We start from the raw sequence: 57671 nt of genomic DNA on the forward strand, positions 1-57671 counted from the left end.
GACGTTGCAGAGCGACAGTTCCCACTCGCCCAAGGCCAGCGGCTGGTTCGAGGGTATGAAGCGCTTTTTCGGCGACCTTTAACTCGGTGGCGGGCTGCGGGCGAAAGGCCTGGAAAGGCGCCTCCTGCAGCTTGAGCCTTGCAGCTTGGAGCTGTTTTTATGCGACGTATAGCAGTGATGGGCGCCGCGGGGCGCATGGGGAAAACTCTGGTCGAGGCTGTCCAACAGACAGGCGGCACCGCCGGGCTTACCGCGGCGATCGATCGGCCCGACAGCACCTTGGTCGGGGCTGATGCCGGAGAGTTGGCAGGCATTGGCCGCCTGGGCGTTCCGCTGATCGGTGATGCGGCGAAGGTGGTGGAAGAGTTCGATGTGCTGATCGATTTCACCCATCCCTCGGTAACGCTGAAGAATCTCGAGGTTTGCCGCCGCGTGGGGAAGGCGATGGTGATCGGGACCACCGGCTTTTCGGCTGAGGAGAAGGAGAGGTTGGCGGCGGCGGCGAAAGACATCCCGATCGTCTTCGCCGCCAATTTCAGTGTCGGCGTGAATTTGTGTCTGAAGCTGCTCGATACGGCGGCTCGGGTGCTGGGCGACGAGGTGGATATCGAGATCATCGAGGCGCATCACCGGCACAAGGTCGATGCGCCCTCGGGTACGGCGTTGCGCATGGGTGAAGTCGTCGCCGAGGCGCTGGGCCGCGATCTGCAGAAGGTGGCAGTGTACGGCCGCGAAGGACAAACCGGCGCACGGGCGCGCGATACCATCGGTTTCGCGACTGTCCGCGCCGGCGATGTGGTCGGCGATCATACGGTGCTGTTCGCCGCTGACGGTGAGCGAGTCGAGATCACCCACAAGGCTTCCAGTCGGATGACTTTCGCCAAAGGAGCAGTGCGCGCTGCGTTGTGGCTTGAGCAGCAGCCGGCGGGTTTATACGACATGCAAGACGTACTCGGGTTGCGTTGAGAAGGCTGTCGCCTGGCGCTCGGATGGATTTCGGCTAGACCTGAAAGGGCCTTTTCTGTAAGCTTCCCGTTTTAGTGTGTCCACTAAAAGTTGCGCAGAAATGACTCAAATAAAAAGCGGGATGACCTTCACACGTCATCCCGCTTTTTTACAATCTGCGCCTGCTTCAGCCTTGATCTTTGGGAGGTCTCTTGACTAAGCCAGCCCTTACGCCAGCCATTTTGGCCCTTGCCGATGGCAGTATCTTTCGCGGCGAATCCATCGGCGCCGATGGGCAAACCGTTGGTGAGGTGGTGTTCAACACCGCCATGACCGGCTATCAGGAAATCCTCACCGATCCTTCCTATGCCAAACAGATCGTCACCCTGACGTATCCGCATGTTGGCAATACCGGCACCACACCGGAAGATGCCGAGTCCTGGAAAGTCTGGGCCGCCGGCCTGGTGATCCGCGACCTGCCGCTGACTTCGAGCAGCTGGCGTGAAAAGCAGTCGCTGCCTGAATACCTCAAAGCCAACGGTACCGTGGCGATCGCGGGTATCGATACCCGTCGATTGACCCGCATTCTTCGCGAGAAGGGCGCCCAGGATGGTTGCATCCTTGCTGGGGATGATGCGACCGAAGAAAAAGCGCTGGAGCTGGCGCGCAGCTTTCCTGGGCTCAAGGGCATGGACCTGGCCAAGGAAGTCAGCGTCAAAGAGGCTTACGAGTGGCGGTCGAGCGTTTGGTGCCTGAAAGAGGACGGCCACGCCGAGATCCCGGCCAGCGAGCTGCCCTACCATGTCGTGGCTTTCGATTACGGTGTCAAGTACAACATCCTGCGCATGTTGGTCGCCCGCGGCTGCCGCCTTACCGTGCTGCCGGCCCAGGCTACCGCTAGCGATGCCCTGGCGTTGAAGCCGGACGGTGTGTTTCTGGCCAACGGCCCGGGTGACCCTGAACCATGCGACTACGCGATCAAGGCGATCCAGGAGATCCTGGAAACCGATATCCCGGTGTTCGGCATCTGCCTCGGCCACCAACTTCTGGCACTCGCCTCCGGCGCCACGACGGTGAAGATGCCTAATGGGCACCACGGCGCCAACCACCCGGTACAGGATCTGGACACTGGCGTGGTGATGATCACCAGCCAGAACCATGGCTTCGCTGTAGACGAGGCCAGCCTGCCGAGTAACCTGCGTGCGACGCACAAGTCGCTGTTCGACGGCACCTTGCAAGGCATCGAGCGCACCGACAAAGTCGCCTTCAGCTTCCAGGGGCATCCCGAAGCGAGTCCCGGGCCGCATGATGTGGCGCCGCTGTTCGACCGCTTCATCGATGCCATGGCCAAGCGCCGCTAAGCCCGCCGAGCACAGAATTCGAGAGAGACCATGCCAAAACGTACAGACATCAAAAGTATCTTGATCCTCGGCGCCGGCCCCATCGTCATCGGGCAAGCCTGCGAGTTCGACTATTCCGGCGCCCAGGCCTGCAAGGCGCTGCGTGAGGAAGGCTTCCGGGTCATCCTGGTGAATTCCAATCCAGCCACCATCATGACCGACCCGGCCATGGCCGACGCGACCTATATCGAGCCGATCAAATGGGCCACGGTGGCCAAGATCATCGAGAAGGAGCGCCCCGACGCGCTGCTGCCGACCATGGGTGGCCAGACTGCGCTGAACTGCGCGCTGGACCTGGAAAAGCACGGCGTCCTAGAGAAATTCGGCGTCGAGATGATCGGCGCCAATGCCGATACCATCGACAAGGCTGAAGACCGTTCCCGCTTCGACACTGCGATGAAGAACATCGGTCTGGCCTGCCCGGTTTCCGGCATCGCGCACAACATGGATGAAGCCTATGGCGTCCTGGAGAAGGTCGGCTTCCCTTGCATCATTCGGCCCTCGTTCACCATGGGCGGCACTGGCGGCGGCATTGCCTACAACCGTGAAGAATTCGAAGAAATCTGCACGCGTGGTCTCGATCTGTCGCCGACCAGCGAATTGTTGATCGACGAGTCGTTGATCGGCTGGAAGGAATACGAGATGGAGGTGGTCCGCGACAAGAAGGACAACTGCATCATCGTCTGTGCCATCGAGAACTTCGATCCGATGGGCGTGCATACCGGTGACTCCATCACGGTTGCCCCGGCCCAGACCTTGACTGACAAGGAATACCAGATCCTGCGTAATGCCTCGCTGGCCGTATTGCGCGAGATCGGCGTGGAAACCGGCGGTTCCAACGTGCAGTTCGGTATCTGCCCGAACACCGGCCGCATGGTCGTCATCGAGATGAACCCGCGCGTGTCGCGCTCGTCGGCGTTGGCCTCCAAGGCCACCGGCTTCCCGATCGCCAAGATCGCCGCCAAGCTGGCCGTTGGTTACACCCTCGACGAGCTGTCCAATGACATTACCGGCGGTCGCACGCCAGCGTCCTTCGAGCCGGCGATCGATTACGTCGTTACCAAGATCCCACGTTTCGCCTTCGAGAAATTCCCCAAGGCCGACGCTCGTCTGACCACCCAGATGAAGTCTGTCGGTGAGGTGATGGCTATCGGCCGTACCTTCCAGGAGTCCATGCAGAAAGCGCTGCGTGGATTGGAAGTCGGCGTTTCGGGCTTCGATCCGAAGCTGGATCTGGCTGATCCCGAGAGCGAGAGCACGCTCAAGCGTGAACTCACCGTGCCCGGAGCCGATCGCATCTGGTACTTGGCCGACGCTTTCCGCGCCGGCAAGTCGGTCGAGGAGGTCTTCGACCTGACACGGATCGATGAGTGGTTCCTGGTGCAGATCGAAGATCTGATCAAGGACGAAGAGCAGATCAAGACCATGGGGTTGTCCAGCATCGATCGCGATGTGATGTACAAGCTCAAGCGCAAAGGCTTCTCCGATGCGCGCCTGGCAAAATTGCTGGGCGTCACCGAGAAGAACCTGCGCAATCATCGTCACAAGCTCAAGGTGTTGCCGGTCTACAAGCGGGTCGATACCTGCGCTGCGGAGTTTGCCACCGACACCGCTTACATGTATTCGACCTATGAGGAAGAGTGCGAGGCCAATCCGTCGAGTCGCGACAAGATCATGATTCTCGGCGGTGGCCCCAACCGTATCGGTCAGGGCATCGAATTCGACTACTGCTGTGTGCACGCGGCGCTTGCGATGCGCGACGACGGTTACGAGACCATCATGGTCAACTGCAACCCGGAAACCGTATCCACCGATTACGACACCTCGGATCGTCTGTACTTCGAGCCGGTGACGCTGGAAGACGTGCTGGAAATCGTTCGGGTCGAGCAACCGAAGGGCGTGATCGTCCAGTACGGCGGGCAGACCCCACTGAAACTGGCGCGCGCGCTGGAGGAAGCGGGCGTGCCGATCATCGGAACCAGTCCCGACGCGATTGATCGTGCAGAGGACCGTGAGCGTTTCCAGCAGATGGTCGAGCGTCTTAATCTGCGCCAGCCGCCAAACGCGACGGCGCGCAGCGAAGAGGAAGCGCTGGCTGCGTCAAAGGTCATCGGTTATCCGCTGGTGGTGCGCCCGTCCTACGTACTGGGCGGTCGTGCTATGGAAATCGTCTATCAGGAAGAAGAGCTGCGTCGCTACATGCGCGAAGCGGTCAAGGTTTCCAACGACAGTCCGGTCCTGCTCGATCACTTCCTTAACTGCGCCATCGAGGTCGATATCGACGCGGTGTGCGACGGTGAGCAGGTGGTAATCGGCGCGATCATGCAGCACATTGAGCAGGCCGGGGTGCATTCCGGTGACTCCGCGTGTTCGCTGCCGCCGTATTCGCTACCGGCGCATATCCAGGACGAGATCCGCGACCAGGTCAAGAAGATGGCCCTGGAGCTTGGAGTCGTTGGCCTTATGAACGTGCAGATGGCCGTTCAGGGCGAGGATATCTTCGTCATCGAAGTGAACCCTCGCGCGTCCCGTACCGTGCCCTTCGTGTCGAAATGCATTGGCGTATCGCTAGCAATGATCGCGGCGCGCGTAATGGCGGGCAAGACGCTTGCAGAAGTTGGACTGACCGAAGAAATCATTCCTAACTTTTACAGCGTCAAGGAAGCGGTCTTCCCCTTCTCTAAGTTCCCTGGCGTCGACCCGATTCTCGGCCCCGAGATGAAGTCTACTGGTGAGGTGATGGGTGTCGGTGACAGCTTCGCCGAGGCGTTCGCCAAAGCGCAGCTGGGTGCTAGCGAGATTCTGCCCAATAGCGGCTGCGCCTTCATCAGTGTCCGTGATGATGACAAGCCACACGTTGCCCAGGTCGCGCGAGATCTGATTGGGCTCGGTTTCGAGGTGGTCGGTACTGCGGGTACGGCCAAAATCATCGAAGCGGCCGGGTTGCCCGTGCGTCGGGTGAATAAGGTGACCGAGGGTCGCCCGCATGTCGTCGACATGATCAAGAATGACGAAGTCACCCTGATCATCAATACCACCGAGGGGCGTCAGTCTATCGCTGACTCTTACTCGATCCGTCGTAACGCTCTGCAGCACAAGATCTGCTGTACCACTACGCTCGCGGGTGGACAGGCGATCTGTGAGGCGCTGAAATTCGGTCCCGAGAAGACCGTGCGTCGCTTGCAGGATCTCCATGCAGGAATCAAGGCATGACTAAATACCCAATGACTGTCCAGGGCGCGCGCGCCCTGGAGGAAGAACTGAAGCATCTGAAAACCGAACTGCGTCCGCAGATCACGCAGGCCATTGCCGAGGCGCGTGAGCTAGGGGATCTGAAGGAAAACGCTGAATACCATGCAGCCCGAGAGCAGCAAGGAATGGTTGAAGCGCGCATTCGTGACATCGAAGGCCGGCTGCAGAACGCGCAGGTCATTGATGTGGCCAGCATTCCGCATACTGGCAAGGTGATCTTCGGTACGACGGTGGATATCGCTAACGTCGATACGGATGAAACCGTGACGTACCAGATCGTCGGGGATGATGAATCGGACATCAAGCGTGGCAAATTGTCGGTCAGCTCTCCAATCGCCCGTGCTTTGGTGGGTAAGGAAGTCGGAGATGTGGTGGCGGTGAAGACGCCCAGTGGCTTGATCGAGTACGAGATCGTCGAGGTTCGTCATATCTGACCATCGGCCAATGCGAGCAGGTGTGATCAGTTGGCAGCTGGCCCAGACATTCTGGGTCGGCGGCCTCTGGCTATTGCAGTTCGTGATGCTGCCGGCGTTGGCGAAAATCGGCCTGGCGCCGCTGCTGATCGAAGAGATCGCTGGCAGCCTGAGGCCCTTGTTGGTGGGCTTTGCTGCGTTTTGTGTGGTACTTCAGGCGGTCGTGCTGATTCAGCTCAACGGCTTTCGCAGCCTGTGGAAGGATTTGCGCGGGCAGTTGCTCTTGTCGGTGCTGCTGCTTGCCGCAAGTTATTTCGCGGTGCAGACCGGAGTCGTCGAGTCACCCTATTGGCTGGCCTTCAGTTACTTGGTGATGGGGTTGTGCGGGCTGATTCTGGTGCTGCAGGTCGCTCCCGGGCGGGAGCGATAGCGGAAATACGATGGGCTGCGGATAGCTCAGCCCTGAAAGCGATGCACGTTCGACAATTGCTTGTTTACTTTTGGGTTTTTGCGGTAAATCAGCGCCATCTTGCCGATGGACTGGACCAATTCGCAGCCACCAATTTTGCAGAGTTCTTCCATCACAGCCCGTCGATCGTCGCGTTCGGTAATCCGAAGTTGTACCTTGATCAGTTCGTGATCGCTCAATGCGCGCTCCAGTTCGGCTTGGACACCTTCGGTCAGACCGTTCTCCGACACGATCAAGACCGGCTTCAGATGATGGCCGATGGATTTGTACTGTTTCTTCTGCTCGTTAGTGAGCGGCATAATTCGACCCTTGCGTCAGAACTTGAAAACGGCGGCTAGTGTAACTGACACGCCCTGAGCCGCACAGATGAGGTATCAGCTTGGCACGCTCCAAGACCAGCCCGCGTTGGCTGAAAGAACATTTCGACGACCCCTATGTGAAGATGGCGCAGCGCGACGGCTATCGGTCCCGAGCAAGCTACAAGCTGCTCGAGATTCAGGAAAAGGATCGCATCCTGCGGCCGGGCATGACCGTAGTCGATCTCGGGGCCGCGCCAGGGGGATGGTCCCAGGTCACCAGCAGGGTCATCGGCGATCGAGGGCGGCTGATCGCATCCGATATCCTGCCGATGGACAGTATCGCGGACGTGACCTTCGTGCTCGGGGACTTCACGGAGGATGCAGTGTTCGCCGAGATTCTCCATGCGATCGGTGAAACGCAGGTCGACCTTGTGATTTCCGATATGGCCCCCAATATGAGTGGAGTGAAGGTTGCTGACCAGGCGCGGGCGATGTTTCTCTGCGAGTTGGCCCTGGATCTGGCGATGCGGGTGCTGCGCCCGGGTGGCGACTTCCTGATCAAGATCTTTCAAGGAGAAGGCTTCGATGCCTACCTGAAAGAAGTACGGCAGAATTTCGACAAGGTACAGATGCGCAAACCGTTGTCCTCACGGGACCGTTCGCGGGAGCAGTATCTTTTGGCGCGCGGCTACCGTGGTGATGGCAACGAGGCGCTCGGGGCGCGGTCCTAACTGGAATGGCGATAGCCTGGTAGGGCAGATTGAAGAAACGGACGAGCATGTTTCATATAGGGTTACAGACCAAGCTGCCCGTTCAGCAACGTTGTGTAGTAAGTTAGGCCGAACGCGAACCATCGGCCGTCATGCAGGCTCCGGACAACGTGCCTGCTCTAGAGGGTAGTGAATTGAACGACATGGCAAAAAACCTGATTCTGTGGTTGATCATTGCCGCTGTCCTGGTGACGGTGATGAACAACTTTTCCAGCCCGACCGAGCCGCAGACGCTCAACTACTCGGATTTCATCGAGCAGGTGAAAGAAGGCCAAGTGGAGCGCGTGACTGTTGATGGATTCGTCATCACCGGCAAGCGCAGCAATGGTGAAACCTTCAAGACGATCCGTCCGGCGATTCAGGACAACGGCCTGATCGGCGATCTGATCAATAACAATGTCGTAATCGAGGGTAAGCAGCCGGAGCAGCAGAGCATCTGGACGCAGTTGCTGGTAGCCAGTTTCCCTATTCTGGTGATCATCGCGGTGTTCATGTTCTTCATGCGCCAGATGCAAGGCGGCGCGGGCGGCAAGGGCGGACCGATGAGCTTCGGCAAGAGCAAGGCTCGTCTCCTTTCCGAAGATCAGGTCAAGACTACCTTCGCTGACGTCGCTGGCTGTGACGAGGCCAAGGAAGAAGTCACCGAACTGGTCGAATTCCTTCGCGACCCAGGCAAGTTTCAGCGCCTCGGTGGGCGCATTCCCCGTGGTGTACTAATGGTGGGTTCGCCGGGTACCGGTAAGACTTTGCTGGCCAAGGCTGTTGCCGGCGAAGCCAAGGTTCCCTTCTTTACCATTTCTGGTTCCGACTTCGTCGAAATGTTCGTGGGTGTGGGTGCAAGCCGCGTGCGTGACATGTTCGAACAGGCCAAGAAGCATGCGCCGTGCATCATCTTCATTGACGAGATCGACGCTGTAGGGCGTCATCGTGGGGCCGGTCTCGGTGGTGGTCATGATGAGCGGGAGCAGACCCTCAACCAGTTGCTGGTTGAAATGGATGGCTTCGAGATGAATGACGGCATCATCGTCATCGCTGCGACCAACCGGCCAGACGTGCTCGATCCGGCGTTGTTGCGTCCCGGTCGGTTCGATCGCCAGGTGGTGGTCGGGCTGCCGGATATCCGTGGCCGCGAGCAGATTCTGAAAGTTCACATGCGCAAGGTTCCGCTCGGTGAAACTGTCGAGCCGGCACTGATCGCTCGCGGTACCCCGGGCTTTTCGGGGGCTGACCTGGCGAACCTGGTCAACGAGGCTTCACTGTTCGCTGCGCGCGCCGGCAAGCGAGTGGTGGAAATGAAGGAGTTCGAATTGGCCAAGGACAAAATCATGATGGGCGCCGAGCGCAAATCCATGGTCATGTCCGAAAAAGAGCGCCTCAATACGGCTTACCACGAGGCGGGTCATGCGATCGTCGGGCGCGTCGTACCGGAACATGATCCGGTCTACAAGGTATCGATCATTCCGCGTGGGCGTGCTCTGGGCGTCACTATGTTCCTGCCCGAAGAGGATCGTTACAGCCTTTCCAAGCGTGCGTTGATCAGCCAGATCTGCTCGCTGTTCGGTGGCCGCATCGCCGAAGAAATGACCCTTGGTTTCGAAGGGGTCACCACCGGGGCGTCGAACGACATCATGCGTGCCACTCAGCTGGCTCGTAACATGGTCACTAAATGGGGGCTGTCCGAGAAACTCGGTCCGTTGATGTACGCCGAAGAAGAGGGAGAGGTGTTCCTTGGGCGCAGCGCGGGTAGCCAGCATACCAATGTCTCCGGTGACACGGCCAAATTGATCGACCTGGAAGTTCGCAGCATCATTGATCAGTGCTACGGCACGGCCAAGCAGATCCTGGCGGATAACCGCGACAAGCTCGATGTAATGGCCGAGACGTTGATGAAGTACGAAACCATCGACTCCGATCAGATCGACGACATCATGGCCGGGCGGACTCCGCGTGAGCCTCGTGACTGGCAAGACGGCTCGGGGCCGACCGGAACACCTCTGCAGCCGGAGAGTGGTCGTCCGCCGCAGACACCAATCGGTGGCCCTGCCGGCGAGCATTAATCTAAGGCTGTTTTGATGACTGAAATGTTCCATCCAACCCGGTTGCCCTGCGGCAACCGGGTTCTTGATTTGTCACGCCCACATGTCATGGGCATTCTCAACGTCACACCCGATTCCTTTTCCGACGGTGGTCAGCATATAGGTGTTGACGCAGCGCTGCGCCACGCCGAGGCGATGGTGGCGGCCGGCGCAACCTTGATCGATGTGGGTGGAGAGTCGACTCGACCTGGTGCGCGCGTCGTTTCGCCGATCGAAGAGTTGGAGCGTGTGGCGCCGGTTGTTGAGGCAATCGCTCGTGAGCTCGATGTGGTTATCTCGGTAGATACGTCGACACCGTCGGTAATTCGTGAGAGCGCGCGTCTTGGGGCGGGCCTGATCAACGACGTTCGATCTCTTTCCCGTGACGGTGCCCTGGACGCAGCGGCCGACAGTGGTCTCCCGGTATGCCTTATGCACATGCGGGGTGAGCCGGGCAACATGCAGAACGACCCGCGATATGACGATGTTGCTGCGGAAGTGTTGAGCTTCCTGCGTGAGCGTATGCAGGTTTGCGCCGCGGCCGGCATTCCTGCCGAGCGTGTTGTGCTCGATCCGGGGTTTGGCTTCGCGAAGTCCCTTGCGCACAACCTCAGCCTGTTCAAGCATATGGAGCAGCTTCATGTCTTGGGGCGGCCGTTGCTGGTCGGCGTCTCACGAAAAAGCATGATCGGGCAGGTGCTCGAGCGCGACGTGGCCCATCGCTTGTATGGCAGTCTTGGGCTTGCTGCGCTAGCCATCGCCAAGGGAGCCTGCATTCTTCGCGTGCATGACGTGGCTGAAACAGTTGATGTGGTTCGAATGATTGCCGCAGTACAGACGGCAGAATAGGGATTTTCCATGGGTAGAAAATATTTTGGTACCGACGGCATCCGTGGGCATGTCGGGCAATTTCCGGTTACTCCGGACTTCATGCTCAAGCTTGGGTGGGCGGCCGGGATGGCTTTCCGCAAACATGGAAAATGCCGCATCTTGGTTGGCAAGGACACTCGCATATCCGGCTATATGTTCGAATCAGCATTGCAGGCCGGGCTTTCCGCCGCGGGTGCCGATGTGCTGTTGCTCGGTCCGATGCCGACGCCGGCTGTTGCCTATCTGACTCGTACTTTCCATGCGGACGCCGGTATCGTCATCAGCGCTTCGCATAACCCCCATCACGACAACGGCATCAAATTCTTCTCGGGACGGGGGACGAAGCTACCTGACGAAGTTGAGCTGATGATTGAGGAGTTGTTGGATACTCCGATGACCGTGGTGGAGTCAGCACAGCTTGGCAAGGCATCGCGAATCAACGATGCTGCCGGTCGTTATATCGAGTTCTGCAAAAGCAGCGTGCCGACCAGTACCGATTTTTCCGGCATGAAGATTGTGCTTGATTGCGCCCACGGCGCCACCTACAAGGTTGCACCTAGTGTGTTTCGCGAGCTTGGCGCGGAAGTGGTAGTTACCGCCGCTCAGCCTGACGGGCTGAACATTAACGCCGAGGTGGGATCGACCCATTTGGCGCAGCTGCAGAAAGCAGTGCTGGACCAGGGGGCTGATCTTGGCATCGCGTTCGATGGGGACGGCGACCGCGTCATGATGGTCGATCATACCGGCGCGCAGGTGGATGGCGACGAGCTTTTATACATCATTGCGACCGATTTGCAGGATCGTGATCGTCTGTCTGGTGGCGTGGTCGGGACGCTGATGAGCAATCTGGGGCTCGAGTTGGCACTAAAGGCGCGCGATATCCCCTTCATTCGAGCGAAAGTGGGCGACCGTTACGTAATGGCTGAAATGCTTGAGCGTGACTGGGTGCTTGGTGGGGAAAGTTCGGGACATATTGTCTGTGCTCAGCACGTTTCCACCGGGGATGCCATCATCGCGGCGCTACAAGTCGTGCTCGCGCTCAGGCGTCGTGGGCAGAGCCTGGCGCAAGAGCGGCTGGCCTGGAGTAAATGCCCGCAAGTTTTGATCAATGTTCGCTTTGCCGGCGATCGAGATCCTATTTCTCACCCTCAGGTTCAAGCAGTCTGCGACAGCGTTACCGAGCGAATGGCCGGTCGTGGCCGAGTGCTGTTGCGCAAGTCGGGAACCGAGCCTTTAGTGCGAGTAATGGTGGAAGGGGATGATGAAAAACAGGTTCAACGTTATGCCGAAGAGCTGGCGAACGCGGTTACCGAAGTTTGTGCGTGATTGCTGCTTGCCAGGTTTGTTTTCGTTGAGTACCATCTGCGCCCACTTTGACCGACGAGGTAAAGCATGCGTCGCCCACTGGTAGCTGGTAACTGGAAGATGAACGGTACCCGCGCCAGCGTCGCAGAGCTGATCGAGGCGCTCCGCATGCAGGACGTTCCTGCTGCGGTAGAGGTGGTGGTGTTTCCGTCCTGTTTGCATCTGACTCAGGTTGTGTCTGGTCTTGAAGGTGAGTCCATTTCTGTGGGCGCTCAGGACTGTGCAGCCGAGTCCGGCTTCGGTGCCTTTACTGGCGAGGAATCGGCCGCTCAGCTGGCTGATGCCGGTTGTAGGTGGGTGCTGGTCGGTCACTCTGAGCGTCGTCTGATTCTAGGCGAAAGCGACGAGGTGGTAAGCAGGAAGTTCGCAGCGGCATTGGAGTGCGGTATGACGCCGGTGCTGTGCTTGGGTGAGACGCTTGAGCAGCGTCAGTCTGGGCAGACTCTGGAAGTGGTGGAGCGTCAGTTGGCTGGCATAATAGCTGACGCTGGAATAGCCGCTTTCGAACGGGCGGTTGTGGCGTATGAGCCGGTCTGGGCAATAGGGTCCGGGCTGACGGCGACGCCGCAGCAAGCTCAGGAAGTGCATGCGGCTATTCGAGAGCGGCTTGCACGGGAAGATCAGCGTATCGCTGAAGGCGTGCGTGTACTTTATGGCGGTAGTGTAAAGGCGGAAAACGCCGCCGAGCTTTTCGGGATGGCGGATATCGATGGGGGGCTTATCGGTGGTGCCTCTCTGAAAGCGAATGATTTCGGCGCGATCTGTCGCGCTGCAGGGAACTGATCAGATGTTGCAGACTGTTGTGATTGTGGTGCATCTGCTGGTTGCCATTGGTGTGGTTGTGCTGGTGTTGCTGCAGCAGGGTAAGGGGGCAGATGCGGGTGCGTCTTTTGGATCGGGTGCTTCGGCAACTGTATTCGGAAGCCAAGGTTCCTCTACCTTTCTTAGTCGGTTTACTGCTATACTTGCCGGCGTTTTTTTTGTGACCAGTCTCGGTTTGGCGTTCTTCGCAACCCGGCAGGCTGATCAGATGTCGCAGGCGGGTCTGCCGGATCCGGCGGTACTGGAAGTTCCAGTTAGCAAGCCTGTTGTAGAAGATGTACCCGTTCTGGAATCTACGCCGTCCGCACCTGCTGCAGACGAAGTGCCTCAGATTCAGGAACAGCAGTAAAGGTTTTTGCCGAGGTGGTGGAATTGGTAGACACGCTACCTTGAGGTGGTAGTGGCCATAGGCTGTAGGGGTTCGAGTCCCCTCCTCGGTACCAAACAAGCAAGCCCGCAGATGCGGGCTTTCTTGTTTTCAGGGTTTTGGTTGACCTGTTTCTGGTGCGGTCGTATAATTCGTGCCCAGTTTGACGCGGGGTGGAGCAGTCTGGTAGCTCGTCGGGCTCATAACCCGAAGGTCGTTGGTTCAAATCCAGCCCCCGCAACCAGTTGATGAAAAGCCCCTGTCGAGGGGCTTTTTATTAGCTTCAAGCCAGGTCGCCGGCATCTACAGGCGATCATCAGGGATGGGCGTTTCGCCCATTTTTCATTTTTACGGCATGCACGAGGGACTTCGATGTCGAGCAAGCTAGAACAGTTGCAGGCCTTGTTGGCCCCGGTGGTCGAGGCGCTCGGCTATCACTGCTGGGGTATCGAATTCATTTCACAGGGTCGGCATTCCTTGTTGAGGGTATATATCGATCATCCCAACGGTATTCTTGTCGATGACTGTGAAAAGGTCAGCCGCCAACTCAGCGGTGTTCTCGACGTCGAAGATCCGATCAGCTCCGATTACACGCTTGAAGTGTCCTCGCCTGGTATGGATCGGCCGCTGTTCACGCTTGAACAGTACGCCGCGCACGTGGGCGAACAAGTCAAAATAAAGCTGCGCTCGCCCTTCGAGGGCCGGCGCAATTTCCAGGGTCTTCTCCGGGGAATCGAGGAGCAGGATGTGGTGGTGCTGGTTGATGATCACGAATATCTGTTGCCGATCGATATGATCGACAAGACCAACATAATTCCCCGTTTTGAGTGAATCGCGGATCCCGCGGACCCCAATGGATTGCGAAAGGCGAGGCGTACGATGAGCAAAGAAGTACTGCTGGTTGTGGAGTCGGTATCCAACGAAAAAGGCGTACCGGCCGGTGTGATCTTCGAAGCATTGGAGCTGGCTCTGGCCACCGCTACCAAGAAACGCTTCGAGGACGAAGTGGACCTGCGGGTTGAGATCAACCGGCAGAACGGTAGCTACGAGACCTTCCGTCGCTGGACGGTGGTCGAGGAAGAGGACTTCGATGATCCGGCACACCAGCTGACTGTCGACATGAAACAGGCCAGCGAAGCTGACGCCAAGGTCGGTGACGTCCTGGAAGAAAAGATCGAGTCGATCGAATTCGGCCGTATCGCTGCGCAGACGGCCAAACAGGTCATCGTGCAGAAGGTTCGCGAAGCCGAGCGTGCGCAGGTGGTCGAGGCCTATCGCGATCGTCTGGGTGAGATCATCTCTGGCACGGTGAAAAAAGTTACCCGGGACAGCGTCATCGTCGATTTGGGCAACAACGCCGAGGCATTGCTGGCTCGCGAAGACATCATCGCTCGCGAAACTTTCCGTGTCGGCGCGCGAGTACGTGCGCTGCTCAAGGAAATCCGTACCGAAAATCGCGGTCCACAGCTGATTCTGTCGCGCACAGCGCCGCAGATGCTGATCGAGCTGTTCCGCATTGAGGTCCCGGAAATCGCCGAAGGGCTGATCGAAGTGATGGGGGCCTCTCGTGATCCGGGTTCGCGCGCCAAGATTGCTGTTCGTTCGAAGGACAAGCGTATCGATCCACAGGGTGCATGTATCGGGATGCGGGGTTCTCGTGTCCAGGCGGTATCCGGTGAGATCGGTGGCGAACGTGTCGATATCGTGCTTTGGGATGAAAACCCGGCGCAGTTCGTCATTAATGCAATGGCGCCGGCTGAAGTGGCCGCCATCATTGTTGATGAGGATGCCCATGCGATGGATATCGCGGTCGGCGAAGACAACCTGGCTCAGGCCATCGGTCGTGGTGGCCAGAACGTGCGCCTTGCCAGCCAGTTGACAGGCTGGACGCTGAACGTGATGACCGAAGCGGACATCCAGAACAAGCAGCAGGAAGAAACCGGCGACATCCTGCGCAGTTTCATCGAAGAGCTGGACGTCGATGAAGAGTTGGCACAAGTACTGGTCGAGGAAGGTTTCACTTCGCTCGAAGAGATCGCCTACGTCCCAATGGAGGAAATGCTCGGCATCGAAGGCTTCGACGAAGACATCGTCAACGAGCTGCGAACCCGCGCCAAGGATCGCTTGCTGACGAAGGCGATCGCAACGGAAGAAAAACTGGCAGACGCCCAGCCGGCCGAGGATTTGCTCGAGCTGGAAGGCATGAACAAGGAACTGGCGGTCGAGTTGGCAATGCGGGGTGTCATTACCCGCGAAGACCTGGCCGAGCAGTCGATTGATGACCTGCTCGACATAGACGGCATAGATCAAGAACGTGCCGGCAAGCTGATCATGGCCGCCCGAGCCCATTGGTTCGAGTAAGTAATTAGCGGCCTGAGGAGAGAGATGCATGACGCAAGTCACGGTGAAAGAACTGGCCCAGGTGGTCGACACACCGGTCGAGCGACTGCTGCAGCAGATGCGTGAGGCAGGACTGTCGCACACCAGCGCCGAGCAAGTAGTGACCGATAACGAGAAACAGGCCCTGTTGGCGCACCTCAAGAGCAGTCACGGTGCCAAGGCGGACGAGCCGCGCAAGATTACCTTGCAGCGCAAGACCACAACGAAGCTGAAGGTCGGCGGTAGCAAGACCATCAGCGTCGAAGTGCGTAAGAAGAAAACGTTCGTCAAGCGTAGCCCTGACGAAATCGAAGCTGAGAAGCAGCGCGAGCTCGAAGAGCAGCGTGCGGCGGAAGAAGCGGCTCGGCAGAAAGCTGCCGAGGAAGCGCGCCTGCGTGCCGAAGAAGAGGCACGCCTACAGGCTGAAGCGGCCGCCAGCAAGGCAGAGGCACCCGAGCCCAAGGCGCCGGTTGCAGCCGTGGCGAATGAGCCCGCTCCAGTTGCGCCTGCCGCCCCGGTCGAAGAGCGCAAGAAGGATGAGCCGCGTCGCCCTGATAAGGCTCGCAGCGATGATGACGAGCGCCGTGATCGCAAGCAGGCGCAGCATCGCCCTTCGCTGAAGGCGAAAGCCCCGCTGTCGCGCACGGTACGCAGCGGCGAAGACGACGCCGACGGATTCCGTCGCGGTGGTCGTGGCAAGTCGAAACTGAAGAAGCGCAATGCGCATGGTTTCCAGAGCCCGAGCGGGCCGATCGTTCGCGAAGTTGCCATCGGTGAAACCATCACCGTCGGCGATCTGGCGCAACAAATGTCGGTCAAGGCGGCTGAAGTCATCAAGTTCATGTTCAAGATGGGTAGTCCGGTGACCATCAACCAGGTGCTGGACCAGGAGACTGCCCAGCTGATCGCCGAAGAGCTGGGCCACAAGGTCAAGCTGGTCAGCGACAACGCCCTGGAAGAGCAGCTGGCCGAACTGCTGAAATTCGAAGGCGAAGCCATAACACGTGCGCCGGTCGTGACCGTGATGGGTCACGTCGACCATGGTAAAACTTCGCTGCTCGACTATATCCGTCGCGCCAAGGTAGCGGCCGGTGAGGCGGGGGGGATCACCCAGCACATTGGTGCCTATCACGTGGAAACCGACCGCGGCATGGTTACTTTCCTCGATACTCCAGGTCACGCGGCGTTTACCGCCATGCGAGCCCGCGGAGCCCAGGCGACGGATATCGTCATTCTGGTGGTCGCTGCGGATGACGGTGTCATGCCGCAAACCATCGAGGCGATTCAGCATGCCAAGGCCGCGGGTGTCCCGTTGGTCGTGGCGGTGAACAAGATCGACAAGCCGGGCGCGATCTCGATCGGATCCGTAGCGAGCTGTCTGTCCACGAAGTGACCTCTGAAGAGTGGGGCGGTGACACGCCATTTGTCTCGGTATCCGCGAAGATGGGTACTGGCGTCGACGATCTGCTCGAAGCCGTACTGCTGCAGGCCGAGATTCTCGAGCTGACGGCAACGCCCTCGGCTCCGGGTCGCGGTGTGGTGGTCGAATCGCGTCTGGATAAAGGGCGCGGTCCAGTTGCCACCGTGCTGGTACAGGACGGCACGCTGCGCCAGGGCGACATGGCACTGGTCGGCTCCAACTATGGCCGTATTCGCGCCATGCTTGACGAGAACGGCAAGCCGATCAAGGAAGCCGGGCCGTCGATCCCGGTCGAGATTCTCGGTCTCGACGGCACGCCGGATGCGGGCGATGAGCTCAGTGTACTGGCCGATGAGAAGAAGGCGCGCGAAGTGGCCTTGTTCCGTCAGGGCAAGTTCCGTGAGGTGAAGCTGGCCCGTGCGCACGCCGGCAAGCTGGAGAACATCTTCGAGAACATGGGCCAGGAAGAGAAGAAGACGCTCAACATCGTCCTCAAATCCGACGTTCGTGGCTCGCTCGAGGCGCTACAAGGGTCGCTTAGCGGTCTGGGCAACGACGAAGTGCAGGTCCGCGTAATCGGCGGTGGGGTCGGTGGCATTACAGAAAGCGACGCTAACCTCGCACTGGCATCCAACGCGGTGTTGTTCGGCTTCAACGTTCGTGCCGATGCCGGTGCGCGCAAGATTGTCGAGCAGGAAGGTCTGGATCTGCGTTACTACAACGTGATCTACGACATCATCGAAGACGTCAAGAAAGCGCTGACCGGCATGCTGGGCAGCGACGTGCGAGAGAACATCCTCGGCATTGCCGAAGTACGCGACGTGTTCCGTTCGCCTAAGTTCGGTGCGGTTGCGGGCTGTATGGTCACCGAAGGCATGGTGCACCGGAATCGTCCGATTCGCGTTCTGCGCGACGACGTGGTCATCTTCGAAGGCGAGCTGGAGTCCTTGCGTCGCTTCAAGGATGACGTTGCAGAAGTACGTGCCGGCATGGAATGCGGTATTGCGGTGAAGAGTTACAACGACGTCAAAGCTGGCGACAAGATCGAAGTGTTCGAGAAAGTCGAAGTGGCGCGTTCGCTCTAACAGCAGCTGTGGGGCAATAAGGCGGCAAGCTTACAGGCGAAATCCTGGAAGCTTGCCGTTTGCCTTTGCAGCACGACGTTTTTTAGATTAGCAGCTTGCTGCTCAAGGCAGATTTCATGGCCAAAGAATTCAGCCGTACCCAGCGTATCGGCGATCAGATGCAGCGCGAACTGGCGCAGCTCATTCAACGTGAAGTGAAAGATCCTCGTCTGGGTCTGATAACCATCACCGCCGTCGAGGTCAGTCGCGATCTGTCCCATGCCAAGGTGTTCATCACCGTTATGGGCAAGGATGATGACGAAGATGCGGTCAAGACGAATCTCAGGATTCTCAACGATGCAGGTGGCTTCCTGCGGATGCAGCTGGGCAAGGCGATGAAGCTACGCACTGTGCCACAACTGCATTTCAACTATGACGCGAGCGTGCGTCGTGGTGTCGAGCTGACGTCGCTCATCGAGCGGGCGGTGGCTGAAGATCGCAAGCATAGCGACGACGTCGGAGAATAAGGGTGGCCCAGGTAAAACGCATTCGCCGCGCGGTCAGCGGCATCATCCTTCTCGACAAGCCCCGGGGATTTACGTCCAACGCAGCCCTGCAGAAGGTTCGGTGGTTGCTCAATGCCGAAAAGGCCGGGCACACCGGCAGCCTGGATCCATTGGCAACCGGTGTGCTGCCCTTGTGTTTCGGTGAGGCGACCAAGTTTTCGCAGTATCTGCTCGATGCCGACAAGGGTTATGAGACTGTTGCCCAGCTTGGCATTACCACCACCACGGCCGATGCCGAGGGTGAGGTGATCGAGCGTAAGCCTGTCGATGTCAGCCTTGCGCAGCTCGAGGCGCTGCTGCCGCAGTTCCGAGGCGATCTGCAGCAGGTTCCGCCGATGTATTCGGCGCTCAAGCGTGACGGCCAGCCGCTGTACAAGCTCGCTCGCGCCGGAGAGGTAGTGGAGCGCGAGCCGCGTTCTGTTACTATTACCCGCTTAGATTTACTGTCGCTCGAAGCTGACCGGGCTCGCCTGGCTGTTGCTTGCAGTAAGGGCACCTACATTCGCACCTTGGTCGAGGATATCGGGCAGGCGCTGGGCTGTGGTGCTCATGTGGCCGAACTGCGGCGAACTCAGGCCGGTCCATTCGACCTGACCCAGACGGTCAGCCTCGAGGAACTTGAACGGGTTCATGCCGAAGGTGGAGCGGAGGCGGTAGATGCCTTCCTCAAACCGGTCGATAGCGGACTCGAGCACTGGCCGCTGTTGCAGCTTTCGGAGCACAGCGCCTTTTACTGGCTGCACGGTCAGCCGGTACGTGCACCGGAGGCGCCGAAATTCGGCATGCTGCGCGTGCAGGATCACAACGGTCGCTTCATCGGTATCGGTGAAGTGAGCGAAGACGGGCGTATTGCGCCGCGTCGACTGATTCGGTCGGAATGACCGATACGCAGCGCGCCTCGAAGGCGTGCCGCGTTACGAGGATGGCTGTTGGCAGGCACGGTCACGCCTCTTTTAAAACACGGGACATGTCCCGGCCTGTTCATAGAAGGAGCCCATCATGGCACTTAGCGTTGAAGAAAAAGCCCAGATCGTTGACGAGTACAAGCAAGCTGAAGGCGATACCGGTTCCCCGGAAGTGCAGGTTGCCCTGTTGACCGCCAACATCAACAAGCTGCAAGGTCACTTCAAGGCCAACGGCAAGGACCACCACTCGCGTCGTGGTCTGATTCGTATGGTTAACCAGCGCCGCAAGCTGCTGGATTACCTGAAGGGTAAGGACACCACTCGTTACAGCACCCTGATCGGTCGTCTGGGTCTGCGTCGCTAAGCGATGCTTGTGCGAAGCTGAATGCCGAAGCTGGAAGTGGGGTTTACCCCTGCTTCCAGCTTTTGCCTTTTAGCGGAACACGTTTGGACAGCGCTCGGGTTCGACGCCCGCCACTGCCCAGAAATTCGCATGAAACGCTTCGCGCGAGGCATGGCCCGCGGGGCGTGAAAAAGTTTCCCCCAAGGCAACATAGAGAAGGAACCACCGTGAACCCGGTAATCAAGAAATTTCAGTTCGGTCAATCGACCGTAACCCTCGAGACTGGCCGTATTGCCCGTCAAGCCACTGGTGCGGTGCTGGTCACCGTTGATGACGACGTGACCGTACTGGTTGCCGTCACAGGTGCCAAGACAGCCGACCCGAGCAAGGGCTTTTTCCCGCTCTCGGTCCACTATCAGGAAAAAACCTACGCTGCCGGCAAGATTCCAGGCGGCTTCTTCAAGCGAGAAGCGCGTCCTTCCGAAAAGGAAACCCTGACCTCGCGCCTGATCGATCGTCCAATCCGTCCGCTGTTTCCGGAAGGCTTCCAGAACGAAGTCCAGGTGATCTGCACCGTCGTATCGACGAGCAAGAAGACCGATCCGGACATCGCTGCGATGATTGGTACTTCCGCAGCGCTGGCGATTTCGGGCATTCCGTTCAACGGCCCGATCGGCGCTGCTCGCGTCGCTTTCCACCCGGAAACCGGCTATCTGTTGAACCCGACCTATGAGCAGCTCAAGGCCTCCAGCCTGGACATGGTCGTTGCCGGTACCAAAGATGCCGTACTTATGGTCGAGTCGGAAGCCAAAGAGCTGACTGAAGATCAGATGCTGGGCGCGGTGCTCTTCGCTCACGACGAATTCCAGGCCGTGGTGCAGGCCGTTACCGAGTTGGCAGCCGAAGCGGGCAAGCCGACCTGGGATTGGCAGCCAAAGGCTGAAAACACTCAGCTGCTCAGCGCAATTCGTAGTGAATTCGGCGAGGCCATCTCGCAGGCCTACACCATCATCATTAAGCAGGACCGCTACGCGCGACTGGGTGAGCTGAAAGATCAGGTCGTTGCCAAGTTCTCGGGTGAAGAAGGTCAACCCTCTGCCGGCGAAGTCAAAGAGGCCTTCGGCAAAATCGAGTACCGCACCGTTCGCGAGAACATCGTCAATGGTAAGCCGCGTATCGACGGTCGCGACACCCGCACTGTTCGTGGTCTGAACATCGAAGTCGGTGTACTCGACAAGACCCACGGCTCGGCGCTGTTCACCCGTGGCGAAACCCAGGCTCTGGTCGTTGCAACTCTCGGCACTGCCCGTGACGCGCAGCTGCTCGACACCCTGGAAGGCGAGAAGAAAGATCCCTTCATGCTGCACTACAACTTCCCGCCTTACTCGGTGGGCGAGTGTGGCCGCATGGGCGCTACCGGTCGCCGCGAAATCGGTCACGGCCGTCTGGCTCGTCGTTCGGTTGCTGCAATGCTGCCGAGCGCTGACGAATTTCCCTACACCATTCGCGTGGTGTCGGAAATCACCGAGTCGAACGGCTCCAGCTCCATGGCCTCGGTCTGCGGTGCTTCGCTCGCGCTGATGGACGCCGGTGTGCCGATGAAGGCACCGGTAGCCGGTATTGCCATGGGTCTGGTCAAGGAAGGTGACAAGTTCGCTGTACTGACTGACATCCTTGGTGACGAAGATCATCTGGGCGACATGGACTTCAAAGTGGCCGGTACTGCCAAGGGTGTGACTGCCCTGCAGATGGATATCAAGATCCAGGGCATCACCGAAGAGATCATGGAGATAGCCCTGGGCCAAGCTCTGGAAGCTCGCCAGAACATCCTCGGCCAGATGAACCAGGTGATCGCTCAGTCGCGTACCGAGCTGTCGGCCAACGCACCGACCATGATCGCGATGAAGATCGATCAGGACAAGATCCGCGACGTGATCGGCAAGGGTGGCGCCACCATCCGCAGCATCTGCGAAGAAACCAAGGCCTCGATCGATATCGAAGACGACGGCTCGATCAAGATCTTCGGCGAAACCAAAGAAGCTGCTGAAGCCGCCAAGCAACGGGTATTGGGCATTACTGCCGAAGCCGAGATCGGCAAGATCTACGTCGGCAAGGTCGAGCGCATCGTTGACTTCGGTGCCTTCGTCAACATCCTGCCGGGCAAGGACGGTCTGGTGCACATCTCCATGCTGAGCGATCAGCGTGTGGAGAAGGTGACCGATATCCTCAAGGAAGGTCAGGAAGTGAAGGTATTGGTACTGGACGTCGATAATCGCGGCCGTATCAAACTATCTATCAAGGACGTGGCGGCAGCCGAAGCTTCTGGCGCTTAAGCGCACCCGCAGCAAACGGAAAAGGACCCTTCGGGGTCCTTTTTTCGTTTATGTACCGTTGCGAGTGTTTGGCGATAGCTATCGGCTAGCAACGAGGCCGATGTAATTGCAAGTTGCACGCTTTGTTGATGCAAAACATGCAGTGTGCTAGTGGCCGTCAGCTACTATTAATTTTCAAGTCACTGATCTTGCAGTGATTTTAAGTAGCTGAAAAGTGGCATGCCGCTTGCGACGTTATCTGTGAATCTGCGGTCGGAGTCATGCCGCAGGCATCTGAAGAAAAACAGGAGTGCCACTATGAACATGATCCAGAACTCTTTTACCGCTGCCGCCGTTGCTGCTGCGTTGAGCTTGCCCATGGCTGGTGCCGCTTTCGCCGAGACGACTCAGGGGTTGGATAACGCCGATACCGTCATGCTGGCCACCAACGAAACCATGAAAGACGCAGGTGATGCTACGTCTGATACCTGGATTACCACTAAAGTGAAATCCTCGCTGCTGGCTGAAGACGCCACACCGGGCATGGATATCGAGGTTGAAACCAAGGATGGCGTCGTTTCGCTCTCCGGTACCGTGGCCACCGAGGCCGAGCGTGAGGCCGCAATCAACAAGGCTAAGACTATCGAAGGCGTGCGTGAAGTGTCGGCAGACGGGCTGAAAGCCGCCGAATAACCGAACGCTCTCGTCGCAACAGCGGCGTACGCGAAAAACCCCGCCACTGAGCGGGGTTTTTTATTTTTCAGCGACCTCGCTGGCTATCGATCTGTCGTAGGCGGTTCCCCTCGAACCGCAGGAAATGGTACATCCCATTAGTAGGTCCATAGGTCCATTCCTCGACCTGAACCTCATGACGAAAGCCATGCTCGTCGAGGATTTCCTTGTAGCCCACCAGGGAAGCGCTCGCAGGTTCGCCGCATTTTTGCCGAACCTCGCCGGTAGCCGCTTCGAGGCTGACCAGCGCGCTGCCGCAGCGATGGGTAGAAGACGCCTGGACACTACAGGTGAACGCGACAAGACTCAGCAGGAACAGGGGGAGGGCGAGCGGCATAAGGAATCCTTTTCCATTCAACGGTCGCGGCGAGACTCAATGCGTACGAGTCGATTGCCTTCGAAGATGAGGATCCTGAACATACCGTTATTGGGCCCGTAGAGCCATTCCTCCAGAATCAGTTCCTGCCTGGCATGAGGGCCTAAGGTGTAACCAATCGGATCCCTTTGAACAGGCGCACCGCACTTGCGCTCAACTTCGAAAGCCCTGTCGCCGGTACTGATCAGCTGACTGCCGCAACGTAACGTCTCCGCGTGCAGCAGAGGGGCCGCAAGTACGAGTGCGAGCAGTGCGGCGCTGCCACCGACGGTGGGCATGTCACTCGACTCCCAGTTGCAGTGCCGTGGGAATCCGGCCTTGTTGTTCTGTTTGCGTAATACCGGTGTCCAGCAGGTAAATCCGCGAATCGTCGAGGCCTGCCTGATCGACGAGATAATCTTTGATCGAGGCGGCACGGGCACGGCTCAGCCGGCGCAATAACGCTGTGCTGTCCGCTCGGCTAGTTACCACCGCGTCGCGCATTCTCTCGCTGCGCTCTTGCTCGTCGAGCTCGCGCCACTCAGGCGGCGGCTGTTGGCCGAGTCGGCTGCGGTAAATGCCTTCCAGCATGGCAGCTTTTTCCTCATCGCCAATTTCCAGCTGCGCTGCTTCGGCAGGCACCTTGTCGCCGCGACGTTGCAGGACTTTGTACCAGGTCTCCTGATATTCGCGTTGCAGCCATTGCTCTGCCAGCAGCGGCCCGTCCGCTTGAGGTGAGCTTTGACCTTCGATTTCCAGACGCAACACGGGACGCTCCTGTAGCGCGCGGGCCAGAGTGTCAAGATTGCCGCGCGCTTGCTGACCAAGCTCGCTACTGCCTGGGGCGAAGAGTATCTGGCTGAGGTCGTCCTGATCGGCACCGGCCAGGCCGGCGAGGAATTTGAAGGGCGCCTTGACCGCCCGTGTTATCAGATTCCGCAGCGTCTGCCAGACGATTGGCATGACATCGAACTGAGGGTTGTTGAGGTCACCTTGCACCGGCAGTTCGAGTGAGATCGTTCCGCGGCTGTCTTTTAGCAGCGCGACGGCGAGCCGAACCGGTAGATCGACGGCCTCGGGGCTTTCCACCTGCTCGCCGAGTTGCAGCTGCTGCAGCACCACCTTGTTTTCAGCGTTCAGCTGACCCTGCTGGATGCGGTAGTGCAGATCGAGGTCGAGGCGGCCCTTACGGATACGGTAACCGGCGAACTTGGCGGAGTAGGGCGAAAGAGTGGTCAGTTCAACCTGTCTGAAACGTGTGGCGATATCGAGGCTTTGCAGCGGATCAAAAGGCGTGAGATTTCCCTTGATGCTCACCGGTGCGTAGCGATCAACCTTGCCTTCGACGTCGACCGTGGCCGGTTGCTGCGCGCGATTGTCGATTGTGCCGATCTGCCCGTTGAGCTCCTGTACTGCCGTGATGAAGGGAGGACGCAGACTGAGGTCCGAGAAATTGGCCGATCCATTATCGATGTCGATTCCGCCGATGCGGATGGCCATCGGTTCCGCCTGCTCGCTTGCGTCATCTGCAGCAGCAGTGTCGTCAGGTGCCGACTTGTCCACCAGCAGATCATTGATATTGGTGGTGAGGTCGGGGTTGATGATGAAACGTGCGTAGGGCTGGGTCAGCCCGATGCGCTCTATCTGCAGTTGTTCGGGGTGTTGATATGCCAGTCCGCCGAGCTCCAGCCGTTGCCACTTGACGAAGTCCCGGTTCTTGATGGTATCCAGCGTGTGCAGCTGAGTAATCTCGGCCGCGCCGTCGAGCTTGAACACCAGGGGCTCGATGCCGGTCAGCTCCAATTCCAGCTGGCTTGCCAGCATCCCGCTGCGTAATTCGAGATGAATGAAAGGGGTCAGGTAGGCTTGGGCGATGCGCAGATCGATGTCCTGCGTGCTGATATCCAGCTGGCCCGTAGTCGGTTGCAGTTGCAATTGCCCGGCAGCTTGTAACACACCCTGATTACCGACCCCCGTCTTCAGTTCAAGATTGAAAGGCGAGGTGCCCAGGCTGTCGAAGTCGGATACATCCAGACTCAGCGGGCCGATCTCTAAGGTGACATCCTTTTCTGGCACTTGATCGCTCAGGTGCGCCTGATATTCACGTAACTGTGCGTCACGCAGCAGAATCTGCCAGGCGTCGTTGCTCGCGTCGGAGTCGCCATCTTCTGCCGGCGGTTGGGTTGGCTCTGCCTTGGGAGCGGCTGTTTGCGCCGTGGAAGAGTTCCGGCTGGTCTCGGTGCTTGCGGAGGGCGCCAGTAGCTTCAGCCAGTTCAGTTCTCCATCCGGCTCCCGGCTCACCCAGGTTTCCAGTGAGCGGCTGCGTAACTTGCCGATCACGACCCGCTGCTTGGCGAGATCCAGAGACGTTTCGCTGATCTCCAGGTTTTCCAGACGAACCAGCGGCTGTCCCTCGGCAGTGTCGAGTTTGAGCGGTGCCAATTGTGCGTTCAGGTTGCTTAGCTGCAGCTCGGCGCGTTCGGCAAAATCGAGCCGATAATCGCTGGCGAAACTCAGTCGGCCTTCTTGCAAGCGAAGCGGTACGGCGTCCTGTGCATAGGCCCAGAATCCCTCAGCAAGAGATTGCTGATTTTCAACTGACCGGACGAACTGACGGGCGTCAGGTTGAATCGTCCAGCCCAGTCCACGCGCGCGCCGCTGGGACCGGTTGCGACCAGCACTGCGTCGGCTGCGTCATCCGAGCGGGTGGCGAAGTTCAGCAACTCGAAGTTGAGCGAATCAAGGAGAAAATCGATAGGCTCGTCGGGGCGTTGATCAGCAAAGCGGACCGAGCCTTCCACCAGCCGAAGCCGACCAATGCTCAGCGCGAAAGGCTCTTCCTCCTTCTCGTCCGATTGCTCGTCAGCCGCTGGCAGGTCGAACAACTGCGTCAGGTTGAGCACGCCATTCTTGTCGAAGACCACTTCGGTATGCAGCTGAATCAGTTCGATATCTTCGATTTGCAGGGCTCGGTGCCAGAGGCTGCTCCATTGCAGATCGAGATAGAGGCGCTCGAAACCGAGCTGTGGTTGATCCGCCTCGCCGAGACGCAGGTTGAACAGTGTCAGTTCAAGGCTGAAGGGGTTGAATTCGATTCGCTCCAGACGCGCCGGCACGGTGGCGTACTGGATCAGCTGTTGGTTGACGACCCGCTGGGCAATGCCTGGCAGTATCAGGAAGCCGAGGAGGCAATAGCAGACCAATGCGGTCATCAGGCCGATGACCGCGCGCTTCATTCCGTTGGGCATGCGAACCTACATTCCGGGCGGTGAACTGCCTTGGAGTATGGCACGGCATACGGGTTCCTCTAAGGGGACAGTGTTCTGTCCCGGTTCACAATTGCAGCATCAATACCTTCAATGGCGTCCGCCCATCAGTGGACGGAAAGTCTGCGGCTGGCGCTAGCACCTGGCAGTCGCGGACCGGCCGCCCCGCCTTCGTTGCGCAGCGCAAGACCTGCTCGCGCCAGACCTCCAGGCTAACCTTCGCCAAGTTGTTGCAGCAGACCAGCACACCGTTTTCCGCCGTGGCGAGCAGGGCGGGCTTGAGCAGGCTCTGGTAGTCGCGCATCAAGTCGACAGTGCCGAATGCACTTTTCGACCAGGCCGGCGGATCAAGCAGTATCAGGTCGAACTGCTTCGGTGCCAGGTGCGGGTAATCGGGAAGTGCGCGTCCGCGCCGCTGCGGAATCGGCAAGCCCGCCAGCTGACGGATCGCTGGGAAATAATCCGACTGGATGAATTGCATCGGCGCCAACTCGGGGTTGAGCGCGCCGTTTTCTCGTCCGACGGCGAGATTGCTTTCGGCGAAGTCCAGGTTGCACACTTCACGCGCACCACCCGCGGCAGCGCACAAGCCTACGCCGCAGGTGTAAGCAAACAGATTGAGGACAGACCTGCCGGCGCTGTTGGCCTTGACCCAGCCGCGAGCGTTGCGCAGATCCAGAAACAGCAGCGGATCCTGCCCGCTGTGGCGAGCGCGGACGCGGTAGCTCACGCCCCATTCGCGGCCGACCTGATCGTCCAGCGCCGCACTATCGGCCCGATATACCGGATCATCCCGATCAATACGCGAGTTGCCCTGGGAGCGGTCGTTGTAGACCAGCATCAATGATTCGCCGAGACTGCTGCACAGTTGCTCATGCAGTGCCAGCAGCACGCCGCGCTCGAGAGGCTGGTGGAAACTTTGCACCAATAGCAGCGGGCCATAACGGTCGGCCGTCAAGCCCGGCATGCCTTCCTGGCTACCGTGAAAGAGTCGATAGCAGTCGGTGCCCTGGGCGTGCAGCTCGGCCAGGAGTGCTTCGCGGTTATGAAAGGCGGCGCGCAGCGCCTGTTGGAGAGAATGCATGCGCGGCGACTCGGAAAGGTGGCCGCGCAGTTTATCGGAAATTGCCAACGCAGGGATGGTGGAGCGATCAGCGCTCGATTGCCAACGCGACGCCCTGACCACCGCCTATGCACAACGTGGCCAGCCCTTTGTGGGCATCTCGGCGGATCATTTCGTGCAGCAGGGTGACAAGGATGCGGCAGCCCGATGCGCCGATCGGATGGCCGATGGCAATGGCGCCACCATTGACGTTGACCTTCTCCGCGTCCCAGCCGAGCTCCTGGCCGACCGAAAGTGCCTGCGCGGCGAAGGCTTCGTTGGCTTCGATCAGATCCAGTTCGTCGAGTGACCAGCCCGCTTTCTCCAAGCAGCGGCGAGTTGCGGATACCGGGCCGATGCCCATGATCGCCGGATCGACGCCAGCATTGGCATAGCCGGCGATGCGCGCCAGCACAGGCAGACCCAGCGCCTTGGCCTTGTCGGTACTCATCAGTAACACCGCGGCGGCGCCGTCGTTGAGGCTGGAAGCGTTGCCTGCGGTGACGCTGCCATCCTTCTTGAAGGCCGGCTTGAGCTTCGCCAGGCTTTCAGCCGTGGTGCCGGCGCGTGGCTGTTCATCGGTATCGAACATCAGCGGCTCGCCCTTGCGCTGCGGAATCTCGATTGGCGTGATCTCACCGCGGAAACGCCCAGCCTCGATAGCGGCAGTCGCCTTCTGTTGGGAAGATGCGGCGAAGGCATCCTGCGCCTCACGGGAGATGCCGTACTTAGCCACCAGGTTTTCTGCTGTGATACCCATGTGGTACTCGTTGAAGGCGTCCCAGAGGCCGTCCTGGATCATGCTGTCGACCAGCTTGCCGTGACCCATGCGCAGGCCGGTACGTGCGGCAGGCATGACGTACGGCGCCAGGCTCATGTTCTCCATGCCGCCTGCGATCACCACCTCGGCATCGCCACAGCGGATCGCCTGGGCGCCAAGGTGGAGAGCCTTGAGACCGGAGCCGCACACCTTGTTTAGCGTCATCGCCGGTACCGCGTTGGGCAACCCAGCGTTGATCGCAGCCTGGCGCGCGGGGTTCTGGCCAGCGCCAGCGGTCAGGACCTGGCCAAGAATGACTTCATCCACCTCGGCGCCGTCGATCCCGGATTGCTGTAGCAGACGGCGAATCACTGTGGCGCCTAGGTCAGCGGCAGGAATATTGGCCAGCGCGCCCTGAAAGCTGCCGACGGCAGTACGGGTGGCGGCGACGATGACGACTGCTTGCATGATGAAGAACCTCGAGAAGGGTGCGGGCTCCCGCCGGGCGCCCATGTTGGCATACCGCTCGGAACGGCTCCACTTGCGAAACCTGCCGGTCACGCTAGCGGCTGGGCAGTCCCATACGCCGACGCGCGCGGTGAACCGAGCCGTTACGCACCGCCCAGCGCAACACTGGCGCGGTGCGCCTGACACCGAGTTGTATCAGCTGGCGTTGGCGGGGGCTCTGCTGCAGCCCGAGCATGGTGCTCGCCCAGTCGGGCAGCAATTCCACACCGGCCTGGATCATCATTGCACCGAACGGGCGGGCAAGGGTGCTAGGCGCCGGCGCGCTGAACAGAACGCGCATGACCTCCCGCGAGCGCTCGTCGCACTGCAGCTGGGGTCGCATTCCTTGCAGGTAATCGGCGATCTGCTGCCTTGAGCGCGGCACCTCGCGTGCGCCGAGTGACTCGGCGATCAGCGCAACTTCCGCGTAATAGCGATCCTGGTCATCGCCGGACAGCGACGGATTCAGATAGCGAAGATGCGCCTTGAGAAAACTGCTGACCTCGGCGACGTGCACCCACGTCAGCAAGTCCGGATCGTATGCGGCGTAGGGGCGGCCATCGGCCGCGTGGCCGGTGACCTTCTGGTGAATAGAGCGGACCCGCTCGATCAATCGCTCGGCGTCGGCCCGGCTGCCGAATGTCGTTGCGGATATGAACTGCCCGGTGCGTCGCAGACGGCCAAGCAGGTCTTCACGGAAATTCGAGTGATCCCAGACGCCGGCGAGCGCCAGTGGGTGAAGCGCCTGGAGCAGCAGCGCGGAAATGCCACCGATCAGCATCGAGGTGAAATCGCCGTGGACTCGCCAGCAGACCGAGTTGGGTCCGAACAGCCCCGGGTCACCCGGTGGGTTTTCATAGTCGACACCGCCTATGGCAAGCCCGGTTAGGCTGACCACCTGCGATTCGATATGACGGCGAATGAATTCCATGGTGACGCCTTGGCTCGGACGGGATGGATGATGTTACCCGAGCGTCGGGGTTGTCGGCCTAGCCGATCAGCTGTTGCGACGTTGCATGGAAACAAGGCAGCGGAAAAGGGGAAACCGGACAGCAGCTGAAGCGCTGCCCGGTATGCATGACAGGATCAGCCGCGATGTCGCCCGCGGAAGAAGTCAATCAGACCCTGGGTCGAGGCGTCTTCGGCAGGTGGCGCATCGAAGCTGGTCATCTGACCATAGACGGCCTTGCCCAGGTCCTTGCCCAGCTCCACGCCCCACTGATCAAAAGAGTTGATCCCCCAGATCACGCCCTGTACGAACACCTTGTGCTCGTACAGGGCAATCAGCGCACCGAGACGGCCGGGGCTGATGGTTTCCATCACCACCGTGTTGCTTGGACGGTTACCTGGGATCACCTTGTGCGGCGCCAGACGCTCGATCTCGGCTTCGCTCATGCCCTTGGAGCGAAGTTCGGCTTCGGCTTCTTCGCGGGTCTTGCCGAGCATCAGCGCCTGGCTTTGCGACAGGCAATTGGCGTAGAGCCACTCATGGTGATCTGCAACCGGATTGTGACTGACCACAGGCACGATGAAATCGGCTGGGATCAACGGAGTGCCTTGGTGCAACAACTGATGGTAGGCATGCTGGCCGTTGGCGCCGACGCCGCCCCAGATCACCGGGCCGGTGGTGCAGGACACGGGTGTGCCGTCCTGACGCACGCTTTTGCCGTTGGACTCCATGTCCAGCTGCTGCAGGTGTTTGACGAAGTTGCGCAGATAATGATCGTAGGGGAGGAAGGCATAGCTCTGCGCGTCCCAGAAGTTGTGATACCAGACGCCCAGCATCGCCAGTAATACCGGCATGTTGCTTTCGAACGGCTCATTGAGGAAATGCTGGTCCATGCTGTAGGCACCAGACAGCAGATCCTTGAAGTTGGACATGCCGATGGCCAGCGCAATGGGCAGACCGATAGCCGACCACAATGAGTAGCGTCCGCCAACCCAGTCCCACATCGGGAAAATGTTCTTCTCACGGATGCCGAAGTCGACTGCGGCCTGCTTGTTGCTGGTCACGGCGATGAAGTGGCGATAGAGCTTCTCTTCCGTGCCACCCTTGCCCAGATACCAGGTGCGTGCCGCCTGGGCGTTTTTCAGGGTTTCCAGGGTGCCGAAGGTCTTGCTCGAGATGATGAACAGGGTAGTTTCGACGTTCAGCTTGGCGGTCACTTCGCGGAACTCGCTGCCGTCGATATTCGCCAGGTAGTGCGTACGAACGCCGTGCTGAGTGAACGGCAATAGCGCCTCGGATACCAGCTGCGGGCCGAGAAACGAACCGCCAATGCCGATGTTCACAACATCGGTGATGGTCTTGTCGCTGAAGCCGCGCCAGAGGTTGTTGTGAATGCGAGTGACGATATCGGTCATCTGCGCCAAGGCGGCGTGCACGTCGCGCATGATGTTCCGGCCGTCGACCGTCACCGAATCGCCCATCGGCCGGCGCAGTGCCGTGTGCAGTACCGGGCGGTTTTCCGATGCGTTGATCCGCTGGCCTTCGAACATGGCGTGTGCGGCCTGCTCGACACCGGCTTCACGGGCCAGATTGACCAGCAGTGTGCGGGTTTCCGGGGTAATCAGATTCTTCGAATAGTCGAGAAACAGGCCGCAACAGGAAACCGACAGGTCATCGAAGCGTGTCGGGTCGGCCTTGAATGCTTCGCGCATGCTGAAGTTCTGCATGGCCAGGCGGTGTTCTTCCAAGGCCTTCCAGGACGACAGGCCGGTGGCATCGAGAGGGTGCTGGTAATAGCTCATGGTAGTGCGGCTTCCTTTGCTTGGCGGACTGTCTGCAAATCTGAACGGCTCCATGCCATGGGTAAACATGGCGTGGGCGGCAGCGGCTGAACAGTCATTCGATCATGCTGACGCGCTGGCATTCATCCTGAATGCACGGGGCGCGTGCCGCTTCGGTTCAGTGAAGCGGCGGTGGCGCATCCTGCACCGCCGAGACAGTCAGACTTGGAAAAACGCCCGGCGTTCCGAATACTTACTGCGTGCGGTACCGACGGTGGCCAGGCCAGCTTGGGACCATTGCAGATTCACCTGTCCACGAAAAGCCCCAGGGCGCAAAAAAGCCCGCAGCGCAGGGGGCGTTGCGGGCTCTGGAACGGCTCATTCGAAATCAGGCAACCTGAACCGGAATGGCGTTGCTGGTATGGCTGAGATCGCCGTCTGCGCCCATGTAGAGCACGTGTGGCTTGAAGTTGGCCAGTTCGGCTTCGCTGTAGTGCGCATAGGCACAGATGATTACCCGGTGGCCGACGCCGGCCTTGTGGGCGGCTGCGCCGTTGACGGAGATGATCTTCGAGCCTTCTTCGCCACGGATGGCGTAGGTGGTGAAGCGCTCGCCATTGTCGACGTTGTAAATCTGGATCTGCTCGTATTCACGAATGCCGGCCAGGTCCAGCCAGTCGCCGTCAATGGCGCAGGAGCCTTCATAATCCAGCACCGAGTGGGTCACCTGGGCGCGGTGCAGTTTTGCCTTGAGCATGATTGCGTGCATGGCGGGGTCCTCCGGGGGCGCAAGCGGCGCAGAGTGTGCCCGAACCCTCATGTGTGATCAAGACCGAGGGACAGGCAAGGTATGTCGATGGTCGACGGTTACAACGACGCGGGGTTGCTGGTCACCAGCAGGTTGTCGATCAGACGGGTCTTGCCGACGAAGGCGGCGGCAAGAATCACCAGCTCGCGGGTCTCCGCGTCGGCGGGCTGCAAGTCAACGGCATTACGGATCTCCAGATAGTCAGGGCGCAGACCGGCGGCCTGCAGCGTCTGTTGGCCCTGGGTCACCAGTGCCGGGTAGTCGCGATTCCCGTTGCTTATAGTCTCTGCCAGCTGACCGAGGGTGCGGTACAGGGCCGGAGCAATCGTGCGTTCGTTCGCGCTGAGGTAGCCGTTGCGCGACGACAATGCCAGGCCGTCCTCGGCGCGAACGATAGGCTCGCCGACAATCTGGACCGGCATGTTCAGGTCGCGAACCATGGTGCGGATCACCGCCAGCTGCTGGAAGTCCTTCTGGCCGAACACTGCGAGATCTGGCAGCACCATGTTGAACAGCTTGTTGACGACCGTCGAGACACCATCGAAATGACCTGGCCGGCTACCACCACAGAGCCCTTCGGACACACCGGGCACGCGGACAATGGTCTGCATGGCCTGACCATGGGGATACATCTCCTCGACACTGGGCGCGAACAGCAGATGGCAGCCCGCCTCGAAGAGCTTGTCCTGGTCCGCGGTCAGCGTTCGCGGATAGCTGGCGAGATCTTCGTTAGGGCCGAACTGCAGCGGGTTGACGAAGATGCTGGCAACCACGAAGTCGGCTCGCTGGCTAGCCTTCTTCACCAATGCGATGTGGCCGGCGTGCAGGTTACCCATGGTCGGCACGAAGCCGATGCGTTTGCCTTCGCCACGCGCACGGCTCACCGCGGCGCGCAGGTCGGCGATGGTTCTGACCATATTCATGCGGAGAACCCATGTTCGGCTGCGGGAAATTCAGCGGTCTTCACGGCCCGGACGTAGGCGGCGATGGCTGTGGGGATATCGCCATGCTCGCGCATGAAGTTCCGGACAAACTTAGGTGCCCGTCCGCTGAGCGACAGCCCGAGCATGTCATGCAACACCAGAACCTGGCCATCAGTGGCGCTGCCGGCGCCGATGCCGATCACCGGCACCGCGACCGCCTGGGTAATGCGAGCGGCCAGTTCGCTGGGCACGCATTCAAGCAACAGCATCGCTGCCCCCGCGGCTTCGAGGGCCTTGGCATCCTCGATCATCTGCTGTGCTTGCGCTTCCTGCCGCCCCTGAACCTTATAGCCACCGAAGATGTTCACCGCCTGCGGGGTCAGGCCCATGTGGGCGCAGACCGGAATGCCGCGCTCGGCGAGCAGGCGAATGGACTCGGCCAACCATGCCGCACCCTCGACTTTGATCATATGCGCGCCGGCTTTCATCAGCGTCGCGGAGTTGTCCAGCGTCTGCTCAATGGTCGCGTTGGCCATGAAGGGCAGGTCGGCGAGGATCATCGCGCCTCGGTTGCCGCGTTTGACGCACGCGGTGTGATAGGCCATCTCTTCGACAGTCACCGGCAGCGTGCTGTCGTGTCCTTGCAGGACCATGCCCAGGGAGTCGCCGATCAGTAGCATCTCGACCCCGGCTTCGCAGGCTGTCTTGGCGAAGGTCGCGTCATAGCAGGTGAGCATGACGATCTTTTCGCCTTTCTGCTTGAGGCCTTGCAGGGTAGTCAGGGTTACGTCTGGCATGAATGCCGTCCTCCTAGAGCCTCTGAGGGATCACGGTTGCGGTCGGAGCGTCAGCGTTGGGGGCGCGAGTGCCCCGGTTCGATGCGTGCCGGCAGAGGGCGCTTATAGTCACGATGGCGGCGTGCTAAGTCAATCGGGAGTGTTACCAGCGCCGTTACAACTGTTACCGAGTGGTTACAGCATCTCGCCCACCCGCTCCAGACCCTCGAAGGGGCAGGCTGCGAGCAGATCATCCAGATGGCGTCCATCGGCCAGCTGTAAGGTCTCGGGCGCTACCTCGGCTAGCGGATAGAGCACGAAGGGCCTGGCGTGCAGGTGATAATGCGGCACCGTCAAACGTGGCCCATCGATCAGCTGATCGCCGTAGAGCAGAATGTCCAGGTCCAGCGTGCGCGGCCCCCAGCGATCGGTTTTGCGTTCGCGACCCTGGGCCTGCTCGATGGCTTGCAACGCGTCGAGCAGCTCCAATGGGGCCTGGGTGGTTTCGAGCACGGCGACGGCATTGTTGTAGCGGGGCTGGTCGGGCGGGCCGAGCGGGTCGCTGATATACAGTGAAGACAGGGCGACGAGTCGGGACGCGGGGAGGTCCGCCAGTGCCGTGACGGCGGCGCGTAGTTGCTCGCGCGGCTCGGCCAGGTTACTGCCCAAGCCAATGTAAACCCGTTCCATTACCGGCTTACTCGGCGGACGCGGGTGCGCTTTCGTTCGGGCCGCGCTTGCGGCGTCCGCTGCGGCGCCGTTTGCGCGGTGCGCCGCTGCCGTCGTCCTTGCTGCTCAGGCCGCGAATCATGTTGCGGCGCTCGCTGTCGCTGGCGTCCTGATAATCGGTCCACCATTCGCCCAGGCCGTTGGTTTCCTCGCCAGCGCTCTCGCGTAGCAGGAGGAAATCGTAACCGGCACGGAAGCGCGGGTTATCCAGCAACTGGTCGGCGCGGCGGCCCTGGCGGCGCGGGAGGCGTTCCTGCATGTCCCAGATTTCCCGCATCGGCATGGTGAATCGCTTGGGAATGGCGGTGCGCTGGCATTGCTCCCAGATCAGATCGTGGGCGGCCTCCTGCATCGCCGGAATCGGCGGCAATCCTCGGGCTTGCACCTCAGCGACGCGCGCCGGCAGGGCCGGCCAGAGCAGAGCGGCGAACAGGAATGCGGGGGTAACAGGCTTGCCTTGAGCGATGCGCAGATCAGTATTGGCCAGGGCGTTGCGAATCAAGGTGCCGGTGTATTCGGGATTGTCTTCCAAGGCTTCAGCGCTGGCCGGGAACAGCGGTGCGAAGAGGTCGTGTTCCAGCAATAATTCGAAGGTGCGTTCGGCCTTGCCGCTGAGAAACAGCTTGATGATCTCGTCGAATAGGCGGGCCGAGGGGACTTCATTCAACAGCTCGGCCAGATCGGCAATGGGCTCGGCGCTGTGCTGTTCGATCTCGAAATCCAGCTTCGCGGCGAAACGAACCGCTCGAAGCATGCGCACCGGGTCTTCCTGGTAGCGCTGCTCGGGATCGCCGATCAGGCGAATCAGCCGGTTGCGAATGTCACGGACGCCGTGAGTATGGTCGAGAATGCGCTCGCTCGACGGGTCGAAATACAGGGCGTTGATGGTGAAGTCACGGCGCTGGGCATCGTCTTCCAGTGTGCCGTAGATGTTGTCGCGCAGAATTCGCCCGCTTTCGTTGCGCGATGCGAGGTGACTGGCTTCTTCGTCATCCGCTTCCGGATGGTTGGCTCGGAAGGTCGCGACTTCGATGATCTCACGGCCGAAGTGCACGTGAACCAGCTTGAAGCGTCGGCCGATGACCCGCGCGTTGCGAAACTCGGCACGTACCTGCTCGGGTGTGGCGCTGGTGGCGACGTCATAATCCTTCGGGTCCAGCTCCAGCAGTAGATCGCGGACGCAACCGCCAACGACGTAAGCTTCATAGCCGGCTTGCTGAAGTCGCTCAACAACACTGACGGCATGCCGGCTCAGGTCGTTGCGGTGCAGCGAATGCTGCCGGCTGGACAGTATTTCGGGTGTGCGACGGGGATGCGGGAAGCGGCGCAGGGGAGAACGAAAAGACTGGAACAGCTTTTTCAGCATGAGAGGCACTGTGTGGCGAAATGACAAGGTGGCGTAGGGAATGGCCACGAAACGAGCGTGGATTCTAGCACCGGGAGCAGGGATGGTGAACGAACCGCGGGGAGGTGTCAAAACATCGGCCGGAGCCGGAAAGCACTAGGGGAGCCGAAGCTCCCCTTTAAAATGATGTCGCGTGCTTTGTTGTTATTAGTATTTCGGGCGTGTTGTTTTTGTTTGATCACCCGTTCCCTGCAGCTATCGCTTTCGGGAATCGCTCCTACATTGGGAGCAAAGAGCAAACGGATTTCTTTGGTCGCTGACTTGCCATCAATCGCAATGATCCAACCAGTTCAGGCACTGCTTTATGCAGTTTTTGTTGTTCTCAGCCTGGTCGTGGGGCGAAAACCCCATTTGGCAGTTCCTCTCCAAAAGAATCAGTTAGCTACGTCTCTGCCTTCTTGTATTTGTTCTGCTAGAGCCGGTACGTCTTGTTCTTATTGTGGGTCTGCTTGTTATTGTTGTTGTGCCAGATAGAAAGCATTTGCCGTGCCACTTTTTAAAAGTCATTTAAAAACAACGACTTGGTAATTTTTGTCTCTGTTTTGGCTTCAAAAAAACCGGGTTCCCGTTACCGATGAACCCGGTTTCTGTTACGTGGTGGTGGGGTGGGTAACAACCCGCTACCCGGTGGCGCTCGATTTGCGCCGCGGAATTCCCAGACGCTGGCGGCGTTCCCATAGGCACTTGCGGCTGATACCGAGCTTGCGCGCAAGCTCGGTCTCGGTCATGTGATCCTGATGCTCAAGGACGAAGTGCTGGAAGTAGTCCTCCAGCGAAAGGTCCTCGGTCGGCTCGTTGCTTGTCGATACAGCTGCGCCCAGCGGGGCGCAAGGCGCTTCGAAGTCGTCATCGAGGTCGTCGAGCTCGATGTCGATCCCCAGAAGCTCGGCGCTGATTTCTTCGCTCTCGCTGAGGATCGCAGCCCGCTCGATAGCGTTCTCCAGCTCGCGTACGTTGCCGGGCCAGGCGTAAAGCCGTACGGCCTGCTCGGCCTCACGCGAGAAATGCAGATCCTCGCTGCCCATGCGTTCGCCTTGCCGTGCGAGGAACGCCTTGGCGATTTCCAGCACATCAGCGCCGCGCTCGCGCAACGGCGGTAGCTTCAAGGCAATCACGTGCAGCCGGTAATAGAGGTCCTCCCGGAATTGCCCGTTCTTGGCCAGCGTTTTCAGATCGCGGTGGGTTGCGGCGATAAGGCGCACATCCACTTTCTGCGATTGGGTAGAGCCGACACGCCGGATTTCACCTTCCTGTAACACCCGTAACAGCCGCGCCTGTGCTTCCAGTGGCAACTCGCCAATCTCGTCGAGAAACAAGGTGCCGCCATCTGCTGCTTCGACCAGGCCGGCGCGACCGGCACTGGCGCCGGTGAACGCGCCTTTTTCGTGACCGAAAAGCTCGGACTCAATCAGGGTTTCCGGAATGGCCGCGCAGTTGACCGAGATCATCGGTGCCTTGGCGCGTCGGGAGAGGTTATGCAGGGCGCGGGCGACGAGCTCCTTGCCGGTGCCCGATTCACCCTGGATCAATACATTGGAGTCGGTCGGTGCGACTTTGCGGATCTTGCTGAACAGATCCTGCATCGGGCCGCAGCGCCCGATGATCCCGATCTCGCTGTTACCCGAGTCGCGCTCGCCTGCTGCGCCTGCCTGGGTCGAGGCGCCGCGGGGCGCAGTAGCTGGAGCGGTGGCCGCCTGCTGCCGATCATGAAGGATACGAGCCACGGTCTGCAGCATCTCGTCGTGGTCGAACGGCTTGGCGATGTAGTCCACTGCGCCCATTTTCATCGAATCGACCGCAGAGCGCAGGCTCGCGTAGCTGGTCATGATCAGCACCGGCGTGCCGTCGGCGAGCTTGATCAGCTCGGTGCCGGGCGCGCCGGGCAACCGGAGGTCGCTGACGATGAGATCGAAACCCGAAATGCTGAAGCGCTCCTGTGCTTCTTGCACCGAACCGGCTTCGCTCACCTCGTACTGGTTGCGTTCGAGCAGTCGGCGCAAGGCGGAGCGGATAATGGTTTCGTCTTCGACGATCAGGATATGTGACATCAGTACTCTCTCGACGGTCTGAAGGCGGCTACAGGCCGATGGGAAACGGCGCCGTGTGGCGCTGGTTCCGCGGGCTGTGCAAGCTGTCGCGATGTGGCCTGGATCTGCCAGCGCCGGGCTGCGGTGTCGACTTGTGCAAGCCCTGGTCTGAGCCGTAGCACGTTTTGTCGTGCGTGGCCGGTAGCAGGGCAACAGCGCCCATCGCTTCGTCAATCAATGGCATCTTTCGCCTCGACATACCGTGGCAGGGTAATGCGGAAACGGGTGCCGCGTTGGGTTTCCGGGTCTGCCGGGCTGTCGATATTGATCTGTCCATAATGCTCTTCCACGATCGAATAGACCAGTGCAAGGCCCAGCCCTGTCCCTTCGCCGGGGTCCTTGGTGGTGAAGAAAGGCTCGAACAGGCGGTCCTGAATCGATTGCGGAATGCCGCTGCCTTCGTCTTCGATGATGAGGTAAACGGTCTGTTCGGACAGCTCGCTGCGCACGCGGATTGCGCCGCCGGGCTCCGATGCGTCGCGGGCGTTGGAGAGCAGGTTGATCAGGACTTGGGCGAGGCGCTGCGGATCGCCTTCGGCCAGGTGGCTGGGGTCGCATAGATTAAAGAAATGCACCTCGGTGCCGCGGCGATTGAGCGAGAGCAAGGCGATCGCATCCTGCGCCACCTCGGCCAGGCTCACCGGGTAGAGATCCTGTTGTCTGCTGCCGGCATGAGCGAAGCTCATCAGCGACTGGACGATGCGTGAGACGCGCTTGGTCTGTTCGACGATCTGATTGCTGATCTCGATGATCTCGTTGTCGGCTTCGCGTTCCTCGCGCAGATTCTGGGCCAGGCAGGCAATACCGGTAATTGGATTGCCGATTTCATGGGCGACGCCGGCTGCCAGTCGCCCGATGCTGGCCAGACGCTCGGAATGAACCAGCCGGTCTTCGAGCTGCTGCGTTTCGGTGAGATCTTCAATCAGGAGCACCAGACCGCTGTTACCTGGCGCCAGTGGTTCGGCGATGGCGGCCTTGTGCAGGTTCAGGCAACGGCTGTGGCCGTCCAGCGGCAATCGCTGTTTGTGCAGGTGCTCATCGCGCTGCTGAATGAAATCGGTCAGCAGGCTCTTCCAAGGCTCGGCGATGGTCGACAGGCGTGAGCCCACCACCTGCAATGCGGGGATCTCGGTGAGCTCCTCCAAGGCCCGGTTCCACATCAGGATTTCCTGATCCTTGGCCAGCGAGCAGACACCCATTGGCAGCTCCTGCAGCGTTTGGCGGTGATAGCGACGTAACGCATCGAGCTCGGCTGCCAGGCCGGTCAGGCGTGAGTGGTAGTCCTCCAGGCGACTCTCGATGAAATGAATATCTTCGGTGACATAACCGTCAGCGCCATTCTTGTAGGACAGAAAGTTTTCGACGATATCCTGCGCGACGCTCGGGCCCATCAGGCCGGAGAGGTTCGCCTCGATGCGGTCGCGCAGCCGGCGCAAGGCATAAGGACGATGCTCGTCGAAGGGCAGCTGGAGATCCCGTAGCGCCTGCTCCACCTCGCGTTGTGCGGTCTTGGCGCCCAGTGGCTTGGCCAGCTGGGTGGCGAACTCCTGCGGCGAGGCGGCCATCAGCTCCCGCCGTTGCGGGCGACGCACGTTTTCCACCGCGCAGGCCTCGGCGGCGGCCTGCTCCTCGGCGCTGGTCTCGGTAAACAGCGAGAACAGGGAGAACGCCAGCACGTTTACCGCCAGCGAGGCGATAGCCGCCAGGTGCCAACTGGTGTCATCGAGCACATAAACGACGTTGAACAGTGGGATATAGAACCCATTGAGGTTACCCACCAGTGGCAACAGCATGGTAACCACCCAGACGGCGATGCCGGCTAGCAAGCCGACGATGTAACCGCGGCGGTTGGCGGTCGGCCAGTAGAGCACCGAAAGCACGCCGGGCAGGAACTGCAGTGTGGCAACGAAGGCGACGATGCCCAGATTGGACAGGTCCTGCTCGGCGCCTAGCAGCAGATAGAAGCCGTAACCGGCCATGATGATCGCCAGGATCAGGCTGCGGCGGGTCCATTTCAGCCAGCGATAGATATTGCCTTCGGCCGGTGGTTGGTAGAGCGGCAGCACCAGATGGTTAAGGGCCATGCCCGACAGCGCCAGGGTACTGACGATGATCAAGCCGCTGGATGCAGACAGCCCGCCGATGAACGCCACTAGCGTCAGTGTTTCGCTCTGCGCGGTGAGGCCGAGGCCAAGGGTGAAATACTCGGGATTGGTGCTGACGCCAAGCTTGAGGCCCGCCCAGAGAATCAGCGGCACGGCCAGGCTCATCAGCAGCAGGTATAACGGCAGTCCCCAGCTGGCGCTGACCAGGGCGCGTGGGTTGAGGTTTTCGGTGAAGGTCATGTGATACATGTGCGGCATGACGATGGCCGAGGCGAAGAACACCAGCAGCAGGGTCCGCCAGGGACCTTCTTGCAATGGCGTATGCAACGCCTGCAGTGCCGATTGGTTCTGCAGCAGCCAGATTTCCAGCTGATGCGGGCCGCCGAACACCACAAAAAGTGCATATAAGCCGATCGCGCCGAATGTCAGCAGCTTGACCACTGACTCGAACGCGATGGCGAATACCAGCCCCTCATGCTTTTCCCGCGTGGCGATATGCCGGGCACCGAAGAGAATGGTGAATAGCATGATCATCACGCAATAACCCAGTGCCACCCGTTCTTGCAGGGGCTCGAGCGTGAGAATGCCGATGGCATCGGCCACCGCCTGAATCTGCAAGGCCAGTAGCGGCAGCATGCCGATCAGCATGACGATCGTTGTCAGTGCACCGCTCCAGGTACTGCGGAAGCGAAAAGCGAACAGGTCCGCCAGCGAGGCCAACTGATAGGTGCGGGTGATGCGCAGGATCGGGTAAAGCAGCACCGGCGCGAGCAGAAAGGCGCCGCAGACCCCCAGATAGGTGGCAAGGAAACCGTAACCATATTGGTAGGCCAGGCCCACGGTGCCATAGAACGCCCACGCGCTGGCATAGACGCCCAGCGACAGGGTGTAGGTCAGAGGATGGCGAATCACCCAGCGTGGGATCAGCCCGCGCTCGCTGACCCAGGCCACCCCGAACAGCACCAGCAGATAGGCGACGCTGATCAGGATCAGGTGGCTGAGGCTAAAGCTCGTCTGCATCGCGCTGACTCTGAAGGATGAAGGTCACCACGATAAGGATCAGCCACAGCAGATAGGGCCGGTACCAGGCGCCGTTGGGGTCGATCCACCAGTCCATGATCGCTGGGGAAAACAGGTAGATCCCCACCACCAGGAGCAGCACCAGTCGGTAGATGTACATGCTGGAACTCGTGTCGGAAGTAAGGCGGATGGTAAAGCAGCGGCAAGCGGCAAGCCACAAGCGGCAAGTTAAAGCAAAAGCCGGATAAGCCCACCGGACCCTGATTACGCTTGCTGCTTGCACTTTGCAGCCTTAGCGCAGCTGCGCCTCGGCCAGGGTGCGGCAGCGCGGGATGCGCCCTGCATCCCAGCGTGGGATCGCCCAAGCCAGCAGTTCGCCGGGCAGCGCATAGGCAAGGTCGCTCGCCGTTGGCTGGCCGAGGGCGCGCAGCGCGCGGAGCAACAGCGGCGTGGCTTCTTCCGGCTGTAGCGGTGGCGATCGGTAACGCTTGCCCAGTTTGTGGCCGTCCGGCTGGATGATTAGCGGCACGTGCAGATACCGCGGTTGCGGGAGACCGAGCAGCTCTTGCAGGTAGAGCTGACGGGGCGTGGAGTCGAGCAGATCGGCACCGCGGACGACATCGGTCACGCCCTGCCAGGCGTCGTCGAGCACCACGGCTAACTGATAGGCGATCAGCCCGTCGCGACGGCGGACCACGAAATCACCGACCTCGCGGCCCAAGTGCTGGCGGAACTCGCCCTGCACACGGTCAGTGAATGCATATTCGCGATCGGGCACGCGCAAACGTATGGCTGCACCCGTCACATCCCGGCCGGCATCGCGGCAAAAACCCGGATAGAGCCCGGCGAAGGGTTGCAGTTGTTTGCGCGAGCAGTCGCAGGCATAGGCATGACCGTCCTGCCAGAGCCGATCGATCATTGCGTTGTAGATATCCAGACGCTCGCTCTGGCGCACCATCTTCGCGTCCCACTCGAAACCATAGGCTTCCAGCGCCCGCAAAATGGCGTCCTGCGCGCCGGGCATTTCCCGCGGTGGATCGAGGTCTTCCATGCGCAACAGCCAGCGGCCATCGGCCGCGCGAGCGTCAAGGTAGGAGGCAAGTGCCGCGATCAGCGAACCGAAATGCAGATAACCGCTAGGTGTAGGGGCGAAGCGGCCGATATAGGAGGAGGGTGTAATGGTGGAAGGCATGAGAAGCCGGCTCGGGTGAAGCAGCAGCGAGGCGGGATGCGGCGAGGGCATGCGGTATGAAATGAAGCGGGGCGCCGAAGCGCCCCGTTCGGGATCAGGAACCGATCTGCTTTTCCTTGATCTCTGCCAGCGTCTTGCAATCGATGCACAGCGTGGCGGTGGGGCGGGCTTCCAGACGGCGAATGCCGATCTCAACGCCGCAGGAGTCGCACCAGCCGTATTCGTTGTCTTCGATCAGCTGCAGCGTCTCGTCGATCTTCTTGATCAGCTTGCGCTCGCGATCACGTGCACGCAGTTCCAGGCTGAACTCTTCTTCCTGGCTGGCGCGGTCGGCCGGATCAGGGAAGTTGGCCGCTTCGTCCTGCATGTGATGCACGGTACGATCGACTTCTTCCATCAGCTCCAGCTTCCACTTGTTCAGGATGCCAGTGAAATGAGCGCGCATGTTGTCGCTCATGTACTCCTCGCCCTTGGCTTCCTTGTAGGGCACGAAGGCGCGAATCAATTGGTTATTCGGTGTCGTTTTGGTAATGGGCATGGATGAACGCCTCTCGCTATGTCCATTGCGCAGGATAGTGAAATCCCTCTGCCGGCCCGTGCCGGCCCTGCGGCTGCAAGCGGGCGAACTTACCAGATCGTATCGGGGTGCGCTACTCCCGAATATCACGGTGGCTGCGGTGTCAGAGGGACCTTCGGTAGAATTCACGTTTTGTACTCATCAGGAAGGTCAGATGACCTCGTCATATAGCGCGCGTAGTCGTGCAATCGAACCCTTTCATGTCATGGCACTGCTGGCGCGAGCCAACGAATTACAGGCGCTGGGCCGTAATGTCATTCACCTGGAAATCGGCGAGCCGGACTTCACCACTGCAGCGCCTATCGTCGCGGCCGGCCAGGCTGCCTTGGCGGCGGGCCACACACGCTATACCGCCGCCCGAGGGCTGCCGCAGCTGCGCGAGGCGATTGCCGATTTTTACGCTCAGCGCTATCAACTGTCTATTGACCCCGAACGCGTGCTGATTACTCCCGGCGGATCTGGTGCGCTGTTGCTTGCCAGCAGTCTGCTGGTCGACCCAGGCAAGCACTGGCTGCTGGCGGACCCCGGTTACCCGTGCAACCGGCATTTCCTTCGCCTGATCGAAGGCGCCGCACAGCTGGTCCCGGTGGGGGCCGATGTCCGCTACCAGCTGACGCCCGATCTGGTCGAGCGCTACTGGGACAAGGACAGCGTGGGTGCGCTGGTCGCCTCGCCGGCCAATCCCACCGGTACGTTGCTGACGCGGAATGAACTGGCAGACCTGTCCGCTGCATTGAAAGGGCGCGGCGGGCATCTGGTAGTGGATGAGATCTATCACGGACTGACTTACGGCACCGATGCCGCCAGCGTGCTTGAGGTGGATGACGGGGCCTTTGTGCTCAACAGTTTTTCCAAGTACTTCGGCATGACCGGTTGGCGTCTCGGCTGGCTGATTGCGCCACCGGAGGCGGTCCCGGAGTTGGAGAAACTGGCGCAAAACCTCTACATCAGCGCGCCGACCATGGCTCAGCATGCGGCGCTGGCCTGCTTCGAGCCGGCTACCCTGGAAATTCTCGAGGCACGCCGGGCCGAATTCGGCCTTCGCCGTGATTTCCTGCTGCCAGCCTTGCGCGAACTGGGGTTCGGCATCGCCGTCGAACCCGAGGGTGCCTTCTACTTGTATGCCGATATCAGCGCGTTTGGCGGCGACGCCTATGCCTTCTGCCAGCACATGCTGGAAACCGAGTTCGTGGCCATCACGCCTGGACTCGATTTCGGTCGCCATCAGGCTGAGCACCATGTGCGTTTCGCCTATACCCAGGATTTGCCGCAGCTGGAGCAGGCGGTAGAGCGCATCGCCCGCGGCCTGCAGAGTTGGCAAGGCTGATGCGCTTTGCCACGCCTCTCGAGCAGGGTCGGCTGATCCGACGCTACAAGCGCTTTCTTGCCGATATCGTTACCGATGCCGGTGAGCATCTGTGCATCCACTGCCCGAATACCGGCTCGATGCTTAACTGCATGGGAGAGGGCGCGCGGGTCTGGTTTCAGCGCAACAGCGATCCCAAGCGCAAGCTGCCGGGTACCTGGGAGTTGGTGGAAACGCCGCAAGGGCGCCTGGCCTGCATCAACACCGCCCGCGCCAATCGTCTGGTCGAAGAGGCGCTGCTGGCCGGGGTTGTCGAGGAGCTGAACGGCTTCACTGCGCTCAAGCGTGAGGTGGCCTATGGCGTCGAGAACAGCCGGGTGGACTTCCGGCTGGATTTCGCCGATGGCCCGGCATTCGTCGAGGTAAAAAGCGTGACCCTCGGCTTCGGCGACACCGCCGTGGCGGCCTTTCCGGATGCGGTGACGACGCGTGGCGCACGTCACTTGCGCGAATTGGCCACGCTGGCGCGCGGCGGGGTCCGTGCGGTGCTTCTGTACTGTGTGAACCTGAGCGGGATCGAGGCGGTGCGTCCCGCAAGCGAAATCGATCCGCACTATGCGGCGGCGCTGCATGAAGCGCAGGCGGCGGGTGTGGATGTCCTGGCGTATGGTGTCGAGCTTTCGCACGATGAGATTCGGCTGGTGCGCAGGCTCCCCGTGATTCTGTGATGGCGGGGCGGGGCGATGTGATCGGCCAGTTCCGCCAACTGCTTGCGTTGCTTAATCTCCGCTGGGAGTCACGCGCCAGACGGTGTCGCCAACATCATCGGCAACCAGTATTGCACCGGCTTTGTCGACGGCGATGCCCACCGGCCGGCCCATGGCTTGTTCCTGGTCGTTGACGAAGCCCGTGAGAATATCCTCGGTTTCGCCGCTCGGTCGTCCCTGCTCGAACGGCACGAAGATCACTTTGTAGCCACTGCGGGGTTTGCGGTTCCACGAGCCGTGCTGGCCAATGAAGGCGCCGTGGCGGTAACGCTCCGGTAGCAGGGAACCTTCATAGAACACCAGACCCAGCGAGGCGGTATGGGCGCCGAGGGCATAATCCGGCACCAGTGCCTTTGCCACCAGATCCGGTCGTGGTGGCTTCACCCGCTGGTCAACATGCTGGCCGAAATAACTGTAAGGCCAGCCATAGAAGCCGCCATCCCACACCGACGTCATGTAGTCCGGGACCAGATCGCTGCCGATCAGGTCGCGCTCGTTGACCGTCGTCCATAGCTCGCCGCTGTCCGGCTGCCAGGCCAGCCCGTTGGGGTTACGCAAGCCGGAAGCGAACAGGCGCAGGGTCTTGTTCTCAGGGTTGACTTCGAGGATGGCTGCGCGGTTCTCTTCGGCTGCCATGCCGTTCTCGGCGACGTTGCTGTTCGAGCCACTGGTCACATACAGCCGCGATCCGTCCGGGCTGGCGATTACATTCTTAGTCCAGTGATGATTGATCGGGCCGGCCGGTAGATCGATGACTTTCTCTCCCGCACCCTCGATGCGGGTCGCGCCTTCTTCGTAGGTAAAACGCACCAGAGTGTCGGTGTTGGCGACGTAGAGCTGATTGTCCACCAGCACCATGCCGAAGGGTGAGTTCAGCCCTTCGAGGAAAGCCGTGCGCTGCTCCGGTGTGCCATCACCGTCCTTGTCGCGCAGCAGGGTGATGCGGTTGGCGCTCTCGCCGCCCGAGCCGGCGCGTGCCATGACTTTCTTCATGATCCAACCGCGAATACCTCCGCTCTCTGGCTTGGGCGGGGCATCGCTTTCAGCCACCAGCACGTCGCCGTTGGGTAGTACATGCAGCCAGCGTGGATGGTCGAGATTGCGAGCGAACGCTTCGACGCGAAAGCCTGGAGCTGCTTGTGGCTGCGCTCCAGCCGGCCAGCCGGTTGCCTTGGCAATGTTGACCGTTGGGATATCAGCGACTCGTTAGGTTCCGGGAGCGCAGGGTCTGGCCCGTAGCCCGACTGCACCGGCAGATTGGCGGTATCGCCGCAGCCTGAGAGCGTGAGCGCCAGGGACGCGGCCAACAGACAAGCGTAATGGCGTTGCATGGGAGGCTCCTGGTATGTCGCTGAGTGGTGCGACGCGCTGGGTCAAGGGCCTTGCTCGCGGTCGCGGCCCTGTTTGCTGTCATGCCGGGCAGTTTTCGAGGCGTGCTGCTCCAGTTTCGGCATCAGCAAAAAAATTACCAGTGCGAAGCCCGTCGTGAGCACTGCGGTGGACTCGTGCCCCAGCCCGGTGGCGACACCGATGGCGGCGGTCAGCCAGATTCCGGCTGCTGTGGTCAGGCCTTTGACGTCCCGCTGCGAGCTGCCCTTGAGGATAGTACCTGCGCCGAGAAAGCCGATCCCCGTGATGATGCCCTGCATCACTCGCGACAAATCCTCGAGTGGCATACCGGCTTCCAGCGGTACCAGCACGAACAGCGCCGCGCCCAGTGCCACCAGCATGTGGGTTCGCAACCCGGCCGCCTTGCCCTTGTACTCTCGTTCATAGCCCAGCACACCACCGAGCGCCGCCGCCAACAGCAGCCGTATGGATACGCGAATGCCATGTTCCAGATCGGGGATGTCGGAAAATTCCGACGCAACGGTGCGGCCCAATATCTCCCACCATTCCATGTCTTCCCCCGGCTAGCTCGGCGATCGCATGTATCTAAATGTTCGAGTCATGCCGCGCATCACGGTTCATTCGGTGACCTCGAAACGCAGCATGCCGATCATTTGGCCGGCTTCGGTCATGACTCGTACGCGCCAACGGCCTTGGGCCTTGTCAGGAAAATTGCGCTTATGGGTCCAGGCGCGGTAGCCCGCATCGCGTCCTCCGCTGATGTCCAGCGGTATGCGGTCGACACGCCGGCCGTTGTGTTCCCATACATGAAAGATGCGTTCCTTCAGCCCCCGCGGTGCGTTGATCGCGGTAAAGGCGTAGAGGCCATTGCCGTGAAGCTCGCGCCTGGATAGCTGACGCAGGCGGTTGCCGGGCTCGCGTGATGCGTCGTCCATGCTCATGGTCACCGCGACATCATTGAGCCAGAGCGTAGCCGGCGGTACCCAGGTACGACCCATCCAGCCGGCTAGCCCGACGATTACCGCCAGTAGTGGAACGGCCACCATGCTTTTCCAGTTCCATTCCGGGAACAACCCTCTGAGGCTGGGTAGCGCCAGCAGAACCGCGATGATTAACGCACAAAGGTAGCTCTGCGGCGTGGACAGGTGAAAGATGATGGGCAGCGCAGTCAGCAGAACCGCGAACAGCGTCAGGGCATGGAATGCCAGATAGACCCAGCGACGCGGTGCCAGCCACTTGTAGTAAAGCGGGTCGACCAGCGAGATCAAGGCCGCGACGCCCAATATCACCGTGAATACCGCCTGCCCGCTGTTCCAGGTGGTGGTGATGAAGAAGAACGGAATGATGAAGAACAGGCTTTCCTGATGCACCATCTGCGTGACGTAGCGCAGCACGGGACGTGGCACTTTCCAACCGAAATGGCGCTCCAGGCGGCGGCGCAGGCTGTTTTCCAGCATCAGCCAGAGCCAGCTGGCCAGCATGGTCGCCGCGATCACCTTCGCCAAACCGGCATGGCGCTCCACCAGTACAAAACTGGCAATACCCGAGCAGAAGCCAAATAGCGCCACTGTGCCCGGATAGCGGCGAATTAACCGTGAGCCCTGTTCGAACAGCGCGGCAAGGCGGGATTTCAATGGCATGTAGATTTCACGTCAAGAATCGTCCCTGGTTGTGGTCATGGCCAGTTTTGCGCGAGGGCATCGTCCCAAGCCTGCAAATAGTCTGGCTTTTCTGTGCAGCCGGCGCTGCCGAGGAGCATTGACGGGGCGATAGTCTGTCGCCCGTGTTTGAATTTCATCTTCACCAGCACACAGGCACAACGAACGGGGCCGCTGAGGAACACATGCTCAAAGTAGGTAACGCGGGCGTCGTGATAGATCACTCGCGATTCAATCTTCAACCAGCTGAAGAGCTTGATCGGCGCGGTGAAGCGAATAAGGACCGAGGCGTTGACGAAGGCATAGCGTTGGCGCACCAGCGTGCCAAAAAGGCCGGTGCGTGCGAGAAAATCGATCTGCGCTGCCTCGGTCAGACGTAGATAGCGGTCACTCTTGAGTTTGATAGCGCCTACATCCAACGGGGTCACCAGAAAGCGGCTGGACAGCCTCTGGTCCGGCGTGTTGCGCTCGCGGCGTAGCAGCGCCAGAAGCAAAGTCAGTACGTTGCGCAGCAAACCACCCATTATCGAATTCCTTTCTCCAGAGACACCGCTGGGCGCAGAGAGCCAGGAATTGCTCCGCTCCTCAAGATCAATCAACTCGGGCAGCATTGTGACGCCCTGTTTCTCCGCAGCCTGTCACTTCGGTCAACTGCAGCGCTGTTGGCTTCTGCTTCGAGTGCCGGTTCGGGGCATTGCTCCGTTATGCATCACAAGTGTGGCGGTCGAGTGGTTCGTGGCGATGCGGTTAGGTAGCCGCTGCGGTCGCCTTGTCAATCGCGGTGCGAACATCGCCGTATGAACGTGCCGTTTCGGGAGCCAGGCGTACCAAGGGCAAGCCGATCGTTTGGCAAAGCTCATCGAGAAAGGCATTCGAATCAGATGCCTGCTCCATTTCGATGGCGCAACGAGGCTCCAGCGTGGTCCGGTCACAAAGAAGAAAGTCGAAGCGTGCCGCGGATATCCGGTTGACGGCCTGGTACCAGGGGGATCGCCGGGGAATCGCCGTCACTTCGACCACATCGGCAACTCGCACCTTGCTCAGGATCAAATGATCGTCACCGGCCGCTTGTTGCAGCAATGCCAACAGCTCGCCTTCGCTCGGTTGAAAGAATGGATGTTTCAGTTGATATGGCATCCGTACGGCGGGATGGTTGAACTGTCGCTGCTTGATAAGGAAGACCAGGGCGAAGCAGACGAAAGCCACCAGCACCAATCCGAGAAAGGAGGTCACTGAGAGCCTGCCTTATATGGAAGCGGCTGGATCTCCAGAGGAGACAAGATATGCATGGGCTGTCCTGACGTGTTCTGCATGATCGTTTGAACGAGCAGAAGCAGGGGAGTTCGTTCCGAACAGCACGGTAGTTATCCAAGGTAACTGTGCAGCGATCTGTGGATAAGCTATGGGCTGACCGTCCGGAGCCGTGCGGCACTAGCGTTGGCGTTGGCTGATCACGCTTTGATCAATGCTTGGAAGCGGTGCTGGTACGCACAGCAGCACGTCTTGTACAAGGCATTAGCGACTGTTTCGTAACGGTTTTTTTGCTGGATTCGGATTGTTGACCGACACTTATCCCCGTTTGCTGTGGAGAGAGTTGTGGATAACAGCCCGTAAAGTCGTCGAGAGCGCCATGGCATGGCTGTTGCGGAAAGCTGTTTATTTTTCATACAGCTTTCCGCCCACGACACCGGGGGGCTTGTTCAGGTCACTGGGCATTCTGCCAGCGGCTATGAATACTCGGCTGCCAAGCGTTAAGCCGCTGCAAGAGATTCCGAGGAGAGTCGCTGCGCTGCAACATAGAGCGGTATTTCATTTTCACAAAGCCCTCCTCGACGAGATGATCCAGGAAGTGGCTCAGCTTGCTATAGAACTGGTTGGTGTCCAGGAGCCCGAGCGGCTTGCTGTGATAGCCCAGCTGGCCCCAGGTCCAGACTTCGAACAATTCTTCCAGGGTGCCAAGGCCGCCCGGCAGCGCGATGAAGGCATCGGAGAGTTCGGCCATGCGTGCTTTGCGCGCATGCATGCCGTCGACCACCTCTAGTCGCGTCAGGCCTGTATGGCCGATTTCAAGCTCTTTTAAGCTGCGGGGAATAATGCCGATCACTTCGCCACCGGCCGCCATGGCGGCATCAGCCACCACACCCATCAAGCCAACCGCACCGCCGCCATAGATCAGTCGGATGCCATTCTCCGCCAGGGTCTGGCCCATCGCGATGGCAGCTTCTCGATAGATGGGGTTGGCGCCCGTACTGGCACCGCAGAATATGCAGATCGATTGCAGGGACATCGCTCACTCCGTCATTCACGTGGCCGGCAGATTAACCCCGACGCCAGGTGGAGGTCACGGGGATCGCATCAGCCTACAAGGCATCTCTCGCTGCAGCCGCCACTGACAGCCAGTGCGTAGTTGGCGAACAACGTCTGAAAAAGGTCGAAGCTGGACATGATGGCACCTTGGCGCTGCTTTGATGGGCGAAAGGCTAATTGACCTGCGCGCCGGGCGGCTCTTAGTTTCTGAATATCGCTTCGATAGCATTTTCGTTCGGTTATCCCCTGTCGCTGTGCAATGTTCTGTGGATAACCTCTGAGTGGGTTGCTCGAGGACGCGCCGCCAGTCGCATTGCGGCAATTGTACGATTCTTGATCAAACCGCTAGCTTGCTCCGTAAGCGTTTGAATTCAGAAGCTTTACCAGGAGTACCGAGGGCTGAGAAAGCTCGGTAAAGCAGCTTGAAGTTATCAAAGATAGCTGTGGGGTGTTCTGTGGATAAGGTGGGGGAACAAGCGGGAATGCCCCGGTGCGCCTGGGTTGCGGGTGGTTGGGCAAAAACTAGCCAGTCGTTGCCTCTGCGGCGACAGCTCAGGAGCAGGCTCTCCATCGGTCACGGCCTGCTTCGGTCGTGGCCCGCCATCATCCCGCAGCGTTATGCCGGGGCATTCATTCGCGGGCGTTTGATTGTGAGCCGAGTTGGCCTCGTCGACACTCGCCGGCATTGCAACGTCATCCAATAACAATTTGCTGGAGGAATGCCGAATGAGTGAAGCCATCCGCTTCGAAGACAAGGTGGTAATCGTGACTGGCGCTGGTGGCGGACTCGGTCGCGCCCATGCGCTGCTATTCGCCCGTCATGGCGCCAAGGTTGTCGTCAACGATCTCGGCGCAGTGCTCAGGGCGAGGGCGCCAACAGCTCGGCGGCCGATCGGGTGGTGGAAGAGATTCGCCAGGCCGGCGGCACGGCGGTGGCCAACCACGACTCGGTTACCGACGGTGAGAAGATCGTGCAGCATGCGCTCGATGCCTTCGGACGCATCGACGTGGTGGTGAACAACGCCGGCATCTTGCGCGATAAAACGTTCCACAAGATGGACGATGCCGACTGGGACCTGGTGTACAAGGTTCACGTCGAAGGCGCCTACAAGGTTACCCGCGCGGCCTGGCCGCACATGCGCGAGCAGGGTTATGGCCGGGTGATCTTCACCGCGTCCACCTCCGGCATCTACGGCAACTTCGGTCAGTCCAACTACGGCATGGCGAAGCTTGGCCTCTACGGGCTGACCCGCACCCTGGCCCTGGAAGGCCGCAAGAACAACATCCTGGTCAATGCCATCGCGCCTACCGGCGGCACGCGGATGACCGAAGGCCTTATTCCTCCGCAGGTTTTCGAACAACTCAAGCCTGAGCTGGTAAGCCCGCTGGTGGTGTATCTGGCAAGCGAGCAATGCCAGGAAACATCCGGACTGTTCGAAGTGGGCGGCGGCTGGATGGGCAAAGTGCGCTGGGAGCGCAGTCTAGGCGCCGGTTTCGACCCAAGGGCAGGCTTCGATGCCGAAGATGTTGCGGCCAACTGGCAGCAGATCTGCAATTTCGAAAACGCCGCGCATCCGGCTGACAATATGGAAGCGTTGAAGGAAATGATGGCCAACCTGCAGAAGCACGCCGGCTAATTCTGCCAGGCGGTCAGGCCGAAAGGAGCATGGGCTATCCCCGCCTTTCGACCGGCCTGTCGTGTCAGCCAGCGGCTGCGCTCACCGCACCTGCTGGCAGCAGGCGCAAGGCTTTTGCCCGCGCCTGGGTAAGATCGCGCACGTAATGCAGCTGCCCTTCAAGCAGGTGAATGCCGGCGCGACGCAGCTTGAGCCTCACCCGTGCGTTGCTGCCGCAAAGGATCAGTGCGATACCCTGCTTTCGATAATCCAACAGAACATTTTCCAGCGCCGCGAGCGCGGTCATGTCCAGCATCGGCACATTACTGATATCGACAATGACGACCTTTACCTCGGGATTGAAGCGTCGCAGCACGCTCAACGCCTTCTCCGCAGCGCCAAAGAACAGCGGTCCGCGGATCGCGTAGGCGGCGACGTGCTCGGGTAGATCCTGTAGCAGCTGGCTCTGGCCGGAGCGCAGGCTCGTGGTATCGGTCAGCTCGCTCATGCGCTTGATGAACAGCCCAGCCGCCAGCAACAGGCCGACCCCGACCGCCAGGACCATATCGAACAACACTGTCAGGGTCAGGCAGGTCAGCAGAACCAGCACATCGCTGCGAGGTGCGATGCGCAGGGTCTTGAGTACGTGCGGCGCTTCGCTCATGTTCCAGGCCACCATGAGCAGAAGCGCCGCCAGGGCGGCCATCGGCAGATAACTGAACAGCGGCGCCAGCCAGAGGATAGCCACCAGCACGACGCCGGCATGAATGATCGCCGCCAGTGGTGAGAAGGCGCCGGCGCGCACGTTGGTGGCGCTGCGGGCGATAGCAGCGGTGGCGGTGATCCCGCCGAACAGAGGAGCGATCAGGTTGCCGATGCCTTGTCCCAGAAGTTCGGCATTCGGATCGTGGTTGCTGCCGGTCATGCCATCGGCCACCACCGCGCAGAGCAGCGACTCGATGGCCCCCAGCATGGCGATGGCGAACGCCGGCGCGAGCAGTTGACGGAACAGCTCGAAGCTCAGCGTCAGCGGTTGCCCATCGGGGCCTGACAACAGCCAGGGCCAGGCGAAGTCCGGTAGGAACGGCGGTATGCCTGGATGCGCCACGCCGTCTGCGCTATAGCTGAAGCGTTCGCCGAGCGTGGCCACGGCGAGGCCTGAGGATTCCAGTGCCGTTCCGGCCAGGGCGCCGACGATGAGCGCCACAAGATGGCCGGGCACGCGGGGCACCAGTCGCGGCCAGATGATCAAGGTTGCCAGGCAGAGCGCGGCAACAAGCGCGTCGCCGGTTTGGGCGCTGGGCAACGCGCGAACCAGCAGGGCCAGCTGTTCCACATAATGTTGAGGTTGTTCGGTGAGGGTCAGTCCGAGCACATCCTTGAGTTGCAGGGTCGCGATGACGATGCCGATCCCCGCTGTGAAGCCCAGCGTCACTGGATAAGGCACGAAGGTGATCAGCTTGCCCGCGCGCAGCAGCCCGAGTGCTATCAGGATCAGCCCGGCGAGCATCGTGCAGAGGAGCAGGCCACCGACGCCGAACTGTTGCGTGATCGGTAGCAGAATCACAACGAATGCCGCCGTGGGCCCGGATACGTTGAATCTGGAGCCCCCGGTCAGGGCGATCAGCGGCGCGGCGATCAGCACCGTATACAGGCCATGTTGTGGTGCAACCCCCACCGCAATCGCCAGCGCCATCGCCAATGGAATGGCGATTATTCCGACCGTTATTCCTGCCGCGATGTCACCGCGTAGCTCGCGGCCACCGTACCCAGATCGCAGGGTTTGACGCCAGGCGGCGAATAGCGGTGGAAGATTCATGCAGACCGGTCCTTGTGTGCAAAGCGCAAGTATAAGCACAGGCCTCGCCGGGAGCTTTGCCCACGCTCAATATCGCTGCCAAATTATGGTTTTTCGCGTACGACCTTGGTCGCAAGCGCATCTGGCGCGTTGAGTGCACTCGCCTCGCGGAGTAAACTGCCGCCCCCGTAAGGCCCGTCGGACCGGAGAGACCATGCGCAAAGACAAGAAGAAGGTGATCGGCGAAGAAGTCAGCAATGAATCGATCAAGTTGTTTCTCGAGCCGGAACCGGCTGACGAGACACCGCCGTCGCTGCACAAGCTGATCAAGGCCTATCGAGGTTTGCGGGTTGATGATTTCGAGCGTTTTCTCGGGTTCTTTGTCGAAGCCGGATTCGATCTGAACGCAAAGGACGCCAAGGGGCAGGATTTCGTTGCTCTGGTCGCCGACCAGCGCCAGGCGGAGCCCTACATCGAACTGATCAGGGCCGCGCGCGCTGATTCATTCACCTCCGGGGAAGGCCTCCGAGGCAGGCATTACTGTTGTACAGGCTGCGCAACCGACAGCCACAATCGATTTTCTCGCTGCATGTGTCCCGTAGAGCCCCGGCCTGTCGCCCTGCTCCGGGAGAACATCGGAGCGAGAGGGAGGAGGCCAAAAGCCGTTCTCCCGACAGCGGGCAGGCATCCTGAGATGCTCGCCTTCGGGCACAAGCCCGAGCAGCGGTGTAGAGACTTCCTCCGTTTCTAGCCGCCTGGCTGGTGGTTCTACGCGATTGCGTACTGCGGTCGTGACAGTTTAATGCTGTGATTCTGGAGAACGCGTTAATGACGCAACACGATAGCGAAGCCGTGGATTTGGTGCTGGTGGGAGCCGGCATCATGAGTGCGACTCTGGCGGTACTGCTCAAGGAACTCGATCCCAACATCAAGCTGGAGATTGTCGAACTGCAAGAATCCGGGGCCGTGGAAAGCTCGAATCCCTGGAACAATGCTGGCACCGGCCACGCCGGGCTGTGTGAGTTGAACTACACGCCGGACAGCAAAGACGGTTCGATCGACATCAAGAAAGCCGTCACCATCAATACCCAGTTCGAGGTCTCCAAGCAGTTCTGGGCGTACCTGACGGGCCGCGAGGGCTTCGGCAGCCCCCGTGACTTCCTCAACGTCGTGCCCCACCTGAGCTTCGTCCGCGGCGCCAAGAATATCGACTATCTCAAGCGCCGCTTCGATGCGCTCAAGACTCATCATGCGTTCGAAGGCATGGTCTACACCGACGACCGCGCCACGATGGAAGAGTGGATGCCGTTGATGATGCCGGGTCGCCCGGTGGATGAGCCGATCGCCGCAACCCGCGCCCTGAACGGTACAGACGTCAACTTCGGTGAGCTGACTCGACAGATGCTGGTGTATCTCGAGGCCAAACCGGGCGTGAAGATGTCTTATTTCCAGAAGGTCACAGGCCTGGAGCGCAATGGCAAAGGCTGGCGCGTGGAGATCAAGAACACGCGTGACGGAAGCAGTCGCGAGCTCGACGCCGGCTTCGTCTTCCTCGGCGCTGGTGGTGCAGCCTTGCCGCTGCTGCAGATGTCGGATATCGAAGAAGGCAAGGGCTACGGCGGTTTCCCTGTCAGCGGCCAGTGGCTGCGCTGCGATAATCCGGAAATCGTCAAGCAGCATCAGGCCAAGGTTTACAGCCTGGCTGCCGTAGGCGCACCGCCGATGTCCGTTCCTCATCTGGACACGCGCGTCGTGGATGGCAAGAAGTCGCTCCTGTTCGGGCCTTATGCCGGCTTCACCACCAAGTTCCTCAAGCATGGTTCGCCGCTTGATCTGCCGATGTCGATCCGGCCGAGCAATATCAAGCCGATGCTGGCGGTCGCGCGTGACAACATGGACCTGACCCGCTACCTGATCAAGGAAGTCCGGCAGTCCATGGAGGATCGCCTGGAAACCCTGCGTGGCTTCTATCCCGAGGCGAAGGCCGAAGACTGGCGCCTGGAAGTGGCTGGTCAGCGCGTACAGATTATCAAGAGGGATCCGAAGAAAGGCGGCATCCTGCAATTCGGAACCGAGCTGGTATCGGCGCGGGACGGTTCCATTGCCGCGTTGCTGGGTGCTTCGCCGGGTGCTTCGGTGACGGTGTCGATCATGCTCGATCTCATCGAGCGTTGCTTCCCGGAACAGGCCAAGAGCGAAGACTGGTCTCGCAAGCTTGACGAGATCTTCCCGGCTCGCGAGAAAGTGCTGGAAGCTGATCCGGTGGTTTACCGTGACGTAACTACCATGGTCGACAAGCGTCTTGGGCTAGCCGACTAGGTCAGACGTACCGGGGCATCCGAAGCCGCGCAGCTTGCATGAGCCGCGCGGCTTTTTCATGTCCGTGGAGCGCAGCGCGTTGGATAGGCTGTGTGCGGCAACGATTGGCCGATCATGCCGAGGCAGATTTCGTCTACCTCAACCCAGCGATCACCATGCGGCGGCGCGATGGAGGTCAGCAGCATGCGACAGCGCCGCTGATCATCGAGCAGGACGTAATGGCGCGGTGCCGGGCGCCGGAGCAGGGCAGTCAGTAGTGACATGGATGTGCTTCCTGAAAGGTCTCGGCGCGTTATCGCACAGTGTTGTTGCGGTTAGGTGAATGGAACATTGCCGCTGTCGGACGGGTCTTTAGCGCATCAGCTGTCAGCGTGTTGCGGGGCTGGTTATACTGCGCGCCATCATTCTTGATCTGGAGAAAGACAGCATGCTGAAACGCCTGTTGTTCAGTCTTGCCGCCGTGTCGGTACTGGCCCTGGCCGGTTGCGCACATAGCCCGCAGCAACTCGATCCAACTCCCAAAATCACTGGCACCATCAACCCTGTTGGCCAGGGGCAGCCGGTATCGGTGCGGGTGGTGGACGGGCGTCCGTCTCCGACGCTGGGCACCCGCGGTGGCCTGTATCCGGAAACCAGCGCGGTGATCGTGCCGAAGGCGAAGGTGGTACCCAAGCTGCAGGCTCAGGCAGAAGCAGCGGTTCGCCTGCTTGGCTTCACGCCGTCGCCCAATGCTTACAATGCTCCACAGCTGACGTTGACGCTTGCCGAACTCAAATATCAATCGCCGAAGGAAGGCCTCTATGTCACTGAGGCGACGATCGGCGCAACGTTCCGCGTCGAAGTGCAGAACGGCGGTCGTCGCTACACCGGACGGTATGGCGCCTCGCTGAATCAGCGTTTCGGTATGGCCCCGAACGAGCAGACCAACACCAAACTGGTGAGTGAGGTGTTGAGCGATGCGCTGAGCCGCGCGTTCCGTGACCAGAACATCGGTCAGGTGCTGGCCCAGTAAGCCGACCACGGTTGTGAACGAAACCCGCATCTCGATGCGGGTTTTTTGTTTGCGATATAGGTTCTGGAGGGCGCTTGAAGTGTTGTGCGTGCAGTGTCATCAGGCGTTACCGCCTGGTTGTCGCTGGGACATAGGCAGAGGCGAGCGCAGTCTTCACCTGCACAAACGAAAACGCCCCGTCAGGCCGGGGCGTTTCCATGGGCGGATGGCCCTAAAGCGCTAAATCAGCGCACGCCGGAGTTGCGCAGGGCCGCCGGGGTGTACTGATTGGAGCTGGCTTCGTAGTTGTAGACGTAAGGGTTCTTTTCCTCGTTCTTCATACCCATCACCAGATAGCGACCAGACACCAGGTCGTACAGGGTTTCCATCGAATACAGCGGCACTTGCACGTTGAAGAAGTACTGAGAGTGCGCCTCGGCGACGCGCCA

The 57671-nt window shown here is 60.1% G+C and carries 49 protein-coding genes, 2 tRNA genes and 5 pseudogenes (2 of these 56 only partly in view); 28 read left to right on the forward strand and 28 right to left on the reverse strand.

Going from position 1 to position 57671, the window contains the following annotated elements:
• The 6 genes from dnaJ to DQ405_RS06690 all read left to right on the forward strand — a co-directional run.
• Positions 1-82: the 3' end of a molecular chaperone DnaJ gene (dnaJ, locus tag DQ405_RS06665; protein WP_168423459.1), read on the forward strand. Its footprint begins 1046 nt before the window's first position; 82 of the gene's 1128 nt are visible here — the last part of the coding sequence; its start codon lies beyond the left edge, outside the window; its stop codon occupies positions 80-82.
• A gap of 77 nt (positions 83-159) precedes the next feature.
• Positions 160-966, forward strand: a complete 807-nt coding sequence (gene dapB / locus DQ405_RS06670; RefSeq protein WP_168423460.1) for a 4-hydroxy-tetrahydrodipicolinate reductase — start codon at positions 160-162, stop codon at positions 964-966.
• Between the two features lie 191 nt (positions 967-1157).
• On the forward strand, positions 1158-2306 hold the full coding sequence (gene carA / locus DQ405_RS06675; protein WP_168423461.1) for a glutamine-hydrolyzing carbamoyl-phosphate synthase small subunit: 1149 nt from the start codon (positions 1158-1160) through the stop codon (positions 2304-2306).
• A gap of 30 nt (positions 2307-2336) precedes the next feature.
• Positions 2337-5558, forward strand: coding sequence for a carbamoyl-phosphate synthase large subunit (carB, locus tag DQ405_RS06680; protein WP_168423462.1), 3222 nt, complete (start codon positions 2337-2339; stop codon positions 5556-5558).
• Entirely contained in the window at positions 5555-6031 is a 477-nt protein-coding gene (gene greA / locus DQ405_RS06685) for a transcription elongation factor GreA (RefSeq protein ID WP_168423463.1), read from the forward strand. The genes carB and greA overlap by 4 nt, the downstream gene beginning before the upstream one ends.
• Before the next feature lie 10 nt (positions 6032-6041).
• Positions 6042-6440 carry a DUF4149 domain-containing protein gene (locus DQ405_RS06690; protein WP_168423464.1) on the forward strand — a complete coding sequence of 133 codons (399 nt, stop codon included), beginning with the start codon at positions 6042-6044 and terminating at the stop codon, positions 6438-6440.
• Between the two features lie 26 nt (positions 6441-6466).
• Here DQ405_RS06690 and DQ405_RS06695 read toward each other — a convergent pair whose 3' ends face one another.
• Positions 6467-6778, reverse strand: coding sequence for a YhbY family RNA-binding protein (locus DQ405_RS06695; protein WP_168423465.1), 312 nt, complete (start codon positions 6776-6778; stop codon positions 6467-6469).
• An 80-nt stretch (positions 6779-6858) separates the two neighbouring features.
• On the opposite strand from DQ405_RS06695, the gene rlmE reads away from it, so the two are divergent.
• From rlmE to DQ405_RS06775, 16 genes and pseudogenes are all read left to right on the forward strand, one after another.
• Positions 6859-7509: a 23S rRNA (uridine(2552)-2'-O)-methyltransferase RlmE gene (rlmE, locus tag DQ405_RS06700; RefSeq protein WP_168423466.1), complete on the forward strand. Its 651-nt coding sequence runs from the start codon at positions 6859-6861 to the stop codon at positions 7507-7509.
• 182 nt (positions 7510-7691) lie between these two features.
• On the forward strand, positions 7692-9605 hold the full coding sequence (ftsH, locus tag DQ405_RS06705; protein ID WP_168423629.1) for an ATP-dependent zinc metalloprotease FtsH: 1914 nt from the start codon (positions 7692-7694) through the stop codon (positions 9603-9605).
• A 15-nt stretch (positions 9606-9620) separates the two neighbouring features.
• Positions 9621-10472 carry a dihydropteroate synthase gene (gene folP, locus DQ405_RS06710; RefSeq protein WP_168423467.1) on the forward strand — a complete coding sequence of 284 codons (852 nt, stop codon included), beginning with the start codon at positions 9621-9623 and terminating at the stop codon, positions 10470-10472.
• 9 nt (positions 10473-10481) lie between these two features.
• The gene (glmM, locus tag DQ405_RS06715; RefSeq protein WP_168423468.1) at positions 10482-11819 is read left to right on the forward strand and encodes a phosphoglucosamine mutase; all 1338 of its coding nucleotides are present in this window, start codon (positions 10482-10484) and stop codon (positions 11817-11819) included.
• Positions 11820-11885: 66 nt separating this feature from the next.
• The gene (gene tpiA, locus DQ405_RS06720) at positions 11886-12641 is read left to right on the forward strand and encodes a triose-phosphate isomerase (RefSeq protein ID WP_168423469.1); all 756 of its coding nucleotides are present in this window, start codon (positions 11886-11888) and stop codon (positions 12639-12641) included.
• 4 nt (positions 12642-12645) lie between these two features.
• Positions 12646-13029: a preprotein translocase subunit SecG gene (gene secG / locus DQ405_RS06725; RefSeq protein WP_168423470.1), complete on the forward strand. Its 384-nt coding sequence runs from the start codon at positions 12646-12648 to the stop codon at positions 13027-13029.
• Between the two features lie 8 nt (positions 13030-13037).
• Positions 13038-13123 (forward strand) — tRNA-Leu (locus tag DQ405_RS06730).
• A gap of 91 nt (positions 13124-13214) precedes the next feature.
• Positions 13215-13291, forward strand: a tRNA-Met gene (locus DQ405_RS06735).
• A 128-nt stretch (positions 13292-13419) separates the two neighbouring features.
• Entirely contained in the window at positions 13420-13878 is a 459-nt protein-coding gene (gene rimP, locus DQ405_RS06740) for a ribosome maturation factor RimP (protein WP_168423471.1), read from the forward strand.
• 48 nt (positions 13879-13926) lie between these two features.
• On the forward strand, positions 13927-15408 hold the full coding sequence (nusA, locus tag DQ405_RS06745) for a transcription termination factor NusA (protein WP_168423472.1): 1482 nt from the start codon (positions 13927-13929) through the stop codon (positions 15406-15408).
• Positions 15409-15436: 28 nt separating this feature from the next.
• Positions 15437-17931: pseudogene (gene infB / locus DQ405_RS06750) on the forward strand (translation initiation factor IF-2).
• Positions 17932-18047: 116 nt separating this feature from the next.
• The gene (rbfA, locus tag DQ405_RS06755; RefSeq protein ID WP_168423473.1) at positions 18048-18437 is read left to right on the forward strand and encodes a 30S ribosome-binding factor RbfA; all 390 of its coding nucleotides are present in this window, start codon (positions 18048-18050) and stop codon (positions 18435-18437) included.
• A gap of 2 nt (positions 18438-18439) precedes the next feature.
• Positions 18440-19357 carry a tRNA pseudouridine(55) synthase TruB gene (gene truB, locus DQ405_RS06760; protein ID WP_168423474.1) on the forward strand — a complete coding sequence of 306 codons (918 nt, stop codon included), beginning with the start codon at positions 18440-18442 and terminating at the stop codon, positions 19355-19357.
• 118 nt (positions 19358-19475) lie between these two features.
• Positions 19476-19745 (forward strand): 30S ribosomal protein S15, encoded by a 270-nt coding sequence (rpsO, locus tag DQ405_RS06765; RefSeq protein WP_168423475.1) that lies wholly within the window; start codon positions 19476-19478, stop codon positions 19743-19745.
• Positions 19746-19951: 206 nt separating this feature from the next.
• The gene (gene pnp / locus DQ405_RS06770) at positions 19952-22057 is read left to right on the forward strand and encodes a polyribonucleotide nucleotidyltransferase (protein ID WP_168423476.1); all 2106 of its coding nucleotides are present in this window, start codon (positions 19952-19954) and stop codon (positions 22055-22057) included.
• A gap of 297 nt (positions 22058-22354) precedes the next feature.
• Entirely contained in the window at positions 22355-22729 is a 375-nt protein-coding gene (locus DQ405_RS06775) for a BON domain-containing protein (RefSeq protein WP_168423477.1), read from the forward strand.
• A gap of 67 nt (positions 22730-22796) precedes the next feature.
• Here the strand turns inward: DQ405_RS06775 and DQ405_RS06780 are convergent, their stop codons facing one another.
• The 18 genes and pseudogenes from DQ405_RS06780 to dksA form a co-directional block, all read right to left on the reverse strand.
• Positions 22797-23105: a DUF2845 domain-containing protein gene (locus tag DQ405_RS06780; RefSeq protein ID WP_168423478.1), complete on the reverse strand. Its 309-nt coding sequence runs from the start codon at positions 23103-23105 to the stop codon at positions 22797-22799.
• 17 nt (positions 23106-23122) lie between these two features.
• On the reverse strand, positions 23123-23422 hold the full coding sequence (locus DQ405_RS06785; RefSeq protein WP_168423479.1) for a DUF2845 domain-containing protein: 300 nt from the start codon (positions 23420-23422) through the stop codon (positions 23123-23125).
• A 1-nt stretch (position 23423) separates the two neighbouring features.
• A complete protein-coding gene (locus tag DQ405_RS06790; RefSeq protein ID WP_446730868.1) occupies positions 23424-25400 on the reverse strand; it encodes a DUF748 domain-containing protein in 1977 nt (658 codons plus the stop codon).
• Positions 25392-26371: pseudogene (locus DQ405_RS28490) on the reverse strand (DUF748 domain-containing protein); the annotation flags it as partial. The pseudogene DQ405_RS28490 and the gene DQ405_RS06790, both read right to left, overlap by 9 nt.
• Before the next feature lie 85 nt (positions 26372-26456).
• Complete coding sequence (locus DQ405_RS06795) at positions 26457-27473, reverse strand: class I SAM-dependent rRNA methyltransferase (protein ID WP_168423480.1); 1017 nt, start codon at positions 27471-27473, stop codon at positions 26457-26459.
• A gap of 67 nt (positions 27474-27540) precedes the next feature.
• Positions 27541-28719 (reverse strand): acetyl-CoA C-acetyltransferase, encoded by a 1179-nt coding sequence (locus tag DQ405_RS06800; protein WP_168423481.1) that lies wholly within the window; start codon positions 28717-28719, stop codon positions 27541-27543.
• 94 nt (positions 28720-28813) lie between these two features.
• Positions 28814-29689 (reverse strand): oxygenase MpaB family protein, encoded by an 876-nt coding sequence (locus tag DQ405_RS06805; protein WP_168423482.1) that lies wholly within the window; start codon positions 29687-29689, stop codon positions 28814-28816.
• Positions 29690-29844: 155 nt separating this feature from the next.
• The gene (pgi, locus tag DQ405_RS06810) at positions 29845-31509 is read right to left on the reverse strand and encodes a glucose-6-phosphate isomerase (protein WP_168423483.1); all 1665 of its coding nucleotides are present in this window, start codon (positions 31507-31509) and stop codon (positions 29845-29847) included.
• A gap of 367 nt (positions 31510-31876) precedes the next feature.
• Positions 31877-32257 (reverse strand): aspartate 1-decarboxylase, encoded by a 381-nt coding sequence (panD, locus tag DQ405_RS06815; RefSeq protein WP_168423484.1) that lies wholly within the window; start codon positions 32255-32257, stop codon positions 31877-31879.
• Positions 32258-32355: 98 nt separating this feature from the next.
• A complete protein-coding gene (panC, locus tag DQ405_RS06820; protein WP_168423485.1) occupies positions 32356-33219 on the reverse strand; it encodes a pantoate--beta-alanine ligase in 864 nt (287 codons plus the stop codon).
• The gene (gene panB / locus DQ405_RS06825; protein ID WP_168423486.1) at positions 33216-34016 is read right to left on the reverse strand and encodes a 3-methyl-2-oxobutanoate hydroxymethyltransferase; all 801 of its coding nucleotides are present in this window, start codon (positions 34014-34016) and stop codon (positions 33216-33218) included. The genes panC and panB overlap by 4 nt, the downstream gene beginning before the upstream one ends.
• Positions 34017-34190: 174 nt before the next feature.
• Entirely contained in the window at positions 34191-34685 is a 495-nt protein-coding gene (gene folK, locus DQ405_RS06830; protein ID WP_168423487.1) for a 2-amino-4-hydroxy-6-hydroxymethyldihydropteridine diphosphokinase, read from the reverse strand.
• A gap of 7 nt (positions 34686-34692) precedes the next feature.
• Positions 34693-36090 (reverse strand): polynucleotide adenylyltransferase PcnB, encoded by a 1398-nt coding sequence (locus DQ405_RS06835; RefSeq protein ID WP_168423488.1) that lies wholly within the window; start codon positions 36088-36090, stop codon positions 34693-34695.
• Positions 36091-36749: 659 nt separating this feature from the next.
• Positions 36750-38177, reverse strand: coding sequence for a sigma-54-dependent transcriptional regulator (locus tag DQ405_RS06840; RefSeq protein ID WP_168423489.1), 1428 nt, complete (start codon positions 38175-38177; stop codon positions 36750-36752).
• A 209-nt stretch (positions 38178-38386) separates the two neighbouring features.
• Positions 38387-41341: a sensor histidine kinase gene (locus DQ405_RS06845; protein WP_168423490.1), complete on the reverse strand. Its 2955-nt coding sequence runs from the start codon at positions 41339-41341 to the stop codon at positions 38387-38389.
• Positions 41325-41501: a hypothetical protein gene (locus tag DQ405_RS06850; RefSeq protein WP_003095129.1), complete on the reverse strand. Its 177-nt coding sequence runs from the start codon at positions 41499-41501 to the stop codon at positions 41325-41327. Before DQ405_RS06850 ends, DQ405_RS06845 begins: the two co-directional genes overlap by 17 nt.
• 132 nt (positions 41502-41633) lie before the next feature.
• Positions 41634-42533, reverse strand: coding sequence for a tRNA glutamyl-Q(34) synthetase GluQRS (gluQRS, locus tag DQ405_RS06855; protein ID WP_168423491.1), 900 nt, complete (start codon positions 42531-42533; stop codon positions 41634-41636).
• 94 nt (positions 42534-42627) lie between these two features.
• On the reverse strand, positions 42628-43071 hold the full coding sequence (dksA, locus tag DQ405_RS06860) for an RNA polymerase-binding protein DksA (RefSeq protein ID WP_168423492.1): 444 nt from the start codon (positions 43069-43071) through the stop codon (positions 42628-42630).
• Between the two features lie 193 nt (positions 43072-43264).
• Here dksA and DQ405_RS06865 point away from each other — a divergent pair, with 193 nt between their 5' ends.
• Together DQ405_RS06865 and sfsA are read left to right on the forward strand one after the other, a co-directional pair.
• Positions 43265-44437, forward strand: a complete 1173-nt coding sequence (locus DQ405_RS06865) for a pyridoxal phosphate-dependent aminotransferase (RefSeq protein ID WP_168423493.1) — start codon at positions 43265-43267, stop codon at positions 44435-44437.
• A complete protein-coding gene (gene sfsA / locus DQ405_RS06870; RefSeq protein WP_168423494.1) occupies positions 44437-45144 on the forward strand; it encodes a DNA/RNA nuclease SfsA in 708 nt (235 codons plus the stop codon). The genes DQ405_RS06865 and sfsA overlap by 1 nt, the downstream gene beginning before the upstream one ends.
• A 51-nt stretch (positions 45145-45195) precedes the next feature.
• Here sfsA and DQ405_RS06875 read toward each other — a convergent pair.
• The 6 genes and pseudogenes from DQ405_RS06875 to DQ405_RS06900 form a co-directional block, all read right to left on the reverse strand.
• A pseudogene (locus tag DQ405_RS06875) lies at positions 45196-46514 on the reverse strand (PQQ-dependent sugar dehydrogenase).
• A gap of 42 nt (positions 46515-46556) precedes the next feature.
• Positions 46557-47084 (reverse strand): MgtC/SapB family protein, encoded by a 528-nt coding sequence (locus DQ405_RS06880; protein ID WP_168423495.1) that lies wholly within the window; start codon positions 47082-47084, stop codon positions 46557-46559.
• A 66-nt stretch (positions 47085-47150) separates the two neighbouring features.
• Positions 47151-48173 carry a DUF5924 family protein gene (locus tag DQ405_RS06885; protein ID WP_168423496.1) on the reverse strand — a complete coding sequence of 341 codons (1023 nt, stop codon included), beginning with the start codon at positions 48171-48173 and terminating at the stop codon, positions 47151-47153.
• Positions 48174-48208: 35 nt separating this feature from the next.
• Positions 48209-48802 carry a thioesterase family protein gene (locus DQ405_RS06890; RefSeq protein WP_168423497.1) on the reverse strand — a complete coding sequence of 198 codons (594 nt, stop codon included), beginning with the start codon at positions 48800-48802 and terminating at the stop codon, positions 48209-48211.
• 136 nt (positions 48803-48938) lie between these two features.
• Positions 48939-49424 (reverse strand): DUF2726 domain-containing protein, encoded by a 486-nt coding sequence (locus DQ405_RS06895; protein WP_342030399.1) that lies wholly within the window; start codon positions 49422-49424, stop codon positions 48939-48941.
• Positions 49425-49896: 472 nt separating this feature from the next.
• Positions 49897-50478 carry an LOG family protein gene (locus DQ405_RS06900; protein WP_168423498.1) on the reverse strand — a complete coding sequence of 194 codons (582 nt, stop codon included), beginning with the start codon at positions 50476-50478 and terminating at the stop codon, positions 49897-49899.
• A gap of 746 nt (positions 50479-51224) precedes the next feature.
• Here DQ405_RS06900 and DQ405_RS06905 point away from each other — a divergent pair.
• Positions 51225-52135, forward strand: a pseudogene (locus DQ405_RS06905) (SDR family oxidoreductase).
• Positions 52136-52199: 64 nt separating this feature from the next.
• Here DQ405_RS06905 and dauA read toward each other — a convergent pair.
• The gene (gene dauA / locus DQ405_RS06910) at positions 52200-53933 is read right to left on the reverse strand and encodes a C4-dicarboxylic acid transporter DauA (RefSeq protein WP_168423499.1); all 1734 of its coding nucleotides are present in this window, start codon (positions 53931-53933) and stop codon (positions 52200-52202) included.
• Positions 53934-54126: 193 nt separating this feature from the next.
• Between dauA and DQ405_RS06915 the strand changes: the two are divergent.
• Both DQ405_RS06915 and mqo read left to right on the forward strand, forming a co-directional pair.
• Positions 54127-54408 (forward strand): annotated as a pseudogene (locus DQ405_RS06915) (PA4642 family protein); the annotation flags it as partial.
• Between the two features lie 317 nt (positions 54409-54725).
• Positions 54726-56231, forward strand: coding sequence for a malate dehydrogenase (quinone) (gene mqo, locus DQ405_RS06920; protein WP_274597407.1), 1506 nt, complete (start codon positions 54726-54728; stop codon positions 56229-56231).
• 56 nt (positions 56232-56287) lie between these two features.
• Here the strand turns inward: mqo and DQ405_RS06925 are convergent, their stop codons facing one another.
• Positions 56288-56494, reverse strand: coding sequence for a hypothetical protein (locus DQ405_RS06925; protein ID WP_168423501.1), 207 nt, complete (start codon positions 56492-56494; stop codon positions 56288-56290).
• A 164-nt stretch (positions 56495-56658) separates the two neighbouring features.
• On the opposite strand from DQ405_RS06925, the gene DQ405_RS06930 reads away from it, so the two are divergent.
• A complete protein-coding gene (locus tag DQ405_RS06930) occupies positions 56659-57243 on the forward strand; it encodes a YajG family lipoprotein (protein ID WP_168423502.1) in 585 nt (194 codons plus the stop codon).
• A 224-nt stretch (positions 57244-57467) separates the two neighbouring features.
• On the opposite strand, the gene DQ405_RS06935 is transcribed toward DQ405_RS06930, so the two are convergent.
• On the reverse strand, positions 57468-57671 hold the final stretch of the coding sequence (locus DQ405_RS06935; RefSeq protein ID WP_168423503.1) for a DUF1329 domain-containing protein. It continues 1173 nt past the right edge of the window; only the last 204 of its 1377 coding nucleotides appear in the window; its start codon lies beyond the right edge, outside the window — the gene reads right to left on this strand; the stop codon is at positions 57468-57470.

The organism is Pseudomonas sp. SST3 (genome assembly GCF_003325755.1).

Coding starts and splice junctions, on each gene's coding strand:
- dapB (WP_168423460.1), top strand. CDS start 160: ATGCGACGTATAGCAGTGATGGGCGCCGCGGGGCGCATGGGGAAAACT.
- carB (WP_168423462.1), top strand. CDS start 2,337: ATGCCAAAACGTACAGACATCAAAAGTATCTTGATCCTCGGCGCCGGC.
- greA (WP_168423463.1), top strand. CDS start 5,555: ATGACTAAATACCCAATGACTGTCCAGGGCGCGCGCGCCCTGGAGGAA.
- DQ405_RS06690 (WP_168423464.1), top strand. CDS start 6,042: ATGCGAGCAGGTGTGATCAGTTGGCAGCTGGCCCAGACATTCTGGGTC.
- DQ405_RS06695 (WP_168423465.1), bottom strand. CDS start 6,778: ATGCCGCTCACTAACGAGCAGAAGAAACAGTACAAATCCATCGGCCAT.
- ftsH (WP_168423629.1), top strand. CDS start 7,692: ATGGCAAAAAACCTGATTCTGTGGTTGATCATTGCCGCTGTCCTGGTG.
- folP (WP_168423467.1), top strand. CDS start 9,621: ATGACTGAAATGTTCCATCCAACCCGGTTGCCCTGCGGCAACCGGGTT.
- glmM (WP_168423468.1), top strand. CDS start 10,482: ATGGGTAGAAAATATTTTGGTACCGACGGCATCCGTGGGCATGTCGGG.
- tpiA (WP_168423469.1), top strand. CDS start 11,886: ATGCGTCGCCCACTGGTAGCTGGTAACTGGAAGATGAACGGTACCCGC.
- secG (WP_168423470.1), top strand. CDS start 12,646: ATGTTGCAGACTGTTGTGATTGTGGTGCATCTGCTGGTTGCCATTGGT.
- rimP (WP_168423471.1), top strand. CDS start 13,420: ATGTCGAGCAAGCTAGAACAGTTGCAGGCCTTGTTGGCCCCGGTGGTC.
- nusA (WP_168423472.1), top strand. CDS start 13,927: ATGAGCAAAGAAGTACTGCTGGTTGTGGAGTCGGTATCCAACGAAAAA.
- rbfA (WP_168423473.1), top strand. CDS start 18,048: ATGGCCAAAGAATTCAGCCGTACCCAGCGTATCGGCGATCAGATGCAG.
- rpsO (WP_168423475.1), top strand. CDS start 19,476: ATGGCACTTAGCGTTGAAGAAAAAGCCCAGATCGTTGACGAGTACAAG.
- DQ405_RS06775 (WP_168423477.1), top strand. CDS start 22,355: ATGAACATGATCCAGAACTCTTTTACCGCTGCCGCCGTTGCTGCTGCG.
- DQ405_RS06780 (WP_168423478.1), bottom strand. CDS start 23,105: ATGCCGCTCGCCCTCCCCCTGTTCCTGCTGAGTCTTGTCGCGTTCACC.
- DQ405_RS06785 (WP_168423479.1), bottom strand. CDS start 23,422: ATGCCCACCGTCGGTGGCAGCGCCGCACTGCTCGCACTCGTACTTGCG.
- DQ405_RS06795 (WP_168423480.1), bottom strand. CDS start 27,473: ATGCATTCTCTCCAACAGGCGCTGCGCGCCGCCTTTCATAACCGCGAA.
- DQ405_RS06800 (WP_168423481.1), bottom strand. CDS start 28,719: ATGCAAGCAGTCGTCATCGTCGCCGCCACCCGTACTGCCGTCGGCAGC.
- DQ405_RS06805 (WP_168423482.1), bottom strand. CDS start 29,689: ATGGAATTCATTCGCCGTCATATCGAATCGCAGGTGGTCAGCCTAACC.
- pgi (WP_168423483.1), bottom strand. CDS start 31,509: ATGAGCTATTACCAGCACCCTCTCGATGCCACCGGCCTGTCGTCCTGG.
- panD (WP_168423484.1), bottom strand. CDS start 32,257: ATGCACGCAATCATGCTCAAGGCAAAACTGCACCGCGCCCAGGTGACC.
- panC (WP_168423485.1), bottom strand. CDS start 33,219: ATGAATATGGTCAGAACCATCGCCGACCTGCGCGCCGCGGTGAGCCGT.
- panB (WP_168423486.1), bottom strand. CDS start 34,016: ATGCCAGACGTAACCCTGACTACCCTGCAAGGCCTCAAGCAGAAAGGC.
- folK (WP_168423487.1), bottom strand. CDS start 34,685: ATGGAACGGGTTTACATTGGCTTGGGCAGTAACCTGGCCGAGCCGCGC.
- DQ405_RS06835 (WP_168423488.1), bottom strand. CDS start 36,090: ATGCTGAAAAAGCTGTTCCAGTCTTTTCGTTCTCCCCTGCGCCGCTTC.
- DQ405_RS06840 (WP_168423489.1), bottom strand. CDS start 38,177: ATGTCACATATCCTGATCGTCGAAGACGAAACCATTATCCGCTCCGCC.
- DQ405_RS06845 (WP_168423490.1), bottom strand. CDS start 41,341: ATGCAGACGAGCTTTAGCCTCAGCCACCTGATCCTGATCAGCGTCGCC.
- DQ405_RS06850 (WP_003095129.1), bottom strand. CDS start 41,501: ATGTACATCTACCGACTGGTGCTGCTCCTGGTGGTGGGGATCTACCTG.
- gluQRS (WP_168423491.1), bottom strand. CDS start 42,533: ATGCCTTCCACCATTACACCCTCCTCCTATATCGGCCGCTTCGCCCCT.
- dksA (WP_168423492.1), bottom strand. CDS start 43,071: ATGCCCATTACCAAAACGACACCGAATAACCAATTGATTCGCGCCTTC.
- DQ405_RS06865 (WP_168423493.1), top strand. CDS start 43,265: ATGACCTCGTCATATAGCGCGCGTAGTCGTGCAATCGAACCCTTTCAT.
- sfsA (WP_168423494.1), top strand. CDS start 44,437: ATGCGCTTTGCCACGCCTCTCGAGCAGGGTCGGCTGATCCGACGCTAC.
- DQ405_RS06880 (WP_168423495.1), bottom strand. CDS start 47,084: ATGGAATGGTGGGAGATATTGGGCCGCACCGTTGCGTCGGAATTTTCC.
- DQ405_RS06885 (WP_168423496.1), bottom strand. CDS start 48,173: ATGCCATTGAAATCCCGCCTTGCCGCGCTGTTCGAACAGGGCTCACGG.
- DQ405_RS06890 (WP_168423497.1), bottom strand. CDS start 48,802: ATGCTGCCCGAGTTGATTGATCTTGAGGAGCGGAGCAATTCCTGGCTC.
- DQ405_RS06900 (WP_168423498.1), bottom strand. CDS start 50,478: ATGTCCCTGCAATCGATCTGCATATTCTGCGGTGCCAGTACGGGCGCC.
- dauA (WP_168423499.1), bottom strand. CDS start 53,933: ATGAATCTTCCACCGCTATTCGCCGCCTGGCGTCAAACCCTGCGATCT.
- DQ405_RS06925 (WP_168423501.1), bottom strand. CDS start 56,494: ATGTCACTACTGACTGCCCTGCTCCGGCGCCCGGCACCGCGCCATTAC.
- DQ405_RS06930 (WP_168423502.1), top strand. CDS start 56,659: ATGCTGAAACGCCTGTTGTTCAGTCTTGCCGCCGTGTCGGTACTGGCC.